General features: G+C 56.6%; 58 protein-coding genes (2 of these 58 running past the window's edge). 37 read left to right on the forward strand and 21 right to left on the reverse strand.

Annotation, left to right across the window (positions count from 1 at the left end):
* A protein-coding gene (gene livK / locus ACTU3N_RS03360; protein WP_443084720.1) for a high-affinity branched-chain amino acid ABC transporter substrate-binding protein LivK crosses the window boundary here: on the reverse strand, positions 1-267 show its 5' portion. It extends 843 nt beyond the left edge of the window; only the first 267 of its 1,110 coding nucleotides appear in the window; the start codon lies at positions 265-267; its stop codon lies off the left edge, out of view.
* A 531-nt stretch (positions 268-798) separates the two neighbouring features.
* On the opposite strand from livK, the gene panM reads away from it, so the two are divergent.
* Complete coding sequence (gene panM, locus ACTU3N_RS03365; protein WP_443084721.1) at positions 799-1,182, forward strand: aspartate 1-decarboxylase autocleavage activator PanM; 384 nt, start codon at positions 799-801, stop codon at positions 1,180-1,182.
* Between the two features lie 110 nt (positions 1,183-1,292).
* On the opposite strand, the gene ACTU3N_RS03370 is transcribed toward panM, so the two are convergent.
* From ACTU3N_RS03370 to ftsY, 6 genes are all read right to left on the reverse strand, one after another.
* A complete protein-coding gene (locus tag ACTU3N_RS03370) occupies positions 1,293-2,396 on the reverse strand; it encodes a branched-chain amino acid ABC transporter substrate-binding protein (protein WP_443084722.1) in 1,104 nt (367 codons plus the stop codon).
* A 230-nt stretch (positions 2,397-2,626) separates the two neighbouring features.
* Positions 2,627-3,892 (reverse strand): 4-aminobutyrate--2-oxoglutarate transaminase, encoded by a 1,266-nt coding sequence (locus ACTU3N_RS03375; protein ID WP_443084723.1) that lies wholly within the window; start codon positions 3,890-3,892, stop codon positions 2,627-2,629.
* A gap of 155 nt (positions 3,893-4,047) precedes the next feature.
* Entirely contained in the window at positions 4,048-4,905 is an 858-nt protein-coding gene (rpoH, locus tag ACTU3N_RS03380; protein WP_443084724.1) for an RNA polymerase sigma factor RpoH, read from the reverse strand.
* Between the two features lie 269 nt (positions 4,906-5,174).
* The gene (gene ftsX / locus ACTU3N_RS03385) at positions 5,175-6,233 is read right to left on the reverse strand and encodes a permease-like cell division protein FtsX (RefSeq protein ID WP_443084725.1); all 1,059 of its coding nucleotides are present in this window, start codon (positions 6,231-6,233) and stop codon (positions 5,175-5,177) included.
* On the reverse strand, positions 6,226-6,894 hold the full coding sequence (gene ftsE / locus ACTU3N_RS03390) for a cell division ATP-binding protein FtsE (RefSeq protein WP_443084726.1): 669 nt from the start codon (positions 6,892-6,894) through the stop codon (positions 6,226-6,228). The genes ftsX and ftsE overlap by 8 nt, the downstream gene beginning before the upstream one ends.
* 2 nt (positions 6,895-6,896) lie before the next feature.
* Positions 6,897-8,330 (reverse strand): signal recognition particle-docking protein FtsY, encoded by a 1,434-nt coding sequence (gene ftsY, locus ACTU3N_RS03395; RefSeq protein ID WP_443084727.1) that lies wholly within the window; start codon positions 8,328-8,330, stop codon positions 6,897-6,899.
* 168 nt (positions 8,331-8,498) lie between these two features.
* On the opposite strand from ftsY, the gene rsmD reads away from it, so the two are divergent.
* The 4 genes from rsmD (at position 8,499) to zntA (ending at position 12,398) form a co-directional block, all read left to right on the forward strand.
* Positions 8,499-9,122, forward strand: a complete 624-nt coding sequence (gene rsmD / locus ACTU3N_RS03400; protein ID WP_443084728.1) for a 16S rRNA (guanine(966)-N(2))-methyltransferase — start codon at positions 8,499-8,501, stop codon at positions 9,120-9,122.
* Positions 9,106-9,381, forward strand: a complete 276-nt coding sequence (locus ACTU3N_RS03405) for a DUF1145 family protein (RefSeq protein ID WP_443084729.1) — start codon at positions 9,106-9,108, stop codon at positions 9,379-9,381. The genes rsmD and ACTU3N_RS03405 overlap by 17 nt, the downstream gene beginning before the upstream one ends.
* 122 nt (positions 9,382-9,503) lie before the next feature.
* Entirely contained in the window at positions 9,504-10,130 is a 627-nt protein-coding gene (locus tag ACTU3N_RS03410) for a lysoplasmalogenase (RefSeq protein ID WP_443084730.1), read from the forward strand.
* A gap of 75 nt (positions 10,131-10,205) precedes the next feature.
* Complete coding sequence (gene zntA, locus ACTU3N_RS03415; protein ID WP_443084731.1) at positions 10,206-12,398, forward strand: Zn(II)/Cd(II)/Pb(II) translocating P-type ATPase ZntA; 2,193 nt, start codon at positions 10,206-10,208, stop codon at positions 12,396-12,398.
* On the opposite strand, the gene tusA is transcribed toward zntA, so the two are convergent.
* Complete coding sequence (gene tusA, locus ACTU3N_RS03420; RefSeq protein WP_443084732.1) at positions 12,392-12,637, reverse strand: sulfurtransferase TusA; 246 nt, start codon at positions 12,635-12,637, stop codon at positions 12,392-12,394. The two genes, zntA and tusA, sit on opposite strands and share 7 nt — an antisense overlap.
* A 168-nt stretch (positions 12,638-12,805) precedes the next feature.
* Here tusA and ACTU3N_RS03425 point away from each other — a divergent pair, with 168 nt between their 5' ends.
* Positions 12,806-13,471 (forward strand): 7-cyano-7-deazaguanine/7-aminomethyl-7-deazaguanine transporter, encoded by a 666-nt coding sequence (locus tag ACTU3N_RS03425; protein WP_443084733.1) that lies wholly within the window; start codon positions 12,806-12,808, stop codon positions 13,469-13,471.
* A gap of 72 nt (positions 13,472-13,543) precedes the next feature.
* Positions 13,544-14,101 carry a DcrB family lipoprotein gene (locus ACTU3N_RS03430; protein ID WP_443084734.1) on the forward strand — a complete coding sequence of 186 codons (558 nt, stop codon included), beginning with the start codon at positions 13,544-13,546 and terminating at the stop codon, positions 14,099-14,101.
* On the opposite strand, the gene ACTU3N_RS03435 is transcribed toward ACTU3N_RS03430, so the two are convergent.
* Complete coding sequence (locus ACTU3N_RS03435; protein ID WP_443084735.1) at positions 14,102-15,304, reverse strand: MFS transporter; 1,203 nt, start codon at positions 15,302-15,304, stop codon at positions 14,102-14,104. It abuts the gene before it with no gap.
* A gap of 147 nt (positions 15,305-15,451) precedes the next feature.
* Between ACTU3N_RS03435 and ACTU3N_RS03440 the strand changes: the two genes are divergently transcribed.
* The 20 genes from ACTU3N_RS03440 (at position 15,452) to acpT (ending at position 32,652) form a co-directional block, all read left to right on the forward strand.
* Positions 15,452-16,501, forward strand: coding sequence for an AI-2E family transporter (locus tag ACTU3N_RS03440; protein WP_443084736.1), 1,050 nt, complete (start codon positions 15,452-15,454; stop codon positions 16,499-16,501).
* A gap of 488 nt (positions 16,502-16,989) precedes the next feature.
* Positions 16,990-17,382 carry a hypothetical protein gene (locus ACTU3N_RS03445; protein WP_443084737.1) on the forward strand — a complete coding sequence of 131 codons (393 nt, stop codon included), beginning with the start codon at positions 16,990-16,992 and terminating at the stop codon, positions 17,380-17,382.
* Positions 17,383-17,453: 71 nt separating this feature from the next.
* Complete coding sequence (locus ACTU3N_RS03450) at positions 17,454-18,512, forward strand: class I SAM-dependent methyltransferase (protein ID WP_443084738.1); 1,059 nt, start codon at positions 17,454-17,456, stop codon at positions 18,510-18,512.
* Positions 18,513-18,590: 78 nt separating this feature from the next.
* Complete coding sequence (locus ACTU3N_RS03455; protein WP_443084739.1) at positions 18,591-19,313, forward strand: beta-ketoacyl synthase chain length factor; 723 nt, start codon at positions 18,591-18,593, stop codon at positions 19,311-19,313.
* On the forward strand, positions 19,310-20,083 hold the full coding sequence (locus ACTU3N_RS03460; RefSeq protein WP_443084740.1) for a lysophospholipid acyltransferase family protein: 774 nt from the start codon (positions 19,310-19,312) through the stop codon (positions 20,081-20,083). The genes ACTU3N_RS03455 and ACTU3N_RS03460 overlap by 4 nt, the downstream gene beginning before the upstream one ends.
* Before the next feature lie 6 nt (positions 20,084-20,089).
* A complete protein-coding gene (locus tag ACTU3N_RS03465) occupies positions 20,090-20,350 on the forward strand; it encodes a phosphopantetheine-binding protein (protein ID WP_443084741.1) in 261 nt (86 codons plus the stop codon).
* A 13-nt stretch (positions 20,351-20,363) separates the two neighbouring features.
* A complete protein-coding gene (locus tag ACTU3N_RS03470; protein ID WP_443084742.1) occupies positions 20,364-20,615 on the forward strand; it encodes an acyl carrier protein in 252 nt (83 codons plus the stop codon).
* 6 nt (positions 20,616-20,621) lie between these two features.
* On the forward strand, positions 20,622-21,203 hold the full coding sequence (locus ACTU3N_RS03475) for a hypothetical protein (protein WP_443084743.1): 582 nt from the start codon (positions 20,622-20,624) through the stop codon (positions 21,201-21,203).
* A complete protein-coding gene (locus ACTU3N_RS03480; protein ID WP_443084744.1) occupies positions 21,200-22,558 on the forward strand; it encodes a hypothetical protein in 1,359 nt (452 codons plus the stop codon). The genes ACTU3N_RS03475 and ACTU3N_RS03480 overlap by 4 nt, the downstream gene beginning before the upstream one ends.
* Positions 22,545-22,898 carry an ApeI family dehydratase gene (locus ACTU3N_RS03485; RefSeq protein WP_443084745.1) on the forward strand — a complete coding sequence of 118 codons (354 nt, stop codon included), beginning with the start codon at positions 22,545-22,547 and terminating at the stop codon, positions 22,896-22,898. Before ACTU3N_RS03480 ends, ACTU3N_RS03485 begins: the two co-directional genes overlap by 14 nt.
* Positions 22,889-24,592: a glycosyltransferase family 2 protein gene (locus ACTU3N_RS03490; protein ID WP_443084746.1), complete on the forward strand. Its 1,704-nt coding sequence runs from the start codon at positions 22,889-22,891 to the stop codon at positions 24,590-24,592. The genes ACTU3N_RS03485 and ACTU3N_RS03490 overlap by 10 nt, the downstream gene beginning before the upstream one ends.
* Before the next feature lie 3 nt (positions 24,593-24,595).
* Positions 24,596-25,018: an acyl-CoA thioesterase gene (locus ACTU3N_RS03495; protein ID WP_443084747.1), complete on the forward strand. Its 423-nt coding sequence runs from the start codon at positions 24,596-24,598 to the stop codon at positions 25,016-25,018.
* Positions 25,015-25,620, forward strand: coding sequence for an outer membrane lipoprotein carrier protein LolA (locus ACTU3N_RS03500; RefSeq protein ID WP_443084748.1), 606 nt, complete (start codon positions 25,015-25,017; stop codon positions 25,618-25,620). The genes ACTU3N_RS03495 and ACTU3N_RS03500 overlap by 4 nt, the downstream gene beginning before the upstream one ends.
* Positions 25,589-27,895, forward strand: a complete 2,307-nt coding sequence (locus ACTU3N_RS03505; protein ID WP_443084749.1) for an MMPL family transporter — start codon at positions 25,589-25,591, stop codon at positions 27,893-27,895. Before ACTU3N_RS03500 ends, ACTU3N_RS03505 begins: the two co-directional genes overlap by 32 nt.
* On the forward strand, positions 27,892-28,476 hold the full coding sequence (locus tag ACTU3N_RS03510) for a DUF3261 domain-containing protein (RefSeq protein ID WP_443084750.1): 585 nt from the start codon (positions 27,892-27,894) through the stop codon (positions 28,474-28,476). The genes ACTU3N_RS03505 and ACTU3N_RS03510 overlap by 4 nt, the downstream gene beginning before the upstream one ends.
* A gap of 1 nt (position 28,477) precedes the next feature.
* Positions 28,478-29,647 (forward strand): beta-ketoacyl-[acyl-carrier-protein] synthase family protein, encoded by a 1,170-nt coding sequence (locus ACTU3N_RS03515; protein WP_443084751.1) that lies wholly within the window; start codon positions 28,478-28,480, stop codon positions 29,645-29,647.
* The gene (locus ACTU3N_RS03520; RefSeq protein WP_443084752.1) at positions 29,644-30,120 is read left to right on the forward strand and encodes an ApeP family dehydratase; all 477 of its coding nucleotides are present in this window, start codon (positions 29,644-29,646) and stop codon (positions 30,118-30,120) included. The genes ACTU3N_RS03515 and ACTU3N_RS03520 overlap by 4 nt, the downstream gene beginning before the upstream one ends.
* Entirely contained in the window at positions 30,117-30,848 is a 732-nt protein-coding gene (locus ACTU3N_RS03525) for a 3-ketoacyl-ACP reductase FabG2 (protein ID WP_443084753.1), read from the forward strand. The genes ACTU3N_RS03520 and ACTU3N_RS03525 overlap by 4 nt, the downstream gene beginning before the upstream one ends.
* Positions 30,845-32,074: a beta-ketoacyl-ACP synthase gene (locus ACTU3N_RS03530; protein WP_443084754.1), complete on the forward strand. Its 1,230-nt coding sequence runs from the start codon at positions 30,845-30,847 to the stop codon at positions 32,072-32,074. Before ACTU3N_RS03525 ends, ACTU3N_RS03530 begins: the two co-directional genes overlap by 4 nt.
* 2 nt (positions 32,075-32,076) lie before the next feature.
* Complete coding sequence (acpT, locus tag ACTU3N_RS03535; RefSeq protein ID WP_443084755.1) at positions 32,077-32,652, forward strand: 4'-phosphopantetheinyl transferase AcpT; 576 nt, start codon at positions 32,077-32,079, stop codon at positions 32,650-32,652.
* Here acpT and arnF read toward each other — a convergent pair.
* From arnF to ACTU3N_RS03575, 8 genes are all read right to left on the reverse strand, one after another.
* The gene (gene arnF / locus ACTU3N_RS03540; protein ID WP_443084756.1) at positions 32,618-33,007 is read right to left on the reverse strand and encodes a 4-amino-4-deoxy-L-arabinose-phosphoundecaprenol flippase subunit ArnF; all 390 of its coding nucleotides are present in this window, start codon (positions 33,005-33,007) and stop codon (positions 32,618-32,620) included. The genes acpT and arnF overlap by 35 nt on opposite strands.
* Positions 33,004-33,360 carry a 4-amino-4-deoxy-L-arabinose-phosphoundecaprenol flippase subunit ArnE gene (gene arnE, locus ACTU3N_RS03545; protein ID WP_443084757.1) on the reverse strand — a complete coding sequence of 119 codons (357 nt, stop codon included), beginning with the start codon at positions 33,358-33,360 and terminating at the stop codon, positions 33,004-33,006. The genes arnF and arnE overlap by 4 nt, the downstream gene beginning before the upstream one ends.
* Positions 33,357-35,015 carry a lipid IV(A) 4-amino-4-deoxy-L-arabinosyltransferase gene (arnT, locus tag ACTU3N_RS03550; RefSeq protein ID WP_443084758.1) on the reverse strand — a complete coding sequence of 553 codons (1,659 nt, stop codon included), beginning with the start codon at positions 35,013-35,015 and terminating at the stop codon, positions 33,357-33,359. Before arnT ends, arnE begins: the two co-directional genes overlap by 4 nt.
* The gene (arnD, locus tag ACTU3N_RS03555; RefSeq protein ID WP_443084759.1) at positions 35,012-35,914 is read right to left on the reverse strand and encodes a 4-deoxy-4-formamido-L-arabinose-phosphoundecaprenol deformylase; all 903 of its coding nucleotides are present in this window, start codon (positions 35,912-35,914) and stop codon (positions 35,012-35,014) included. The genes arnT and arnD overlap by 4 nt, the downstream gene beginning before the upstream one ends.
* Complete coding sequence (gene arnA / locus ACTU3N_RS03560) at positions 35,911-37,896, reverse strand: bifunctional UDP-4-amino-4-deoxy-L-arabinose formyltransferase/UDP-glucuronic acid oxidase ArnA (protein WP_443084760.1); 1,986 nt, start codon at positions 37,894-37,896, stop codon at positions 35,911-35,913. The genes arnD and arnA overlap by 4 nt, the downstream gene beginning before the upstream one ends.
* Entirely contained in the window at positions 37,896-38,930 is a 1,035-nt protein-coding gene (gene arnC / locus ACTU3N_RS03565; protein WP_443084761.1) for an undecaprenyl-phosphate 4-deoxy-4-formamido-L-arabinose transferase, read from the reverse strand. Before arnC ends, arnA begins: the two co-directional genes overlap by 1 nt.
* A complete protein-coding gene (gene arnB, locus ACTU3N_RS03570) occupies positions 38,878-40,014 on the reverse strand; it encodes a UDP-4-amino-4-deoxy-L-arabinose aminotransferase (RefSeq protein ID WP_443084762.1) in 1,137 nt (378 codons plus the stop codon). The genes arnC and arnB overlap by 53 nt, the downstream gene beginning before the upstream one ends.
* Before the next feature lie 413 nt (positions 40,015-40,427).
* Positions 40,428-40,934: a phenolic acid decarboxylase gene (locus tag ACTU3N_RS03575; RefSeq protein ID WP_443084763.1), complete on the reverse strand. Its 507-nt coding sequence runs from the start codon at positions 40,932-40,934 to the stop codon at positions 40,428-40,430.
* A 96-nt stretch (positions 40,935-41,030) separates the two neighbouring features.
* Here ACTU3N_RS03575 and ACTU3N_RS03580 point away from each other — a divergent pair, with 96 nt between their 5' ends.
* From ACTU3N_RS03580 to ACTU3N_RS03620, 9 genes are all read left to right on the forward strand, one after another.
* Entirely contained in the window at positions 41,031-41,891 is an 861-nt protein-coding gene (locus tag ACTU3N_RS03580; RefSeq protein WP_443084764.1) for a LysR family transcriptional regulator, read from the forward strand.
* 288 nt (positions 41,892-42,179) lie between these two features.
* A complete protein-coding gene (gene nikA, locus ACTU3N_RS03585) occupies positions 42,180-43,751 on the forward strand; it encodes a nickel ABC transporter substrate-binding protein (RefSeq protein WP_443084765.1) in 1,572 nt (523 codons plus the stop codon).
* Positions 43,748-44,692 carry a nickel ABC transporter permease subunit NikB gene (gene nikB, locus ACTU3N_RS03590; RefSeq protein ID WP_443084766.1) on the forward strand — a complete coding sequence of 315 codons (945 nt, stop codon included), beginning with the start codon at positions 43,748-43,750 and terminating at the stop codon, positions 44,690-44,692. Before nikA ends, nikB begins: the two co-directional genes overlap by 4 nt.
* Positions 44,689-45,522 carry a nickel ABC transporter permease subunit NikC gene (nikC, locus tag ACTU3N_RS03595; protein WP_443084767.1) on the forward strand — a complete coding sequence of 278 codons (834 nt, stop codon included), beginning with the start codon at positions 44,689-44,691 and terminating at the stop codon, positions 45,520-45,522. The genes nikB and nikC overlap by 4 nt, the downstream gene beginning before the upstream one ends.
* A complete protein-coding gene (gene nikD, locus ACTU3N_RS03600) occupies positions 45,522-46,286 on the forward strand; it encodes a nickel import ATP-binding protein NikD (RefSeq protein ID WP_443084768.1) in 765 nt (254 codons plus the stop codon). The genes nikC and nikD overlap by 1 nt, the downstream gene beginning before the upstream one ends.
* Positions 46,283-47,068 (forward strand): nickel import ATP-binding protein NikE, encoded by a 786-nt coding sequence (gene nikE / locus ACTU3N_RS03605; RefSeq protein WP_443084769.1) that lies wholly within the window; start codon positions 46,283-46,285, stop codon positions 47,066-47,068. The genes nikD and nikE overlap by 4 nt, the downstream gene beginning before the upstream one ends.
* Positions 47,056-47,454 (forward strand): nickel-responsive transcriptional regulator NikR, encoded by a 399-nt coding sequence (gene nikR, locus ACTU3N_RS03610; RefSeq protein ID WP_443084771.1) that lies wholly within the window; start codon positions 47,056-47,058, stop codon positions 47,452-47,454. The genes nikE and nikR overlap by 13 nt, the downstream gene beginning before the upstream one ends.
* Before the next feature lie 85 nt (positions 47,455-47,539).
* A complete protein-coding gene (locus ACTU3N_RS03615) occupies positions 47,540-48,334 on the forward strand; it encodes an SDR family NAD(P)-dependent oxidoreductase (RefSeq protein ID WP_443084772.1) in 795 nt (264 codons plus the stop codon).
* A gap of 52 nt (positions 48,335-48,386) precedes the next feature.
* Positions 48,387-49,379 carry an alpha/beta fold hydrolase gene (locus tag ACTU3N_RS03620; RefSeq protein WP_443084773.1) on the forward strand — a complete coding sequence of 331 codons (993 nt, stop codon included), beginning with the start codon at positions 48,387-48,389 and terminating at the stop codon, positions 49,377-49,379.
* A gap of 9 nt (positions 49,380-49,388) precedes the next feature.
* Here the strand turns inward: ACTU3N_RS03620 and ACTU3N_RS03625 are convergent, their stop codons facing one another.
* From ACTU3N_RS03625 to ACTU3N_RS03635, 3 genes are all read right to left on the reverse strand, one after another.
* Positions 49,389-50,312, reverse strand: coding sequence for a cyclase family protein (locus tag ACTU3N_RS03625; RefSeq protein WP_443084774.1), 924 nt, complete (start codon positions 50,310-50,312; stop codon positions 49,389-49,391).
* A gap of 83 nt (positions 50,313-50,395) precedes the next feature.
* On the reverse strand, positions 50,396-51,397 hold the full coding sequence (locus tag ACTU3N_RS03630; protein WP_443084775.1) for a GNAT family N-acetyltransferase: 1,002 nt from the start codon (positions 51,395-51,397) through the stop codon (positions 50,396-50,398).
* A 96-nt stretch (positions 51,398-51,493) separates the two neighbouring features.
* Positions 51,494-52,471 (reverse strand): AEC family transporter, encoded by a 978-nt coding sequence (locus tag ACTU3N_RS03635; RefSeq protein WP_443084776.1) that lies wholly within the window; start codon positions 52,469-52,471, stop codon positions 51,494-51,496.
* A 440-nt stretch (positions 52,472-52,911) separates the two neighbouring features.
* Between ACTU3N_RS03635 and ACTU3N_RS03640 the strand changes: the two genes are divergently transcribed.
* Positions 52,912-55,485, forward strand: coding sequence for an autotransporter domain-containing protein (locus tag ACTU3N_RS03640; RefSeq protein ID WP_443084777.1), 2,574 nt, complete (start codon positions 52,912-52,914; stop codon positions 55,483-55,485).
* 32 nt (positions 55,486-55,517) lie between these two features.
* Here ACTU3N_RS03640 and glsA read toward each other — a convergent pair whose 3' ends face one another.
* Positions 55,518-56,442: the 3' portion of a glutaminase A gene (gene glsA / locus ACTU3N_RS03645; RefSeq protein ID WP_443084778.1), read on the reverse strand. It continues 29 nt past the right edge of the window; only the last 925 of its 954 coding nucleotides appear in the window; its start codon lies off the right edge, out of view; it ends in the stop codon at positions 55,518-55,520.

Consider the following 56,442-nt stretch of genomic DNA (forward strand, 5'->3'; position numbering starts at 1 on the left):
GACGATTTTATTAGCAACCGCCACGGCTTGTTTTGGATCACAGGCGTCGTCATATTCCACAGCAACCAGTTTGTCGCCCTTGATCCCGCCTTTGGCATTGATATCCGCGATCGCCTGGCGCGCGCCGTTAAACTCCATGTCACCCCACTGAGCAACCGGACCGGACATCGCACCAACGACAGCGACTTTGATATCATCCGCCATGACCGCGTGAGACATCGCAAGTGCAACTATCCCCGCGATTACTGTCTTCGCGTTCCTTTTCATACTGATAAATCCCCGTTTGTGATGTGTGTTCATACTTCTGCCTGAAGGCGCCCCTCTGCTGCCTTTTCTAAAGCCAGCGCCAGGGCTGTTTAAAACGCGCTGCGTTTTAGCCTGAAAGCAGAATTTTTCGTGTAATAATTTTGTGTTTTTCTGGTTAATAAGCATTCTGTACTTTTAATGCACAATGCTATTTTTACCAGTGTCATTAATGGTTTAGCCTGGAGTTTTGGCAAAAACAACAGCAAAACCTCTATTTTTCAGTCCATTATGCAGGAATAATATTCTGTATTAATCGGGAGATAAACAAAAAAAGTCCCGCAACCAGCATAAAATAACGGTATGAATAACGGAATAATTCACTGGTAATAAGGTTAAAATCCTGTCTCTTTTTCGATCTGCAATGTTTCAAACTCCCTGAACGGCTGCGATAAAATTATTCGCCTGCAAAATGAAAAATAAAAAACTGTCCATACTGGCGATGAGAAAATGATTACACTCACATTTATGTTTTGAGTTTTGGGCATAAAGTTTATGAAATTAACCATTATCCGGCTGGAAACCTTCACGGAGCAGGATCATATTGATTTGGCAAAAGTCTGGCCGGAATATTCTCCCGCCTCATTGCAGGTTGATGATACGCACCGTATTTATGCGGCTCGCTTTAACGAGCGCCTGTTAGCTGCCGTACGCGTCACGCTGCGCGGCGCAGAAGGGGCTCTGGACTCCTTGCGCGTGCGTGATATCACCCGCCGACGCGGCGTAGGGCAATACTTAATCGAAGAAGTCATGCGCGATAACCCCTCAGTGACCAGCTGGTGGATGGCGGATGTCGGTGTGGAAGACCGCGGCGTGATGGCCGCCTTTATGCAGGCGCTGGGTTTTACCGCGCAGAACAATGGTTGGGAAAAGCGCTAACGTTTATCGCCCAACAGAGAGTGGCTGATGCGCCTGGCCTGACTGCGAATACTCCCGCAGCCTGGGCCAGTCGCCATCACCTTGCCGCATGCAGGGCGATTATCTGCAGATTACTTCGCGTCGGTCGCGGTTCCGTTGGCATGCCATGTGAAGACGCCGAACTCAAAACCTTTCAGATCGCCTTTTTCATCCCAGGAAAGCGGCCCCATCACGGTTTCCACGCTGTGCTCTTTCAGGTAGGTGGCTATTTCAGCCGGATCGTCAGACTGGTTCAGCCCGGCAGAAAGCGACTGTAATGCTGCGTAGGTCGTCCATACAAACGCCCCGCTCGGATCCTGTTTTTTCGCTTTGATAGCGTCCACAATCGGTTTGTTTGCCGGAACCTGATCGTAGTTTTTCGGCTTGGTCACCAGCATACCTTCTGCTGATTCCCCGGCGATATTCGACAGCGAAACGTTCGCCACGCCTTCCGGCCCCATAAACTGAGTTTTCAGGCCCGCCGCGCGAGACTGACGCAGGATTTGCCCCATTTCAGGATGGTAACCGCCGTAGTAAACGAAATCGATGTTCTCTTTTTTCAGGCGCGCCACCAGCGTTGAGAAATCTTTTTCACCGGCAGTAATACCATCAAAAAAGACCACGTTGGCCCCGCCTTTTTTCAGGCCATCCTGCACCGCACGCGCCAGGCCTTCACCGTACTGCTGCTTGTCATGAATGATAGCAATGCGCTTCGGCTTCACATTATCCAGAACGTATTTTGCCGCCGTTGGCCCCTGGTCAGAGTCAAGCCCGGTGGTGCGCAGAGTGAGCTTGTAGCCACGCGCGGTCAGCTCCGGAGCGGTCGCCGCTGGCGTTATCATTAAAATGCCTTCATCTTCGTAAATATCAGACGCAGGCTGCGTTGAAGAAGAGCACAGGTGACCGATAACGTATTTGATACCGTCGTTAACCACTTTGTTGGCAACCGCAACCGCTTGTTTCGGGTCACAGGCGTCATCATATTTCACCGCAACCAGCTTGTTACCATTGACGCCGCCCTTCGCATTAATATCGGCAATCGCCTGCTCTGCACCGGTAAACTCCTGGTCACCGTACTGCGCAACGGGGCCGGACATCGCGCCGACAACAGCAACTTTAATATCTTCGGCGAATGCCACGTTGCTCATGGCTAACGCAATACAACCCGCCAGTAACGCTTTGCCCTTCATTTTCATCCTGAGTTTCCCCATTGTTATGGTGTTTGCATTTGTTGTGATGTTGTTATTTGGCACATTATTTTGATAATCATCATAAGAAAAGAATATGATGTATGCAATTATGCATGCTTACCGTGCCGGAGCAGCATACTCTGCTAAAACATACCCCATTTTTCGGAATAGTGAATAATATTTTTGCAGGTATGCGACAAGAAGATGACCGCGCCACTCATAATTCATCTGAATATTTACTGCGTCAGCGAACGGCGCAGGATAGCCAGTGCCTGGCGGAACTGATCTAATGGAATCGTTAACGGATAGAGGAAACGGATAACGTTACCGTAAACTCCGCAGCTGAGCAGCAATAGTCCCTGAGCAAGCGCCCGCTCCTGAATCTGGCGAGTAAAATCCGCATCCGGCAGCCCAGTGTGCGGATTGTTGAACTCCGCCGCGACCATGGAACCTTGCCCACGAATTTGTGCAATCCACGGGCAGTTTTCCCGGGCCTGGTGCAACATCTCGACCAGCTCTTTTCCCAGTTGATTGGCGCGCTCACACAGATTCTCTTCATCAATGATATCCAGCACCGCATGCGCCGCCGCAATGGCCAGCGGATTACCGGCGTAAGTACCGCCAAGCCCACCGGGCGCGGGAGCGTCCATAACCTCAGTACGTCCGGCCACCGCTGAGAGCGGCAGGCCGCCCGCCAGGCTTTTCGCCATGGTCATTATGTCGGGCTTGATAGCATAATATTCTGTTGAAAAGAGTTTGCCGGTGCGGGCGAACCCCGTCTGGACTTCATCGATAATCAGTAAAATGCCGTGGCTATCACATATCGCGCGCAACGCTTGCATAAAATCATCCGGCGCGATGTTAAAGCCCCCTTCACCCTGTATCGGTTCTATCAGGATGGCCGCGACCTGATCCGGTGAGATATCGGTTTTGAAAATGTGCAGAATGCTTTGCAGGGCATCCTCAGTGCTGACGCCATGCAAAGCGTTAGGGAAGCGGGCGTGATAAACAGAACCCGGGAAGGGGCCGAAACCGAGCTTGTAGGGCGCGACTTTGCCGGTCAGCGCCATTGTCATAAAGGTACGCCCATGAAAAGCGCCGCTAAAGGTGATGATGCCGGGGCGTTTCGTATACGCCCGCGCGATTTTGACCGCGTTTTCTACCGCCTCGGCGCCGGTTGAGAAGAACGCGCTTTTCACGCTACCTTCTATCGGCACCCGCTGGTTAATGCGCTCGGCCAACGCAACGTAGCTCTCATAGGGAACGATTTGGTAAGCCGTGTGGGTAAAAGCGTGTAGCTGTTTTTCAACGGCCGCCACGATTTTTGGATGCTGGTGTCCGGTATTCAGCACGGCAATCCCGGCCGAAAAATCAATCACTTCATTACCTTCGACATCCCACAGGGTGGCGTTCTGCGCTTTTTCTGCATAAAAACCACACAACACCCCGATACCGCGCGGCGTCGCCTGTAAGCGGCGCTGCTGTAATTCGTTATTCTTCACTTTGGTGGCCCCTGCGTGAATGGCTTATACAGAAATATATAGCGTATAAATACGTTATTTCTCGCAAGGGATAGGGGAAAAGACAGATTTCTTATGGCAAATAAAACAAAAAGCCGGGTAGCTTGCGCTGACCCGGCTTGTTCACTGCAAAACGCTTACGCTTCGATCGCTGCGCGCAGTTTCTTCATGGCGTTCTTTTCCAGCTGGCGCACACGTTCGGCAGAAACACCGTAACGGTCAGCCAGTTCCTGTAGCGTGGACTTGTTATCTTCGTCCAGCCAGCGAGCGCGGATGATCTGCTGGCTGCGTTCGTCCAGCCCTTGCATCGCGTCGGTCAGTTTGTTAGCAGCCTGCTCTTCCCAGTTATCATCTTCAATGCCATCGGCAAAGTTAGAGGATTTATCCTGCAGATAGAGCACCGGCGCCATCGGCTGACCGTCCTGCGCATCATCATCTGAAGACATATCAAATGTCATGTCCTGCGCCGCCATACGTGACTCCATTTCACGCACGTCTTTGCTGGTTACGCCCAATTCACGGGCAACCATTTCCACTTCATCCTGATTGAACCAGCCCAGACGCTGCTTCGTTTTACGCAGGTTAAAGAACAGCTTACGCTGTGCTTTGGTGGTAGCGACTTTTACGATACGCCAGTTGCGCAGCACATATTCATGGATCTCTGCTTTGATCCAGTGCACGGCAAAAGAGACCAGGCGTACACCCACTTCCGGGTTGAAACGGCGCACGGCTTTCATCAGGCCGATATTGCCTTCCTGGATAAGATCCGCCTGCGGCAGACCATAGCCCGAGTAGTTACGAGCAATATGAACAACAAAGCGCAGGTGAGACAGAATCAGCTTTTTAGCTGCTTCCAGATCGCCCTGGTAATGCAGCTTTTCAGCCAGCGCCCGTTCTTCATCGGCCGTTAACATCGGCCATGCGTTAGCAGCCCGGATGTAAGATTCCAGGTTACCAACGGGGGCTAGAGCTAAAGTTTGCATTTCTTTGGTCATTCATTTCCTCTCAATTCATAGCTAACTGGCGGCGGTGTGTCCCCATCAGGCAACATACATGCCAGCGTTTTATGAGCAACGAGAATAGCATTCACTGTTTTATCAGACAGTGATTTTATCCACAAGTTCCCTGCAACGCTGTGAATAAATTACGCACAAATTGTGACACAGGGATGATAAACCGGAGCAAGGAACATGAGAAGGGGTCAAACACTTTCCCTGCTACGGGAATATTTCAAGTTGCAGGGAAAGAGTATACCAGAGATTTTCTAGTCGGGAGTAAAGTGTCGTAAATGTTGCACCGTCGCCAGCCACGCCGCGACCCAGCCAATCATTGAACACACCAGCAACAGCAGCAAGCACTCATCAAAGGACAAGCCACTTAACTCAAACTGCGTACCGAAAACCTTCGCCACGTCGGTGACGGCGGATGATAAACGCATCACCAAAATTTCAGACAATATCAATGACAAAAAGGCACCGGAAAAACCCAGCAGCGCGCCGCCGTACAAAAACGGTCGCAGGATAAAACCATCCGTCGCGCCAATCAGTTTTTGCACATTGATAGTGTCACGGCGCGCGAAGATACTCAGCCGCACGCTGTTGCCAATCACCAGGAACACCGCCGCAATCATCAGCACGCCGATCATCGCCGCCACGCGCCCGACCAGCCCGGTAAGAGCTGATAAGCGTGCAAACCAGCTATCATCCATGCGCACTTCATCAATGCCCTGAATACGGGTGATGCGATCGCGCAACGTGTTTAACGACTCCGTGCCCTGAAAATCAATTTTTGGCACTACCACCGCGACCGCTGGCAACGGATTCTCTTCCAGCATATCCAGCGCCCCGCCAAAGCCGGACCAGTTACGAAACTCGCCCAGCGCTTCTTCGCGCGAGAGATAGTTGACCTTCTCGACTCCCTCTTCGGATTGCAGCTGCGCCACCACCTGCTGCGCGGCATCGTCATCCAGCGCTTTGTCGAAGTAGACCGTTATCTGCGGCGAAGGATAATACTGGGACGCCGCCTGATTGACGTTTTTGTACACTATATAGCAGACGCTCGGCAGCGTCAGGGAAATCGCAATCACCATCACCGTCAAAAAAGTGGCGAAGGGTTTGCTTTTCAGATCCTGTAAAGCGCCATGCCAGGCATAACGCACCTGCTCATTAAACACGTTTGTTTTACGTGAAGCGGCTTTTACCGGCGCTTTGCTACGGCGCGGCGCGTTACGGTTGCCATCGCCGGACGCGCCGGACGATTTGCGAAAACGGTCGAGCTTGCTGCCAAACTGGCGGATTTGGTTTACTGCGTCGCGCTTATTCACCCGTATGGCCTCCGTGCATATGCCCTTCGCTGAGCGTCAGCATGCGGTACGAACGCCGGGAGATAAGTCCCAGATCGTGCGTCGCCATCAGTACCGTGACCCCAACGCGGTTAAATTCCTCAAACAGGCGCAAAATCCCTTCGGATAGCGCCTCATCCAGGTTACCGGTCGGTTCATCCGCCAGCAGCACCGCCGGTTTATTAACCACCGCACGGGCGATGCCCACGCGCTGTTGTTCACCGCCGGAAAGCTGAATCGGAAAACTCCTCGCTTTGTCGAGCAGCCCGACCTTATCCAGCGCCGCGGATACGCGACGGCGAATATCATCACCGCTGGCCCCCGCAATGATCAGCGGGATCGCCACGTTGTCGAACACCGTCCTGTCCATCAGCAGATGGTGATCCTGAAAAATCATGCCAATCTGGCGACGCAAAAACGGCACTTCACGGTTTTTCAGCCGGGAAATGTCGTGGCCGCTAAACCAGATTTTGCCCGCGCTTGGCCGCTCGATACCGCAGATAAGCTTCAGCAGGGTACTTTTCCCCGCGCCGGAATGCCCGGTCAGAAAGGCCATCTCGCCCGGCTGCAGGTGAAAAGTCACCCCCTGCAGCGCTTGTCTCCCACCGAGATAGGCTTTGCTGACATGTTCAAAGCGAATCATTGTTAATCCTCTCGGGCAAAAAGTGCCTCTATAAAATCGCCCGCGTTAAACGGACGCAGATCCTCAATACGTTCGCCGACACCGATGTAACGGATTGGAATACCAAACTGATCCGCCACCGAGAAAATCACCCCACCTTTGGCGGTGCCATCAAGCTTGGTCAGCGTGATACCGGTTAGCCCCACCGCTTCGTGGAACAGTTTGGCCTGGCTTATCGCATTCTGCCCGGTGCTGGCGTCGATGGTCAGCATGACTTCGTGCGGGGCCGCGTCGTCCAGCTTTTTCATCACGCGGACGATTTTTTTCAACTCTTCCATCAGGTGCGCTTTGTTTTGCAGACGCCCGGCGGTATCAGCAATCAGCACATCTATATTGCGCGCTTTCGCCGCCTGGATTGCATCAAAAATCACTGAGGCGGAATCCGCGCCAGTGTGCTGAGCAATCACCGGGATATCGTTGCGCTGGCCCCAAACCTGAAGCTGCTCAACCGCCGCCGCACGGAAGGTATCTCCCGCCGCCAGCATCACCGACTTGCCCTGCTGCTCAAACTGGCGCGCCAGCTTCCCGATGGTGGTGGTTTTACCCACACCGTTCACGCCAACCATTAAAATCACAAACGGCGTCTTGCCTTCGATGCTTAACGGTTCGTCCACTTTCGCCAGAATGTCGCTCATCTCTTCTTTTAGCAGACCGTAGAGCGCTTCAGCGTCGCGCAGCTGTTTGCGGCTCGCGCTTTCCGTCAGATTCGTGATGATTTTACGCGTGGTTTCCACCCCGACGTCGGCAATCAGAAGCTGCTCTTCCAGCTCTTCGAACAAATCATCGTCGATCTTTTTACCACGGAACAAGCTGATAAATCCGGAACCGAGGTTTTCTTTGGTTTTTAGCAGGCTGCGTTTAAGACGCGCGAAGAAACCCTCTTTGGTCGGTTTCTCCTGCTCAGTAGCCGGTTCTTCCACCGGCACAACGACCACTGCTTCTTCCGCAGCTTCAGCAGCCTGCGCTTGCAGCTCGTCCTCCGTGGGCGCGGTCTCTTCTTCGGGCTGCTCTTCTGGCAGAGGCTCATCGCTGGCGATAACTTCCGCCTCGCGCAGCTCTTCCGGCAGCGGCTCGTCTTTGGCAACGACGTTCTCTTCCAGTACCTCTTCCGGCAGCGGCAGTTCTTCGCGCTCAATCGTGGCCAGCGCCGGTTCTGCCGGTTCTTCAGGCGGTGCAGGCGTTTCTTCTACCGGTTCTGCGGTTTCTTCGTGCGCCAGTTGCTCGCTGACTTCCACCACCTCTTCGGCGAATTTTTCGCTATCGGCAGGCTCAGTAACCGCAGACGCTTCAGGCGGCTGCTCGCTAACGTGCTGCTCTTCGCTTTGCGCGTCATCGGCCTTTTCTTTCTGCCCAAAGCCCAGCCAGGAAAAAAAGCCACGTTTCTTCTCATTTGCCATTGGCGACCACACTCCTCGCTGTTGATTCATGGCGCAGCCCGTTTGCGTGAGCGGGGCTGAAAACATTTGTTAATTAGTCGGATAGTCTAACACTTTCCTGAACGCGCATCACAGCCTGTGGATTAGGGTTTCACCGCAATCGTCTGCCCGCTAGAATAGCAGGCCGAAATGATGACCAAAGCGATAACCATGAAGAAACCTAACCGTGCCGCCAGCGGCCAGATACGCATCATTGGCGGGCAGTGGCGAGGCCGCAAACTGCCGGTGCCGGATAGCCCTGGCCTGCGCCCGACCACCGATCGCGTCCGCGAAACCTTATTCAACTGGCTGGCGCCGTCAATGGTTGACGCCCACTGTCTCGACTGCTTCGCCGGGAGCGGCGCGCTGGGGCTGGAAGCACTCTCCCGCTACGCGGCCAGCGCCACGTTGCTGGAAATGGAGCGCAGCGTCGCCCAGCTGTTACAGCAAAACCTGGCAACCCTAAAAGCCAGCAATGCAAAAGTGGTGAATACTAACACGCTGACCTTTTTAGCAAGCCCCGGCACGCCGCACAATATTGTGTTTATCGATCCCCCTTTTCGTAAAGGGATGCTGGAAGAGACGCTGCGCTTGCTGGAAAGTAACGGCTGGCTTGCGGATGACGCGCTAATCTATATCGAAAGCGAAGTGGAAAACGGGCCGCCGCCCGTACCCGCATACTGGCAACTGCACCGGGAAAAAGTCGCAGGCCAGGTCGCGTATCGTCTGTATCACCGCGAAGCACAAGGAGAGAAGCATGCCGTTGCTGATTAACCTGGGGCGCCTGATGATGCTGTGCGTCTGGGCGTTTTTGATTTTGAACCTTATCCAGCCCTTCCCCCGGCCGTTAAATATTTTCGTCAACGTCGCGTTGGTCTTTACGGTCTTTATGCATGCGTTGCAGGCAACGATGCTGAAAAATGCGCTGCCAAAAGACGGCCCGCAAATGAGTAAAACGGACCAGGTGCGGATTTTTTTATTTGGCGTCTTTGAGCTGCTGGTCTGGCAAAAGAAGCTGAAAGCGAAGAAATAACACGGTCAGAAAAAGCGGAATTCCAGGTATCGCGGGGAAATAGCATTGTCACCATCCTTTCCCCGCCACTACACTGAGTAGTGTGAGTTTTACGCAACACTAACAGATACAGGGAGTTAATCATGCTGTGGTCCTTTATTGCTGTCTGTTTGTCCGGTTGGCTGTATGTGGATGCCTCCTATCGGGGGCCAACCTGGCAGCGCTGGGTTTTCAAACCCGTTACCTTATTGCTCCTGCTGTTACTGGCCTGGCAAGCGCCGATGTTCGACGCCATCAGCTACCTGGTGCTGGCGGGCCTGTGCGCCTCGCTGGTCGGTGACGCGCTAACTTTATTGCCACGGCAAAAACTACTTTACGCCATCGGCGCATTTTTCCTCGCCCACCTGCTTTATACCATCTATTTCGCCAGCCAGATGTCGCTCTCCTTCTTCTGGCCGCTGCCGCTGGTGCTGCTGGTCATTGGCGCTGCGCTCATTGCGGTCATCTGGACGCGCCTTGACGATCTGCGCTGGCCTGTCTGTACGTTTGTCGCCATGACGCTGGTGATGGTGTGGCTGGCCGGTGAGCTATGGTTCTTCCGCCCAACCAGCCCGGCGCTGTCGGCCTTTGTGGGCGCAGTGTTGCTGCTTATCGGTAATATCGTCTGGCTGGGCAGCCACTACCGTAAACGTTTTAGCGCCGACAACGCGATCGCTTCCGCCTGCTATTTCGCCGGGCACTTTCTGATTGTCCGTTCATTGTATATTTAAAAGCCTTGACTCTGGAGTCGACTCCAGAGTGCATACTCCGGTTAATGAGAAAATTATCATTCGCCGGAGGATGCCATGCCGAGAGTCAGGCCAGAACCGAAACACGCGGTGCAGTTTGCGGCCGTCAAAATGCGCCCGATGTCCACCTGCTGCACAGATACCGAGTGCAAAAGCGCAGCCGCGCCTGAGGTAAACCTCGCGGGCGATCGTTACAGTTGGCTGGTTTCCGGTATGGATTGCGCGGCCTGCGCGCGTAAAGTGGAGAACGCGGTACGCCAGATAAGCGCCGTAAAACAGGTGCAGGTAGCGTTTGCTACTGAGAAATTAACCGTGGTGGCGGGCAGCGACGTGCGCCAGCAAGTAGAACGCGCGGTACAACAGGCGGGCTACCAGTTGCGTAGCGAAAACAGCGCCCCGCCGCCCGCGGCATCTCCCCTGCGTGAAAACTTACCGCTTTTGCTGCTGATTGCGTTGATGGCCCTGAGCTGGGGGCTGGAGCAGTTTAACCATCCCTTTGGCCAGAGCGCTTTTATCGTCACCACTCTGGTGGGGCTGTGGCCCATCGCGCGCCAGGCGCTGCGGTTAATCAAAAGCGGTAGCTGGTTTGCTATCGAAACATTAATGAGCGTCGCGGCTATCGGCGCACTGTTTATTGGCGCCACTGCCGAGGCGGCAATGGTGCTGCTGCTCTTTATGATTGGCGAGCGGCTCGAAGGCTGGGCCGCCAGCCGCGCGCGCCGGGGCGTCAGCGCGTTGATGGCGCTAAAACCCGACACCGCCATTCGCCTGCACAACGGCGAGCGCCAGACGGTGCCCGCCAGCGAACTGAGGCCCGGAGACACCATCGAAGTGCCTGCCGGAGGGCGGTTACCGGCTGATGGTCGCCTGACTTCCCCTTTCGCCAGCTTTGATGAAAGCGCGCTCACCGGTGAATCGCTGCCGGTAGAACACCGCCAGGGCGAGCGTGTACCCGCCGGGGCCACCAGTGTCGACAGGCTGGTCACGCTGGATGTGGTCTCGAAACCCGGCGAAAGCGCTATCGACCGTATTTTGAAACTGATTGAAGAAGCGGACGAGCGCCGCGCGCCGATCGAGCGCTTTATCGATAAATTTAGCCGAATTTATACGCCGGTGATTATGGGCGTGGCGCTGCTGGTCGCCGTCTTGCCACCGCTGTTGTTTGCCGAACCCTGGCTTGCGTGGATCTATAAAGGCCTGGCGCTGTTGCTGATTGGTTGCCCTTGCGCGCTGGTTATCTCTACGCCTGCGGCGATAACGTCCGGGCTGGCTGCGGCAGCACGACACGGCGCACTAATAAAAGGCGGTGCCGCGCTTGAGCAGCTCGGCAGCATCCGCCAGGTCGCCTTTGATAAAACCGGCACGCTGACCGTCGGCAAGCCGCAAGTGGTGGCACTCAATCCACAAAACGGCGTGAGCGAAGAGGAGCTTCTCGCCCTGGGCGCGGCGGTTGAGCAGGGTTCAACGCACCCGCTGGCGCAGGCCATCGTGCAGGAAGCAGAGCGCCGCCAGCTCAACATACCGCAAGCGCAGGGGCAGCGCGTGCTGATGGGTAAAGGTATTGAAGCACACGTTGATGGGCGTCTGGTTCGCCTGAGCGCCCCGGATAACCTGACCGACGCAGCGCTGCGTGCGCAGGTGGAGCAGCAGGAAGCCCACGGGCAGACGGTGATTGTGCTCCAGCGTGAAAACCAGCTTCTTGGCACGCTGGCTTTACAGGATACCCTGCGCGACGATGCCAAAGAGGCCATTGCCACACTGCGCACGCTCGGTGTGCAAGGGGTGATCCTCACCGGTGATAACCCGCGCGCGGCGGCGGCTATCGCTGGCGAGCTGGGGCTGGATTTCCGCGCCGGGCTGTTGCCGGAAGATAAAGTGCAGGCGGTGCGGAAAATGGCTCAGCGCGCCCCGCTGGCCATGGTAGGTGACGGTATCAACGACGCGCCAGCCATGAAAGCCGCAACGCTTGGCATTGCCATGGGCAGCGGAACGGATGTGGCGCTGGAAACCGCCGATGCCGCACTGACGCATAACCACCTGACAGGTTTAGGGCAGATGATTCGCCTGGCGCGGGCAACGCATCGCAACATCCGGCAGAACATCGCTATCGCGCTGGGTCTGAAAGGGGTGTTCCTGGTGACGACGCTACTGGGTATCACCGGTCTGTGGCTGGCGGTGCTGGCCGATACCGGCGCAACCGTGCTGGTGACAGCCAACGCGCTGCGCCTGTTAGGCCGCCGCGATCAGTGATTTTTGCGCAGCAGGTAGCGATACGGTAGCGATGCCGTTTGCCCGGCGACCAGCTCATGCTCCATAAAACGGCAAAAGCCCGGAATGTCGCGGGTCGTGGCCGGATCGTCGGCGATAATCAGTAATGTTTCGCCGACTTGCATATTGCGCACGGTTTTGCGCACCATCATCACAGGCTCCGGGCAACGCAAGCCCTGCGCATCCAGCGTGTGATCGGCGGTAGAAAACGGATCGGTCATGTCAGTCTCGCAAAATAAAAAACCGCATTAGTTTACGCCGCCTTTTTTGCGACGCAAGCAAGGTTAACGATTGCGTTAAAAATAGCCTGTTGCATCTGATGCTGTTTGCAGTATCATGCGGCGGCTCGAACTGGGTTCCCTCACCCCATTTACCAAAAAGGTCACAATATGACGCAATTTTCACATACTCAGCGTGCAAAAGCGCTGTTCTGGCTGTCGCTATTTCACCTGCTGGTGATTATCTCCAGCAACTATCTGGTGCAGCTGCCGGTCTCTATCTTTGGTTTTCACACCACCTGGGGTGCGTTCAGCTTCCCGTTTATCTTTCTGGCAACGGATTTAACCGTGCGCATTTTCGGCGCGCCGCTGGCCCGACGCATTATTTTTGCCGTGATGATCCCTGCCCTGCTGGCCTCTTATGTCATCTCTTCGCTGTTCTATATGGGTAGCTGGCAGGGGTTTGGCGCACTGGCGCACTTTAATCTGTTCGTGGCGCGAATCGCCGCCGCCAGCTTTATGGCGTATGCGCTGGGGCAAATCCTTGATGTGCATGTGTTTAACCGCCTGCGGCAAAACCGCCGCTGGTGGCTGGCACCGGCCGCCTCGACGGTCTTTGGTAACGCCAGCGATACGCTCGCCTTCTTTTTTATCGCGTTCTGGCGCAGCCCGGATGCCTTTATGGCACAGCACTGGGCGGAAATCGCGCTGGTGGATTACTGCTTTAAGGTGCTAATCAGCATTGTTTTCTTCCTGCCGATGTATGGCGTATTGCTGAACATGTTATTGAAAAAACTGGCAGACAAATCTGAAATCAACGCGTTGCAGGCGAGTTAAAGGTACGCCTTACCAGATGTGATAAGATGGAATGATGAGCCGTTATGGCTGTTTATTGAAAGGATGGAGTCAATGCGCAATCTGGTGAAATATGTCGGTATTGGCCTGCTGGTGATGGGGCTGGCGGCTTGTGATAACAGCGACAACAAAACGCCCGTGAACAGCGCGGCAGCAGAAAGCAACGCGTCCGGCCAGCCTGTTACGCTGCTTGATGGCAAGCTGAGTTTCTCCCTGCCCGCCGATATGACCGATCAGAGCGGCAAACTTGGCACGCAGAGCAACAATATGCACGTTTACTCTGACGCAACCGGTGCAAAAGCCGTGATCGTTATTGTTGGCGACAGCACTTCGGAAGATCTCGCGACGCTGGCCAAACGCCTGGAAGATCAGCAGCGCAGCCGCGACCCGCAGTTGCAGGTTGTCACCAACAAATCTATTGAGATCAAAGGCCAGACGCTGCAACAGCTCGACAGCATTATCTCCGCCAAAGGCCAGACCGCCTGGTCGACGGTCGTGCTGGGTAAAGTAGACGGTAAACTGTTGACCTTACAGGTCACGCTGCCTGCGGATAACCAGCAGCAAGCGCAAAGCGCTGCAGAGAATATCGTCAACACCCTGGTGGTGAAATAATCAGCCCGCGGCCTCCACGAGAGGCCGTTTTTTTAGCCGCCACGTCAGCAACAAGGCAATCGCCACTAGCCCCGCCGCAGCAAGATAAATCATCGATACTCCCGACCATGCCATCAACAACCCCGCCAGCGGTCCGGTGACGCCCAGCGATAAATCCATAAAGACGGTATAGGTCGCCAGCGCAGACCCCTGGTTATGTTGCGGAACCGCTTTGACCGCGCCCACGCCAAGCGCCGGAAACACCAGCGAAAAACCGGCTCCGGCGAGAAAGACGCCAAGTTTTGCCATCCACGGCTCAACCGCCAGACCCACCAGCACCAGACCCAGGGTTTCCACCACAAAGCAAAGCATCGCGACGCTCAGGCCGCCAAAACGGTTGATACCATTAGGAAAGAGTAAACGCGCGCCAACAAACGCCACGCTAAACAACGTCAGCGCAAATGCCGCGCCGTCCCAGCCTTTGGCATCGTAATAGAGCGTAATAAAGGTAGCGATCACACCAAAACCCGCAGAGCCTAGCGCCAGCGCCATGCCAAACAGCCAGACGCGCCCAAGCACCGCCCGAAACGGCAGCGGTTTGCCTTTGCTGGCCTTCACCTTCGCGCGCGGCAGCGCAAGCAGAATAGCGAACAGCGCCACGCCCATGATGGTCAGCGATAACCCTTGCAGCCCGCCATAGTGGTAACACATAACGCCAAGCGGCGCGCCCAGCGCCATCGCGCCATAGGTAGCGATGCCGTTCCACGAAATCACCCGGCCAATATGTACCGACCCCACCACCCCGACGCCCCAGAGCGTAGCGCCGGTACCGGCAAAGCTTTGGCCAATGCCTAAAATCACGCGCCCGAAGCACAGCAGCAGCAAGCTAACAATACCGGCGCTGGCCGAAAAACCTGCCAGCAGGTAACTCAGGCCGCTTAAAAACGCGCCACAAAGTCCAAAAACCACCACTTTTTTCGGCCCAAGCAGGTCGGCATAGCGCCCCGCATGGGGTCGGCTAATCAGGGTGGCGAAGTATTGTAAGCTGATGACCAGCCCCGCCCAGAAAGCGCTAAAACCCATAACATCATGGACATAGCCCGGAAGGACTGCCAACGGCAGACCAATAGTCAAATAGCTGGCAAAGTTAAAAATTACGACGGACAGAATCCGCAGATTCAGGCGCAATCCGCTTAGCGCCGGTTCGGCGGCATGTTCAGGCATGGAGTCTTACCCAGATTTTTTACAACAGTGTTTCACTATTACCACGTCGCGCGGCAGAAATCAGCATCCACTTTAAGAATCTCTCTGTCAGCCGATAACGCGCCGGAGCGCTACACTTGTACAGGAAAAAGATAAAAGGAATTCAACATGACACATCCTCAGCCCGACCAGGCGGGTTTACACATTCTTGTAAAACTGGCTGCGCTGGTGATTATTCTTGCCGGGATACACGCGGCGGCAGATATCATCGTGCAGCTCCTGCTGGCGCTCTTTTTCGCCATTGTTCTAAACCCGCTGGTCACCTGGTTTATACGTCGGGGCGTAAAACGTCCTGTTGCCATCACGATCGTTGTCATGGTGATGCTGGTCTTTCTCACCGCCTTAATTGCTCTGCTGGCAGCGTCAATGAATGACTTTTTAACGCTGCTGCCGAAATATAATCGCGAGCTTACGCGCAAATTTATCGCGCTGCAGGATACCTTGCCGTTCCTTAACCTGCATATGTCACCCGAACGCATGCTGCGCCAGATAGATTCAGATCGCATGATGACCCTCGCCACCTCGCTCATGACGCAACTTTCCAATGCGATGGCAAGCATCGTGCTGCTGGTGATGACTGTTGTGTTTATGCTTTTTGAAGTGCGCCATCTGCCGTTTAAAATGCGCTTTGCTTTACACAATCCGCAAATCCATATCGCCGGGCTGCACCGCGCGTTGAAAGGCGTTTCTCACTATCTGGCGCTAAAAACGCTGCTTAGCGTCTGGACCGGGCTGATTGTGTGGGTCGGTCTGGTGCTGCTGAATGTTCAGTTTGCGCTGATGTGGGGCGTGCTGGCTTTTTTACTCAACTATGTGCCCAATATCGGTTCCGTACTTTCCGCTATTCCGCCAATGATTCAGGCATTACTGTTTAATGGTGCCTATGAGTGCTTAATGGTCGGCGGGCTGTTTCTGGTGGTGCATATGGTCATCGGTAATATTCTTGAGCCGCGCATGATGGGCCACCGCCTGGGCATGTCAACACTGGTGGTGTTTTTATCCTTACTGATTTGGGGCTGGCTGCTTGGCCCCGTGGGTATGTTGTTATCAGTGCCCCTAACCAGCGTGTGTAAAATCTGGATGGAAACAACCCTCGGCGGCAGCAAGCTGGCGATATTGCTCGGCCCAGGACGTCCCAAAAAACGCTTACCCGGTTAGAATACCTACCAACCGGGGTAGTTTTAAATTTTTACTATTAGCGCTAGAGTAGAGAAAATAATTACGCCTGCATTTTTGCAGGCGTAATTTATATAAAAAGGCAACATTGATTAACAGGTGTAATTTAACTTAAGCATTAACCGGTTAATATAACAACTCCATAACTTTAGTGCGCAACATTTAAAAAAACAACTCATCGCCTGTTATTCATAAAATAAATAATTAGCGCACTACACTAATATTTATCCGTAATGGTTGCGCAAGACGCAGCGATAATTTACTATTCGCGCACTCAGGCAGATGATAAAAAACCGGATGACAACTCTATTCACTTTTTAAATTTTTAAAAATTATCTGAAAATCGCGATAACTCTATTGCGCTGCTGTTAATGGCAGCATTATGTATTTTTATGTACTGACAGCTTTGTGGAATTAATACAGAAAATAAGTGAGTCATCACTCTTATAATTATTTGATACGGAGTTCCTATGAAAAAGATCGTTCAGATACTAGCGGCGATTGCCGTTGCCGGAGCGCTGGCAGGTTGCGCACGCACGGCTCCTGTGCAGAATATCAATAACGCACCGGTCAGCGCAGGGCACACGCAGGCGCAGGTGCGCGCAGCCATTCTGAAAGCGGGCCAGCAGCGCAAGTGGGTGATGAACGATGCCGGTCCTGGTGTCATCAAAGGTCGCCTGAAAAGCCGCGACCACTCGGCTGAAATTCGTATCACTTACTCCGCAAACAGTTATTCCATCACCTATGAAAATAGCCAGAACCTGAAAGCAAATGGCGGCAAAATTCATAAAAATTACAATCGCTGGGTAAACAACCTGGACAAACAGATTCAGCTCAATCTGTCTGCAGGCGCTGCGCTTTAATTGTTTCCTGCCTAAAACAGGGTCGGCAACGGCCCGATAACCTCTGTGCTGTTAATAAGGTTTTGCACAACATGTATGAACAGGATCCCTTCAGCGCGCTGGAAGCGATAGCTGAAGCGCAGCGTATTGCCTTCGCTCCCATGTTATTTCAGACTGCGGTCTGTTTGCGTAAATTTGGCTTGCTGGAATTCCTCGATAAACAAGGAAAACAGGGCGCGACCCTGGAAGAGATTGTTGCAGGCAGCGAAGCAGACGAATATGCGGCCAGCGTATTACTTGACATGGCACTTAGCGGGCGAATTATTACCCACAGTGATGATAAATACTATCTGGCGAAAGTCGGGCATTTTCTGCTGCACGATCCGATGACTCGCGTGAATATGGATTTCTCCCAGGATGTTTGTTACCAGGGGCTTTATTACCTGGAAGATGCGCTAAAAGAAGGCAAACCCGCCGGGTTACGCGTTTTTGGCGACTGGCCAACGATTTACCCGGCGTTATCACAATTGCCGGAACCGGCGCGTGAGAGCTGGTTTGCTTTTGATCACTACTATTCCGATGCGGCTTTTACCGCAGCCTTACCGCATATATTCGCCAGCCAGCCGGCAAGCCTGTACGATATAGGCGGCAATACCGGCAAGTGGGCAATGACTTGCTGCAAATATGATGCAAATGTCGCGGTGACATTACTGGATTTGCCGCAACAAATTGCGCTGGCGCAGCAAAACGTTGCGGCAGCGGGTTTGTCTGCTCGCATCAACTTCCACGCGATTGATATGCTTGGCGATGCGCCTTTGCCCGACCAGGCGGATGTCTGGTGGATGAGTCAATTCCTGGATTGCTTCTCGCCGGAACAAATTGTGGGCATGTTAAGTAAAATCGCCCGCGTGATGAAACCAGGCGCCAGGCTGTGCGTAATGGAGCTGTTCTGGGACGCACAAAAATTTGATGCAGCAGCGTTCAGCTTAAACGCAACGTCGCTGTACTTTACCTGCATGGCGAATGGCAACAGCCGCTTTTACAGCGCGGAGAATTTCCTGCGCTATCTCGACATGGCCGGGTTTGAGATTGAAAAACGCCTCGATAACCTCGGGGTTGGGCATACTTTATTGATATGCCACAAAAAATAAGACAAGGCGGCGCCTGCGCCGCCATGATGCCGTGAATCGGTATCAATGGAACAACGTTTTTTCGCGGACGCGCGTTTGATGAAATTTGCTCTTAACATTACCGATTGGCAGGCCAGAGCGCCGGGCTTAAGCGACAAAGCACAGTGGCAAGCGTGGGCTCAATGCCCCGGCGCTATCGACCCATCGCTCCCCCAGGCAAAACCGAGCGCTCTGCCCATGATGACCGCGCGTCGCCTCAGTTCAGGAAGCCGCCTCGCCGTAGAGTGTGGCATCAGCCTGATGCGCCAGCACGACATCGACGCCGTGGTGTTTACCAGTCGGCACGGGGAGCTGGAGCGTAACTTCCGCATCCTGCAAGCGCTGGCAACGGGCCAGGACCTCTCGCCGACGGATTTTGCCATGTCGGTGCATAACGCTGCGGTGGGGAATCTGACTATCGCCCTGAAACAACCCGTGGTCTCGTCATCGCTTTCCGCCGGGCTGGACACCTTTCAACAAGGGCTTTGTGAAGTGCTCTGCTTCCTGCACGCGGGTTATCAACGCGTATTGATGGTGGATTTCGACGGCAATCTGCCGGACTTTTACCATCCAGGGCTGCACCCGGACATGCCCACCTGGGCCTATGCCGTCGCGCTGGTGTTTGAAGCAGGCGTTAACCTGCGCTGTGAAAGCGTCGCCGCGCCTTTCGCCGGTGAACCCGCGCTTTCGCAAAGTATGCAATTTTTACAACATTACCTGCGCCGCGATAGCACATTCACCATCGCGGGCGAGCGCCTGCAATGGCGCTGGAGCCGTGCATGAGGCAGCTCAACTGGCTATGGCGCCTGCTTATGACCGGGCTGTGCTTTGCACTGTTCGGCATTGGCGGCCTGCTGCTGTCGCTGGTGTGGTTCAACCTGCTGCTGATTGCCGTGCGTGATAACGCAAAGCGCCGCAGCCTGGCACGCCGCAGCATTGCCGCCAGTTTTCGCCTGTTTTTACGTATCGCGAAGCTGACCGGCGCGCTGGATTACCGCATCGAGGGCAGCGATATTCTGAGCAATGAGCACAGTTGTTTGGTGGTTGCCAACCATCCGACGCTTATCGATTATGTGCTGCTGGCGTCCGTCATGCCGGAAACCGACTGCCTGGTAAAAAGCGCGCTGCTGCGTAACCCCTTCGTCAGCGGCGTCATCAAAGCCGCCGATTATCTGGTGAATAGCCAGGCGGACGCCCTGCTCCCGGCCTGTGAACAACGGCTTTTACAGGGCGATACGATTTTAATTTTCCCGGAAGGTACGCGTACCCGACCCGGAGAAGAAATGACACTGCAACGCGGCGCGGCCAACATCGCCGTGCGCTGCGGCTGCGATCTGCGCGTCGTGGTTATCCACTGTAGTGAACATCTGCTGGACAAACGCAGCCGATGGTATGACGTCCCTCCCCGCAAGCCGCTGTTTACCGTTACGGTGCGCGAGCGGGTAAAAATAGACCAGTTTTATGATGCGGAATCGCAAGAACCGGCACTGGCGGCACGTCAGCTTAACCGGCATCTTCTGCATCTGTTAACACCGGGTTTGACCCCCTTTTAGGAATGAATGATGCAACAGCTTTATCTTGAACTTAAAAATCTCATCATCAACACATTGAATCTGGATGAACTGAGCGCCGACGACATCGATACCGATGTTGCGCTGTTTGGCGACGGTCTGGGGCTGGATTCAATTGACGCGCTTGAGTTAGGTCTGGCGATAAAAAATCAGTACGCCGTTGTCCTTTCCGCTGAAAGCGAAGAGATGCGCCAGCATTTCTACTCCGTTGCCACCCTGGCATCTTTTATTCAGGCACAACGCGCATAACAACGAGTTCGCTATGACCGAGAAAAACGAAATCTATCAGGAAGTGTCCGCCCTGCTTGTCAAACTGTTCGAAATCGAACCGCAGGATATCTCTCCCGCCTCCCGTCTGTATGAAGATCTGGAGCTGGACAGCATTGATGCTGTGGACATGATTGTGCATCTGCAAAAGAAAACCGGTAAGAAAATCAAGCCGGAAGAGTTCAAAGCCGTGCGCACCGTGCAGGACGTTGTTGACGCCGTTGAGCGTCTGCTGCGCGAAGAATAAACCACCGTGCGCGGTTCCCGCTTACACACCGGACTCAAAATCGCCGCAGCTCTGCTGATGCTGAGCTGGCCCTTTGTGGTCTGGTTTGGCCTGGCGCATAACAGCCTGCACTGGCTGCTTCCGCTGATGGCGCTGATGCTGCTTGCCCGTTTGCAACAATCACGGCAGGCGCTGGCGCCGATGCGTTTTGTCATGCGCGGCGTAGCTGTCGTGGGGATCGCGCTCTGCGCCGCCAGCTGGCTTTTAAACACGCATCGGCTGCTGCTCTTCTACCCGGTGGCGGTGAATGGGATCATGCTGGCGGTATTTGGCGGTTCACTGTACACCGCGATGCCGCTGGTTGAGCGCCTGGCGCGGCTGCGCGACCCGGCGTTGCCGCAAGCTGCGGTGCGTTATACCCGCCGTGTCACACAAGTCTGGTGTGGCTTTTTTGTTCTGAACGGTGCCGCCGCGCTGTTCACGGCCGTGCAGGGCGATATGCGCTTGTGGAGCGCGTGGAACGGCATGATTGCCTATCTGCTGATGGGGCTGCTGATGGCGGGTGAATGGCTGGTTCGCCAACGAGTGATCAAACGAGAAACAACATGAAGACGCTTCCTTTCGCCGCCTGGCTCAACAGCCCGCGTCCGCCACAAACCCCTGTCGCCTGGCTTGGCGAGCAGACCTGGACGCTTGGGCATTTACGCTACGATGTTGCACAGCTAATGGCTGAGCTTGAGCAGCACGACGGCGAGCGGTGGGCGCTCTGTTTTGAAAACAGCTATCTGTTTATCGTGGCGTTGCTGGCGTTGCTGCATGCAGGCAAAACACCGGTTATCCCTGGGCACTGTCGCGAGTCATTGCTGGCGGAGCAACACGCGCTGTTCGCAGGCGTGCTGAGCGATCGCCCGCTCAACTGGCCAGGGCCGCATATTGTGGTGGCAAGCGCTAACTGCGAGGCTTTCGAAGCGCAGGCTTTCCCGCCGCTGCAGGAAGAAGCGTTTATTGAGCTATTTACCTCCGGCTCCACCGGCCAGCCGCGCCGGGTAATCAAACCCATCGCCTGCCTGGAGCGCGAAGCCGCGCTGCTGAGCGCGCAGTTTGCCGGGCGGCTCGCCGGTTGCCGCGTGGTGGCTTCCGTAGTGCCGCAACATCTGTACGGCCTGACGTTTCGCATCGTCCTGCCCATGTCGCTCGGCCTGCCGCTGCACGCCGCCATGCTTTACTACGCAGAACAACTGGCGGCGCTGGGCAGTGCGCACCGTTACGCTTTTGTCAGCAGCCCGGCATTTTTAAAGCGCCTCGACCCGCAGCTTACGCCGCCGCCGATTGCACTGATCCTTTCCGCTGGCGGCACTTTGCCGTGGCAGGATGTCAAGGAAACGGCGGACTGGTGCGGCGTCTGGCCTGATGAAATCTACGGCAGCACGGAAACCGGTATCCTGGCCTGGCGTTATCGCCAGCAGGACGCTATTGCGTGGCAAACTTTCCCGGGCGTGACGATAGCGCCTGAAGGCGACGCGTTTCGCGCCTGTTCGCCGATTATCCCGCAACAAGACGGCTTATTACTGGACGATGTGCTGGTATTCCACAGCCCGAATCGTTTTGAGATTACCGGGCGACGCGGCCGCACGGTCAAAATTGAAGAGAAACGCATCTCGCTGAGCGAAATAGAAAAGCGCCTGCTGACCCTGCGCGGCATCCGCGAAGCGGCGGCGCTCCCTGTTTCCCGCGGCGGGCGTCAGGGCATAGGCGTGCTGCTGGTGCTGGACGACGAAACGCGTAAAAAGTGGCAGCACAGCGGCAGCAAAGCGATGGAGCTGGCATGGCGTCGGGCGCTTATCCCCTGGCTGGAGCCTGTCGCCATCCCGCGCTACTGGCGCATTCTCGACGAAATCCCGGTCAACAGTATGAACAAGCGTGTTTATGCGCAACTACAGGAGTTATTTCATGAAACCCCATGAAATTGCATGCCATCAGGCGCAAGCACAACACGCGGAAGTCATTATCCAGCTGGAGCCTGAGCTGTTCTGGTTTAGCGGGCACTTTGCCTGCCAGCCCCTGCTGCCGGGCGTTGCTCAGCTCGACTGGGTGATGCACTACGCCACCCTGCTGCTGGCGCCTGGCTACCGTTTTCACAGCATTGCGGCGGTCAAATTTCAGGCTCCCTTGCTGCCGGACACGGTCGTCACGCTGGTGCTCGACTGGAAAGAGGAAAAAGAGCTGCTGACGTTCAGCTATCAGCGCCATGACGGCGAACAGCGCCACACCTGTAGCAGCGGGAAGATTCGCCTATGTCGTTGAGTTTTAACCCCTGCGTGGTGATCCCTTGCTATAACCACGGCGCGATGATGGCGCAGGTCATTGCGCGCCTGCAACCGTTCGAAATGCCCTGTTTTATCGTGGATGACGGCAGCGATGCGCCGACACGCGCGGCGCTGGAAGCGCTGGCGGCAGAGCATGACAACCTCACCCTTACCCGGCTGGCGCGCAATGCGGGCAAAGGCGAGGCGGTGATCCGTGGCTTGCAGGTCGCTGCGCAGGCGGGTTTTACCCATGCGGTGCAAGTGGATGCCGACGGGCAGCACGCCATCGAAGATATTCCAAAATTGCTCGCGCTGGCAGAGCGCCACCCGCAGGCGCTTATCTCCGGCCAGCCGGTGTATGACGACACCATCCCGCGCTCGCGCCTGTATGGCCGCTGGGTCACACATATCTGGGTGTGGATTGAAACGCTCTCGTTGCAGCTCAAAGACAGCATGTGCGGCTTTCGCGTCTATCCGATTGCGCCGACGCTGCAACTCGCCAGTCGCGTCACGCTTGGCAAGCGGATGGATTTTGATACTGAAGTCATGGTGCGCCTCTACTGGCAAGGCAACACCAGCTACTTTGTTCCGACACGGGTGACTTACCCGCAGGACGGTCTGTCGCACTTTGATGCGCTGAAAGATAACCTGCGCATTTCATGTATGCACACCCGGCTCTTTTTCGGCATGCTGCCGCGGATCCCTTCGCTCCTGTTTCGCCGCAAAGGGTCGCACTGGGCGCAACAGCAAGAGGCGAAGGGCTTATGGGGCATGCGTTTTATGCTGCTGGTGTGGCGGCTGCTTGGGCGTAGCGCGTTCTCGCTGCTGCTTTGGCCAGTGGTTGCGGTCTACTGGCTCAGCGCGGGCAGTGCGCGCCGGGCGTCGAATCAGTGGCTGGCGCGCGTGCGCACAACGCTTGCGCTGCGCGGGCTTTCTGCGCCGCAAAAACTCAATAGCTACCGCCACTTTGTGCGCTTTGGCGAAGCCATGCTGGATAAAGTCGCGGGCTGGCGCGGCGAGCTGCACTTTGGCCGCGATGTCGAGTTTGCGCCGGGTGCCGAAGAGGCGATGGGGCTGCACGACGGCAAAGGCAAGCTGCTGCTGGCCTCGCATCTGGGCGATGTGGAAGCCTGCCGCGCGCTGGCACAGCTTAATGAGCGCAAAATCATCAATGCGCTGGTGTTTCATGACAACGCGCAGCGCTTTAAACAGATCATGGAAGAGATGGCGCCGGATGCCGGGGTGAACCTTCTGCCGGTCACGCAGATAGGCCCTGAGACCGCCATGCTGCTAAAAGAGAAGCTCGATCGCGGCGAGTGGGTGGCGATCGTCGGCGATCGCATCGCTGTCAATCCACAGCGCGGCGGCGACTGGCGGGTGTGCTGGAGCCATTTTATGGGGCACCCGGCACCTTTCCCGCAAGGGCCGTTTATCCTTGCGGCGGCGCTGCGCTGCCCGGTGCTGCTGATGTTTGCGCTGCGCCAGCAGGGTAAGCTGCGCCTGCATTGCGAAGCCTTTGCCGACCCGCTGCCGATGCCGCGCAACGCACGTCAGGCCGCTCTGCAAGACGCGGTGGATAACTACGCCGCGCGGCTGGAGCACTACGCGCTGCAATCCCCTCTCGACTGGTTTAACTTTTTTGATTTCTGGCGGCTGCCCGACCACGCGCCGCAGGCCACGGATAAGGAGTAACAGGTGTTAGACGATCCGCGTTTTACCGCCGAGGTGGAACTGACTGTCCCCTTTCACGACGTCGATATGATGGGCGTCGTCTGGCATGGCAACTACTTCCGCTACTTTGAAATTGCCCGCGAAGCGTTGCTCAACCAGTTCAATTATGGCTACCGGCAGATGAAAGCGTCCGGCTATGTGTGGCCGGTGGTGGACACCCGCGTAAAGTACCGCGACGTGCTGACATTTGAGCAGCGTTTTCGCGTGCGGGCGCGGCTTGAAGAGTTCGAAAACCGCCTGAAAATCGCCTACGACATTTTCGACGCCGCCAGCGGCAAGCGCACCACCACCGGCTACACCATCCAGGTGGCGGTGGAAGAAGCCAGCCGCGAAATGTGCTTTGTCAGCCCGGCCATTCTGTTTGAACGCATTGGGGTAACGCCGTGAAATACTTCTCTTTGCTGATCCTGTTATTCAGCCCGCTGGTGCATGCAATCACGCTGGACGAACTGCAACAGCGCTTTACGGAGCAGCCGGTGGTGCGCGCGGATTTTGCTCAGACCCGCACCATTAAAGACCTGCCCCAGCCGCTGCGCTCGCAGGGCAAGATGCTGATCGCCCGTGACCAGGGGCTGCTGTGGGATCAAACGGCGCCCTTCCCGATGGCGCTGATGCTCGACGATTCACGCATGGTACAGGTTATCAACGGCCAGCCGCCGCAGATAATCACCGCGCAAAATAACCCGCAGATGTTCCAGTTCAACCACCTGCTGCGCGCCCTGTTCCAGGCGGATCGCGCGGTGCTTGAGCAGAATTTCCGCATCGATTTTCAGGACAAAGGCGAAGGCCGCTGGCACCTGACGCTCACGCCTGTGACCACGCCGCTGGATAAAATCTTCGCCTCGATTGACCTGACCGGGCAGCAGTATCTCGACCATATCCAGCTCAACGATAAACAGGGCGATCTGACGGAGATCATTTTTTCTCACCACCGACTGACCCCCACGACGCTGACCGATGACGAACGCCAACGCTTTGCCGCGCACTAAGGCCGCCATCGCCTGGGGCGTCGTCTGCCTGGTGCTGCTCGGCATCCTGCTGATGTTGCTGCCAAAAGCACGCATGAACAGCAGCGTGCTGGCGATGCTGCCCTCGCAAGCGATGGGGACGTTGCCGCCTGCGCTCAACGAAGGTTTTATGCAGCGCCTTGATAAGCAACTGGTGTGGCTGGTAAGCCCTGGCAAGCAGGCCAGCCCGGAGGCCGCGCAATACTGGCTGACGCTGCTGCGCCAGTCGCAGGCGGTGGATAACCTTAAAGGCGCGATGGATGCGCAAAGCCAGCAAGCCTGGGGCGCGTTTTTCTGGCAGCACCGCAATGCGCTGCTCGATAGCGCGACCCGCGCGCGGCTGCAAAACGCAGGCGAAGCCCAGGCGCAATGGGTTCTCACCCAGCTCTACTCCGCCTTTTCCGGCGTGAGCGGTAAAGAGTTGCAAAACGATCCGCTGATGTTAATGCGCGGCGCGCAGCTGGCGATGGCGCAAAACAGCCAGCGTTTGCGCCTGATGGACGGCTGGCTGGTCAGCCAGGACGAAGCAGGTAACTACTGGTATCTGCTGCATGGCGAGCTGGCCGGTTCCTCATTTGATATGCAGCAAACGCACCAGTTTGTCACCACACTGGGAACGCTGGAGCAACAGCTTAAGGCGCGTTATCCGCAGGCAAAACTGCTGTCGCGCGGCACGGTGTTCTATAGCGATTTCGCCAGCCAGCAGGCAAAACGCGACGTTTCAACGCTTGGCATCGCCACACTTCTCGGCGTGGTCTTGCTGATTGTGGCGGTGTTCCGATCGCTGCGCCCGCTGCTGCTGTGCATGCTATCGATTGCCATCGGCGCGCTGGCAGGCACGGTGGCGACGCTGCTGGTTTTCGGCGAGCTGCATCTGATGACGCTGGTGATGAGCATGAGCATCATCGGTATCTCGGCAGATTATACGCTCTACTACCTGACCGAACGCATGGTGCACGGCGCAGAGGCCTCGCCGTGGCAAAGCCTGGCAAAAGTGCGAAACGCATTGCTCCTCGCGCTCGCCACCACCGTCGCGGCCTACTTGATAATGATGCTTGCCCCCTTCCCCGGCATTCGCCAGATGGCGCTGTTTGCCGCCGTGGGTTTGAGTGCCTCCTGCCTGACGGTGCTTTTCTGGCATCCGTGGCTGTGCCGTGGCCTGCCGGTGCGCCCGGTACCGGGTATGGTGCTGTTACTACGCTGGCTGGCCGCCTGGCGGCGTAATAAAAAGCTCTCCGTTGGCCTGCCGCTCATTCTCACGCTGGTATCGCTGGCCGGGCTGGCGGCGCTGCGCGTTGACGACGATATCAGCCAGTTGCAGGCGCTGCCACAGGATATTCTTGCCCAGGAAAAAGCGATTACCGCCCTTACCGGGCAGAGTGTCGATCAGAAGTGGTTTGTTATCTACGGCGACACACCGCAACACACGCTGGCGCGCCTGGAAGCGTTTGTGCCAACACTTAGCGAGGCGCGCGATAAAGGCCTTATCAGCGGTTTTCGTACCGTGCCCATCAACTCCCTGGCGCGCCAGCAGCAGGATTTGGCGTTGCTGAAAAACGCAGCGCCTACCGTATCGCGCGTACTGCAAAGCGCCGGGCTAAATGCTGTGTCGCCCGATCTTAGCCCCATGACCGTGACGGTGGAGGCGTGGCTGGCAAGCCCGGCGAGCGAAGGCTGGCGTTTGCTGTGGCTGACGTTACCTGATGGCCGAAGCGGCGTGCTGGCACCGGTCGATGGCGTCAAAGATAGCGCGGCGCTAAGTAAGCTCGCGCAGCCGGGCATCGCCTGGGTAGACAGAAAAAGCGCGTTTGATGAACTCTTCGCCCTCTATCGTTGGGTGCTGACCGGGCTTTTGTGCGTGGCGCTGGCGGTGATTGCCGCCGGTGCTGTGCTGCGCCTGGGCTGGAAAAAAGGTCTGGTAAGCCTTGTGCCTTCGGTGCTGTCGCTCGGCTGCGGGCTGGCGGCGCTGTCGCTAAGCGGCCATGCGCTCAACCTTTTCTCATTGCTGGCGCTGGTGCTGGTGCTGGGGATTGGCATCAACTACACGCTGTTTTTCAGTAACCCGCGCGGCACACCGCTGACCTCGATGCTTGCCATTACGCTTGCCATGGTCACCACTTTACTCACCCTGGGAATGCTGGTGTTCAGCGCGACCCAGGCAATTAGCAGTTTCGGCATTGTGCTGGTGAGCGGTATCTTTACCGCCTTCCTGCTTTCACCGCTCGCCATGCCGGGTAAAAAAGAGAGAAAACGATGATCCGTCCCTTCTGGACTGGCGTGGCGCTGGCCGCGACCCTGCTGCTCACCGGATGCAGCCATACCTCATCTTCACCCGACGGCGCTCGCCCGCAGGCCTGGCTGGCGCCCGGTACGCGTGTCACCTTGCCTGCGCCTGGCATCACACCTGCGGTGAATTCCCAGCAGTTACTGACCGGCCATTTTAATGGGCAAACCCAGTCGTTGCTGGTGCTGATGACCGCTGACGATAAAAAAATCACCCTCGCCGGGCTTTCGTCGGTAGGGATTCGTCTGTTCCTGGTGACCTATGACGAGCAGGGTATTCACACGGAGCAGTCAATCGTGGTGCCGCAACTGCCGCCAGCAAGCCAGGTGCTGGCCGACGTGATGCTAAGCCACTGGCCGATTGACCGCTGGCAGCCGCAACTGCCGAAGGGCTGGACGCTTAAAGATAAAGGCGACAAGCGCGAGCTGCGTAACGCCAGCGGCAAGCTGGTCACTGAAGTAACTTACCTGCAACGTAAAGGCAAACGCGAGCCGATAAGCATCGAGCAGCATGTCTTTAAGTACCACATCACCATTCAATATCTGGGTGACTGAGATGATCTACATTTCCGCCATCGGCATGCTTAACGCGCTGGGACGGTCGGCAGAAGAAATCGCCGCTAACCTCACGCGCGGCGTAGCGCCGGGGATGAAAACGCGCACCGGCTGGCTGCAAGGCACGCAGGAGGTCGTACTCGGCGGGGTGGAGGGCAAACTGCCGCCGATCCCGCAGTCCTTTGCCGAACACCGCAGCCGCAACAACCAACTGCTGCTGGCCGCGCTTGAGCAAATTCAGCCCGCCGTGGATGCCGCTATCGCCCGCTATGGGCGTGACCGCGTTGCGGTGGTGCTGGGCACCAGCACGTCGGGCCTCGACGAGGGCGATCTGCATGTGCAGCGCTCGCTAAACGGCGAGGAGAGTCTGGAGTGGCGCTATCCCCAGCAGGAGCTTGGCGATCCGTCGCGCTTTTTAAGCCGCTGGCTGGCGCTGGAAGGCCCGGCGTTTACCGTTTCGACCGCCTGTTCTTCCAGCGCCCGTGCCATTATCAACGGCTATCGGCTGATTGATGCAGGCCTTGCTGATGTCGCCATTGTCGGCGGCGCAGATACCCTCAGCCGTATGCCGGTGAACGGTTTTAACAGTCTGGAATCTTTTTCGCCGACGCTGTGTCAGCCGTTTGGCCGCGATCGCTGCGGTATCACTATTGGTGAAGCGGCAGGGCTGATGGTGCTGACCCGTGAGCCGCAGCCGCTGGCGCTGCTCGGTACCGGCGAGTCCAGCGATGCGTGGCATATTTCTGCGCCTCATCCGCAGGGAGAAGGCGCGGTGCGGGCTATCAATATGGCGCTGGCGCAGGCCCAACTGACGCCTGATGACGTGGGTTATATCAACCTGCACGGCACCGCAACGCCGCTCAACGATCAGATAGAGTCGATGGTGGTGAATACACTGTTTGGCGATCGAGTGCCGTGTAGCTCCACCAAGCATTTAACCGGCCACACGCTGGGCGCGGCGGGCATTACGGAAGCGGCGCTCAGCGCGCTGATTTTGTCTCATGATTTACCGCTACCGGCGCAGGATTTTAGCCGTGGGCCACTGGACGCCACGCTGCCGCCCTGCGGCCTGCTGCTCACACCGCAGCCGCTGGCGCGCCCGGTGATTTTATCCAACTCCTTCGCCTTTGGCGGGAACAACGCCAGCATTTTGCTGGGGAGAGTGTCATGAGCCGTTACCATCCGCCCGGCGAATACTTGCCTCACGATGCCCCGATGATTTTGCTCGATGAGGTGCTGGATGTCAGCGAGGAGAGCGCCCACTGCCGCGTCACTGTGAGCAAGCACGGCGTGCTGTCGCCTTTTATTGATGCCGCAGGCAATCTACCAGGCTGGTACGCGCTGGAGCTGATGGCGCAGAGCATTGGCGTGTGGTCGGGCTGGCACCGCCAGCAGCGCGGCGAAGAGAGCATCGCGCTGGGCATGGTGCTCGGCGCGCGCGAGCTGACCTGCGCGCAAGGCGCATTCCCCGCAGATGCCGTGCTGGATATTCACATCACCTTGCTGATGCAGGATGAGCGCTTTGGCAGCTTTGAGTGCGTGATCCAGCATGGCGAGGCGACGCTTGCCAGCGGGCGCGTAAATACGTTTCAGCCCGCCAAAGAAGAATTAACTTTGCTTTTTAATCAAGGATCTACCCCATGAATCGTTCCGTACTGGTCACCGGTGCCAGCAAAGGTATCGGCCGCGCTATCGCCGTGGCGCTTGCCGCAGATGGTTTCACGGTTGGCGTGCACTATCACCGTGACGAAAAAGGCGCGCAGGAGACGTTGCACGCCATTGCGCAGGCTGGCGGTAACGGTCGCCTGCTCAGCTTTGATGTGGGCAATCGTGAACAGTGCAGGGACGTGCTGGAGCAGGAAATCGAGCAGCATGGCGCGTGGTACGGCGTGGTCAGCAATGCTGGTATCGCTCGTGACGCGGCGTTTCCGGCGCTGAGCGAAGAGGACTGGGATGCGGTTATCCACACCAATCTCGACAGTTTTTATAACGTTATCCAGCCCTGCATCATGCCGATGATCAGCACCCGCCAGGGCGGGCGTATTATCACGCTCTCTTCCGTTTCCGGCGTGATGGGCAACCGTGGCCAGGTCAACTATAGCGCGGCCAAAGCCGGGATTATTGGCGCGACAAAAGCGCTGGCGATAGAGCTTGCGAAGCGCAAAATCACCGTCAACTGTATCGCGCCAGGGCTAATTGATACCGGCATGATTGAGATGGAAGAAGCGGCGCTCAAAGAGGCGATGGCGCTCATCCCAATGAAAAGGATGGGCCAGGCGGAAGAGGTCGCCGGGCTGGCGCGCTATTTGATGTCAGACATTGCGGGTTACGTCACCCGCCAGGTGATTTCTATCAACGGGGGGATGCTATGACACGTCGCGTGGTCATTACCGGCATGGGCGGCGTCACCGCCTTTGGGCAAAACTGGCAGGACGTTGCTGCGCGCCTGCTGGCGTATGAGAACGCCGTGCGCAAAATGCCGGAGTGGCAGGTTTACGACGGGCTGCACACCTTGCTTGGCGCGCCGATTGATGACTTTACGTTGCCGGAGCATTACACCCGCAAGCGCATCCGCGCGATGGGCCGCGTGTCGCTGCTCTCAACGCGTGCCAGCGAGCTGGCGCTGGAACAGGCCGGTCTGCTTGACGATCCGGTGCTGACCCACGGGCGCACCGGTATTGCTTATGGCTCCTCCACCGGCAGCACCGGGCCGGTCAGCGAGTTCGCCACCATGCTGACCGAGAAGCACACTAACAATATTACCGGTACCACCTATGTGCAGATGATGCCGCACACCACGGCGGTCAATACCGGGCTATTTTTCGGTCTGCGCGGGCGCGTGATCCCGACCTCCAGCGCCTGTACGTCCGGCAGCCAGGCGATTGGTTATGCGTGGGAAGCCATTCGCCACGGTTATCAGGACGTGATGGTTGCCGGTGGCGCAGAAGAGCTGTGCCCGTCAGAAGCCGCGGTTTTTGACACGCTGTTTGCCACCAGCCAGCGCAATGACGAGCCGAAAACGACGCCTGCGCCGTTCGATAGTCGCCGCGACGGGCTGGTGATTGGCGAAGGCGCAGGGACGCTGATTCTGGAAGAGCTGGAACATGCCAAAGCGCGCGGCGCGACCATTTACGGTGAAATCGTTGGCTTCGCCACTAACTGTGATGCGGCGCATATCACCCAACCGCAGCGCGAAACCATGCAAATTTGCATGGAGCAAGCGTTGCAGATTGCCGGGCTTAACCCGCTGGATATTGGCTATATTTCTGCGCACGGCACCGCAACCGATCGCGGGGATCTGGCAGAAAGCCAGGCAACAGCGGCGATCTTCGGTGATAATGTGCCTGTTTCATCGCTGAAAAGTTATTTTGGTCATACGCTCGGTGCCTGCGGCGCGCTGGAAGCCTGGATGAGCCTGCAAATGATGCGCGAGGGCTGGTTTGCACCTACGCTGAATTTGACCGCGCCCGACGAACAATGCGGCGCGCTGGACTATATCATGGGTGAGGCCCGCCATATTGATTGCGAGTTTTTGCAAAGCAATAACTTCGCGTTCGGCGGCATCAATACTTCTCTCATTATCAAACGTTGGGCATAGGTATGTATCGGTTGTTACTGGGCACCATTTCCTCGCTGTGTACGGGCGCGCTGCCTGCAACGCTTATGCAGCAAGCGCCGAAAGGCGCACGGCGTAACAGCTGGCTCGCCGGGCGGATGTTGCTGGCGCAAGCGTGCGATCCGCTGCCGGAAATTTGCTATGGCGAGCAGGGGAAACCGATGTTTGCCAACGATACACCGTTATGGTTCAACATTAGCCACAGCGGCGACCGCATCGCGCTGCTGCTGAGTGATGAGGGCGAAGTAGGCTGCGATATCGAGATGATTCGCCCGCGGGATAACTGGCTAACCATCGCAAATGCTGTTTTTAGCCAGGGCGAGCATCAGGAAATTGAGCAACAGCAACCGGAACAGCAGCTAACCGCGTTCTGGCGTATCTGGACGCGCAAAGAAGCGATTATCAAGCAGCGTGGCGGCAGCGCATGGCAAATTGTCAGCGTCGACAGCAGCAATACGCCGCATCTGAATATCAGCCATTACCAGCTTGATGGCCTGTGTCTATCCGTCTGTACGCCGACCGCCTTTACGCTTTCGGCCGCGGCGCTGGAAGAAAGATAACCAGCACACCGGCGGCAATCAGCAACACGCCCAGCAAGCCGCGCAGAGAAAAAGGTTCGTGCCATCCGGGAAGCCAGATGGCCGCCGCCCACACCAGAATATAACTCAGGCTCAGCAACGTGTATGCTTTACTGAGCGGCAAGCGGTGCAACGCAACATACCAGCAGGCCATCGAGGCCAGATAGCCCAGCAGCCCCAGAACCAGCAACAAGGTGCCTTTTTGCGGATACAGCACCGCAGTGAAAAAAGCGCCGTTGAGCGCCACCGGCGGCAGCGACACCATCGCCGAGCGCAGCAACAGTTGCGCGACGCTCACCAGCAGCACGCTACATAAGGCCCAGCGGATGCCGCTCATAGCGAACTCCCCAGAACAAAAATCCCGAGAATAATGAGCGCGACGCCAAGCGCATGGCGGGCGTTGACGCGCTCACGCCAGATAAAGCGCGCGGCAAGCGTTACCCAGACAAAGTTCAGGCTCAGCATTGGGTAGGCCACACCCACCGGGATGCGCTGTAACACTAAAAGCCACAGCGCCATACCGGCTCCCAGCGAAACCAGCGCCAGACCGAGCCATAAACCCAGGTGCGCGCCGCGCCGCCCGCTCACCGCCGGGCGGGTCGCTTGCTTCTGACAAAGCTGCCCGGCGCAGCTCAAAAGGCTGGCAAGGACAAGCCAGCCCCAGTTCGCCATTGCGGCCAGGTCATTCATTGAGGAAAATACTGAATTAAGACCATACGCCCCTGCACATAAATATTATCCGGTTTTGGGATAGCCAGCCGGGTAAAGTCATCCGGCTTGTTTTGGTGCAGAACCAGCGACACAATGCCCTGTTGACGCCGCTGCGCCAGCCAGTCGCTGAAGTCCGCTTCGCGCACCAGCCTCCCCTTTCCTTCCGGGTATGCCAGGCCATAAGCCAGCTCGCCGCGCGAACCAAACAGAATGATGTCCTGGCGTTTAAGCTCCCAGGCAAGACCGGCGGCAACGCCAACGCTGTCCGTCATTACATAACGGCTGGGCGCGAGGGACTCATAGACAAAATCAATCAGAAACTGCGGCTGTTTTGAATCCATGACTTTGTCCGGGATCACCGCGCCAATCATCAGCGCTATCCCCAGCGGGCAAAACGCGGCATACGCCCAGCGTTGCGTGCTTGCCTGCAAGGTCAACCAGCCCACCAGCGCCCATATTCCAAAGGCAAAGGCTGCCAGCCACACTTTATACAGCTCTATCGGCACCCACACCGGCTGCTTTAAAAAGCCCCACGGCGAGACGACGATTGCCGCTGCCACGCCAAGCAAACCCACGCCAATGTTAATGCAGGCATTGATACGCAACGCCCGCCCGCCGCGCTGCGCCAGTGCGACGCCATAACGAGCCATCAGGATGGCCAGCGGCGCGAAGCATGGCAGGATATAAGTCGGTAACTTCCCTTTGGCGATGCTAAAAAACAGCAGCGGCATGACCACCCAACCCAACAGATAAAAATCCGCTTTGATCTCTGTTTTACGCGCCAGCCAGCCGGTTTTCAACGCGCCAGGTAACAAAGCCAGCCACGGCAGGCTACCGGCCAGCAAAAATGGGAGGTAATACCAGAAAGGCGCTTTATGCTGCGCATCTGACTGTGCGAAGCGCTGAACATGTTCAACCCAGAAGAAGTAGCGCCAGAAGTCCGGCTCGCGCTGCGCAATCGCCAGCCCCCACGGCAGCACGGTCAGCGCGCAGGCGATAATCGACAGCCAGCCCCAGCAGAGGACTTCTTTCCAGCGTTTTTGCGCGATAACCCAGGGCAGCACGCCAATGACCGGCACCACCAGCGCAAGAAACCCTTTGGTCATGACGCCCAGCCCGCAGGCGATCCCCAGCAACAGATAGCCGCTACATTTCCCCCCTCGCGTGGTCGCCTGCGCCGCGCGCCAGAAACTGTACATCGCCAGCACCAGCCATAGCGTAATCATCGGGTCCAGCACCGCATAGGTGCCAATGCCGTAGACCAGAAACGCCGTCAGATAGATAACGCCAGACAGCACCGCGGTGGTTTTATCGCGCCACATTTTCCACGCCAGCCGGGCGACGAGCAGCCCCGACAGCGCCGTGGAAAGCACCGCGCCAAAGCGCACAGCAAAATTGCTCTCGCCGAATAGCCACTGGCCGACGCTGTTTATCCAGTAACCGGCGATCGGTTTTTCAAAATAGCGCAGGCCGAGAAAATGCGGCACGATCCAGTCGCCGTTGTGCAGCATTTCGCGGCTGATCTCAGCATAGCGGGTTTCATCGGGCTGCCAGAGCAAGCGATATTCCAGCGGAATGAGGTAATAGAGGGCAAACAGGGCAACCAGCCCCAGACCATAATGAATGGATTTCATAACCCGGAACTCAATAATTGTTGGCAACCGAGCCAGCCTTCACGACCAGCCACTTCTCCACGCACCACTTTTCCCGGCGGCAGCGTGCTGATATCTTCCGGCAACAGCTGGCTCAGCGGGCAAAAAACGATATCTTCCCGCGCGGCCATGCTAAGTAGCTCATCAAACCCCTCAGCCCCGATAATCCCCTCCACTTCGGCATGAATGGTATACACCGGCGTACCGCTGTCCCGGTGCATGCGGTTGAGAATAAATCGATTGAACTGTGCCGCGCCGACCCCGGTGCCGACCACCTCATCCCATGTTGGCAGCGTGACCGGGATCTGCGGTGCCGCAAACTCGCCAGGCGCAATCTGCGGGCGAAATGGCCGACTGCCGCGACAATCGCTGTTGTAGTGAAAGGCAAAAGATGACTTCGCGTTAACCACCCGTTGATCAGCACGCCAGCCTGCGACCGCAGAGCAGAGCACGGGTTTACCAATAATGGCTTCCAGCGCGTGCAGGCCCCGCGCGATCTCCGCTTCCAGCCGGGGCTGCGGCCAGGCGCCGCTCCAGCACTGCCAACCGTGGTGATCCCAGGCGTGCAGCCCCACTTCATGCTCCTGGGCCGCCTTGCGAATGACTGCCGCGTTACCCTCACCGATAAGCCTGCCAGGCCAGGCCGTGCCTGCCAGCAGGATGTCCCAGCCATAGAGCGATGCCGCGCGTGAACGCAGCATCTTCCAGAGAAATTTTGGCTTAAGCAGACGCCAGATATGCCGCCCCATGTTGTCCGGCCCTACGCTGAAAAAAAAGCTGGCCTGAATATGGTGCTTTTCCAGCAGCGCGAGCAGTCGCGGCACGCCGTCACGGGTGCCGCGAAAGGTATCCACATCAATGCGTAAGCCAACGCGCTTCATGCTGGTTTCTCGTCAGTCAGCTCCACGGTACGCAGGAAGAAATCCAGCGTTTCATCAATGGTCTGGCGCATCGCTATTTTCGGCTCCCAGTGCAACAGCCTCTTCGCATTGCGGATACTCGGTTTGCGGTGCTCCACGTCCTGATAACCTTTACCGTAATAGCTGCTGCTCTCCACTTCGCGAAAACCGGCAAAAGGTGGGAAGCGGTCGCGTAGCGGGTGCTGCTCAAAGCTTTCGAGCAGCATTTCAGCCATTGCCTTGATGCTGGCCTCGTTGTCAGGGTTACCAATGTTGATGATTTGGCCGTCGCAGCGCCCGTCCACGTTCTCAATGATGCGAAACAGCGCCTCGATACCATCGCTGATATCGGTAAAGCAGCGTTTTTGTTTCCCGCCTTCAATCAGTTTTATCGGCGACCCTTCGACCAGGTTAAGGATCAGTTGTGTGATGGCGCGCGAGCTGCCAATCCGCGCAGCGTTGAGATTATCCAGCCGTGGCCCCATCCAGTTAAACGGACGGAACAGCGTAAAGCGTAGCCCTTCCTTTTCGCCGTACGCCCAAATTACGCGGTCCAGTAACTGCTTCGATACCGAGTAGATCCAGCGCTGCTTATTGATGGGGCCAACCACCAGGTTCGAGGTGTCTTCGTCGAAGACCTTATCAGTGCACATGCCGTACACTTCTGAGGTCGAAGGGAAAATGATGCGTTTGCGATACTTGACGCAGTCGCGGATGATTTTCAGGTTCTCTTCAAAATCCAGCTCAAAAACGCGCAGCGGGTTGCGGGTGTACTCGATAGGCGTTGCGATCGCCACCAGCGGCAGCACAACGTCGCACTTCTTGACGTGGTACTCAATCCACTCGGAATGGATGCTGATATCGCCTTCAACAAAATGAAAACGCGGGCAGTCGAGGAAACGCCCGATCGCATCCGCGCTGATATCCAGGCCAAAAATCTCGTAGTTATCGTCGCGCAACAGGCGTTCGGTGAGATGGTTACCAATAAAACCGTTAACGCCCAGGATAAGTACGCGGGTGCGGCGCTTAACCGCCACGACAGGACGGCTGGTCAGCAACGCCCCGGCCACCAGCCCCAGCGATTGCGCCAGCTGCGCGCCCTGCATATAGACGCCGTTTTCCGTCTGCCCGGTAATAATTTCCAGCGCGCCATCGGCAGCCGCGACCAGAAAAGGCGCAACCGATAGCACGGTGCCAGGCCTGGCCGGAGCCACATCGTCGCGCAGACGGGACTTCCAGATAATGAATTTATGCGAACCCACGAAGCTATAAGCGCCCGGCCAGGGATCGGTCACCGCACGCACCAGATTATGCAGCGCTCGCGCCGGACGCTCCCAGTCCAGGCGCCCATCTTCCGGGGTTCGGCGACCAAAATAGCTGGCGCGTAGCTCATCCTGCTTCGCTTCGCTAAAGTTTTGCTTTTCGATGGCTGGCAACACCGCTTGCAGGAGGGTTTTTGCCGCCTCGCACAGTTTACGGTGCAGCGTCATCGCGTCGTCGTTATCATCAATAGCTATGCGTTGCTGGGCAATAATATTCCCGGCATCGGCCCGGGAAAGCATGCGGTGCAGCGTGACGCCCGTTTCGGTTTCGCCATTGACCAGCACCCAGTTTAGCGGCGCGCGGCCACGGTATGCGGGCAGCAGCGAGCCGTGCAGGTTATACGCCCCCGCTTTCGCGCAAGCCAGAATGTCGTCGCAGAGCAAATCTCTGTAATAGAAAGAGAAAATAACGTCAGGGTTCAGGGCGCGGATCCTTTCGACCCACAGAGGATGGTTGACTTCATCAGGGGCATAGACAGGAATGCTATGTTCAGCGGCGATACGCGCGACCGAGCCGAAAAAGTGGTTCTCGTTGGCGCTGTCCGGGTGGGTAAAAATTGCCGCGATGTCAAAGCCTGCGTCGAGCAACGCCTGTGTGCCGACACACCCCATGTCGTGATAAGCAAATACAACAGCTTTCATTATTCTTTTTCCTCTGATGACAGCGTGCGATCGTGGCGGACAACACGTTGAATAAAATAGCGGGGGCGAGCGCGGACATCGTTATAGATACGGCCGATATACTCACCCAAAAGCCCCATGCCAATAAACTGGGCGCCAATAAAGGTGAACAGAATGGCGAAAAGCATGAACATCCCTTCTCCGCCCCACTGCGGGCCAAACGTCAGGCGTAGCACCACCAACAGCACCGACAAAGAGAAGCCCAGCAGTGCAATCACGCTGCCGAAAACGCTGAGCAGGCGCAGCGGCGTAGTGGTCAGGCAGGTCACCAGGTCATACATCAAATTAATCAGACGCATAAAACTGTATTTTGAATCGCCATACTCGCGTACAGCATGGTGCACCGGGATCTCTATCGCTTTGCGGGCGAAGGTATTGGCGAGGATAGGAATAAACGTGCTGCGCTCATGGCAGCGCAGCATGGCGTCAACGATATGCCGACGGTAGGCGCGCAGCATGCAGCCGTAATCGCCCATCGCTTTCCCCGTGGCGCGCTGGATAAGGCGGTTAATCGTGCGCGACGCGAGTTTGCGAAACAGGCTGTCCTGGCGGTTCTGGCGCACGGTGCCGACCACGTCGTAGCCCTCTTTCGCTTTCTCGACCAGCGCCGGGATCTCCTCCGGCGGGTTTTGCAAATCTGCATCCAGCGTAATGACAAGATCGCCGCTAACATGGCTGAAACCCGCCATGATCGCCGAGTGCTGGCCGTAGTTGCGGTTGAGCATCACGGCCACGACATGGCTGCCCGGCTGTTCTGCCGCTTCGCTTAGCATCAGCGCTGAATTATCGCTGCTGCCGTCATCCACCAGCAGAATTTCATAGGCTATCCCGAGGGAGTCGCAGCTGGCCGTGGTACGGCGAAGCAGTTCGGGCAGGCTCTCTTCTTCGTTAAAAACGGGGATCACCACGGAGACTTTTTCGATGGGCGGTAAGGTGAACATATCAACCCCCGGCAAGTTGATGGAGTGCGTCAATGACGCGGGTCGTGTCGTCATGGGTCATATCCGGAAAAAGAGGGATGGAACATATGCGCTCACTGTTCCATTCCGTATTGGGTAACGAGACGGGAAAATGGTCGCGGTAGTACTTTTGCGTGTGGGCCGCACGAAAATGCAGGCCGGTGCCGATGCCTTGCGTTTTCAGCGCTTCCATCAACGCATCACGGCTAATGCCGCAACGCTTAAAATCGACACGGATAATAAACAGATGCCAGGCATGCAAATGCGGCCAGGCGGGCAGCGCCAGCGGCTGGAAAGGGGTATCCGCCAGCGCGTGCAAGTAGCGCCGGGCGATTTCACTTCGCCGTTCATTCGCCGCCGCCAGTTTGCCAAGCTGAACCAGCGCAATGGCGGCATTGATATCCGCCAGATTGTATTTAAAACCAGGAGTGATAACTTCTGCCTGCGGAGCGCGGCCATGCGTCTGCCTGTCGAACGCATCAACGCCGAGGCCGTGGAATTTCAGGCTGCGGATACGACTGGCCAGCTGTTCGTCGTCCGTCACCACCAGCCCGCCTTCGGCGCAGGTCATATTTTTGATGGCGTGAAAGGAGAAAATTGCCGTGCCCTGCCAGCCAACATGGCGGCCTTTATACAGCGTTCCGGCAGCGTGGGCTGCATCTTCAATGACCGCAAGGCCATGCTTTTCGCCAACCGCCCGGATAGCGTCGATATCCACCGGCGCGCCAGCGTAATGCACGGGTATAATCGCTCTGGTGCGGGGAGTAATCGCGGCTTCAATCGCTTCGGGTGTGACCATCAGCGTCTCTCTGTCGACGTCAATCATCACCGGTGTTGCGCCAAGCAGCACAATCATATTCAGCGTCGATACCCAGGTCATCGACGGGGTAATCACTTCATCGCCTGGGCCAATACCCAGCGCCATCAGCGTGACGTGCATGCCTGCGGTGGCGGAACTGACGGCAATGGCGTGCTGGTTGCCGGTCAAACCACAAAAAGCCTCTTCTAATGCCTGATTTTTTGGACCTGTGGTGATCCAGCCAGATAATAAAACCTGTTGAACGGCTGCAAGCTCTTCATCCCCCATTGACGGGCGAGAGAACGGTAAAAAATCACTCATCTTTTTTTCCTGACGTCATTGACGTATTAACGGACCCACAATTACGTTGCGGCTGTTGAGTAACATGGCGGATAAAAGTTAAACCGGATGATAATGAACGCATGTTTACTACAATAATCATCTGGCGCAGTCAGTTAGAAAATATTACTTATGAAATATTAGGACAACATTAAGGAAGGAGAGAAATAAAAACTCCCAAAAAAGTTTTTATCAAACAAAAGTTTAAAATTTCAGCGTTGATGCATAGATATGTCAAATGTCAAACCGATGAAATGTCTAACGCCCATATGCACAGCACACGGGCGTTATCGTTGATATTTAAACGAATTAACAACGAAGCGAGGAAATAATAATTTTCTACATCTTATGTTTAAATAACATTTACAGCAAAACAATCAAACAGCATGAATTTTTCATGAAAGATTGTCCGGAAAATTAGCCGGTAATTCACTGGCAGCACAGTTAATAACGCTTTCATTATTTGCTCCGCAATCACGCACAAACGTAATAGTGGCAAATTCATCAATCACTTCTGTTGGGTAGGCCGGGCCAGCAGCACGGTAAGATTCCATTAGCGGAATATGATCGTTCTGGAAGCAGACGGTTTTTTCCGGGTTATTGATAACCCAACGCGGGAAAAAGATGGTGCCGTGGAACAAACGATCGCCAAGATTCACAATCAGGCTGACATCGGTACCTGTCGGCTCGGTCCAGGAAATTTTATAGATACTCTCACCGACGCGGGCGATAAACACCTGCTGACCTTTCACCCAACGGTTTGCCACAATACCACTGTGGATGCGGTAATCGATTGTCGATTCATTTTTTACGTAGATCTCGTAATTCCAGCCATTATCGTAGGTATATACCAGATGTTTGCCGACGAAACCGCTCAGATCATGTTTATCAAAAGTACTCATTTTTCGTCTCCTCTGTGTTGATGAGACGATCCTACTGCTGCAAAAATGTATTTAATAACGCTATATTTACATCAAATACATTCAAAAATTAGATGAATGATGCACAAAACAACTCTCGAACAATGGACGTTACTGCAAAAGGTGGTGGAGCTGGGCAGCTTTGCCCGAGCGGCAGAAGAGACACACCGCAGCCAGTCCTCCGTGAGTTATAACCTGGCTTTATTACAGGAACGGCTGGGCGTGGCGTTGCTGCAGCCGGAAGGCAGGCGCGCCGTGCTCACGCCTGCGGGCGAGCTATTGCTTAATCAGGTAAAGCCGCTGTTGAAAGCGTTCGAATGGGTAGAGAGCCAGGCGGCAACGCTGCGTAACGGTATGCGAACAAGGCTGGATCTGGTGGTCGATAGCATCTTCCCCCGCGCCCGCTTGTTCGCCATTTTGCGGCAATTTCAGCAGTGCTATCCACAAACGCAAGTGCGCCTGACCGAAGTTCTGGAAACCGCTTCAGCCGAGCAGCCCGTTTATGCGCAGGCAGATGTGCTGGTGCTGACTCGCCGCCAGGATACGACAGGGCGCGGTGAGTGGCTGATGAATATCGACTTTGTCGCCGTCGCGCATCGCGAGCACCCTCTGTGCGCGGCAGAGCAGGTCAGCGAGACGATGCTGAGCGCATGGCCGCTTATCCGTGTTGTCGAGAGCGAAACTCAGCAAAGCCCCGGCGCGCAGGCCTCGTGGACATTTTCAACCATCGATGCCGCCATCGAAGCTGTACAGCATCAGGTCGGCTATGGCTGGCTGCCGGAGGAGCGCATTCAACCGCTGCTGGCGGCTGGCGTATTAAAAAAATTACCGCTCACGCATGGCGCACGCCGTGCCACGCCGCTGCATTTGATCGTGAAAAAAGATCTCATGCCGCTGGATGAGCAGGTCGAAATGCTGCTGGCATTGTTTAAGCGTTAGCGCCGCGCGCCTTTTAAAAATTGATTTTTAAATAAAATTTATTTTACAAACAGAACTGCGCAATAAAAATCCGAGTTTGCAGCTCCGGCCACGATAAATTCCTGGCGCCGACTAAACCATCATCCCCCGTGCCGAATGCAGCCTTGTTCCTGTACCGGGCGTATTGATCGAAAAGATCCTGTGAACACATATAACCATGCTAATGGAGTGGCTTTTGATCCAGGACAGATTATGCGTATGACGAATAACTAGAATCATCATACTTTCGCCACAGACAAGGAACCACTTGTGTCTCTTTATCGTCACGCTGGCGCTCTGCTCATGCTCTGCGCATCCTTTGCCGTTTCGGCAGTACAACACACCCTGACCACCGCCTGGCCAGTCAACGTTGGCCCGCTCAATCCGCATCTTTATACGCCGAATCAGATGTTTGCCCAAAGCATGGTTTATGAACCACTGGTGAAGTACCAGTCGGACGGCAGTGTCAAACCCTGGCTGGCTAGCAGTTGGACGCATTCAGACGATGGCAAAACCTGGATTTTCACCCTGCGCGACGATGTAAAATTTTCCAATGGTGAAATATTCAATGCGCAGGCAGCAGCGGAAAACTTCCGTGCCGTGCTGGATAACCGCCCGCGCCACGCCTGGCTGGAGCTGGCAAACCAGATAACCGATGTCAAAGCGCTCAGCGCTAATCAGCTCCAAATCACGCTTAAAAGCGCCTACTACCCTTTTTTACAAGAACTCTCCCTGCCGCGCCCGTTTCGTTTTATCGCCCCTTCACAATTTAAAAATCACCAAACAAAAGAGGGGATCAAAGCACCGATTGGCACCGGGCCGTGGGTTTTACAAACCTCGCGCCTCAACCAGTACGACATACTGGTGCGCAACGAGCACTACTGGGGAAAGAAATCGGCGCTTGATAAAGTTGTTATAAAAGTGATCCCTGACCCGACCAGCCGCGCGGTCGCGCTGGAAACCGGCGATATCGATATGCTGTATGGCAACGAAGGGCTGTTATCGCTGGATACGTTTGCCCGCTTACGCGCCGATCCCGCGTGGCATACCCAGCTTTCCGCCCCGCTGGAGACCGTCATGCTGGCGCTCAACTCAGCGCGCGCGCCCACCAGCGAGCTGGCCGTGCGCGAAGCGCTGAACTACGCGGTAGATAAAAAAGCGCTGGTCGATGGCGCGCTGTACGGCACGCAGCAGGTGGCGGATACCCTCTTCGCCCCGACGGTACCGTATGCCAACATTGGCCTGGCACCGCGCCGCTACGATCCGCAAAAAGCACAGGCTTTGCTGGACGAGGCGGGCTGGACGCTGCCTGCCGGGAAAACAATCCGTGAGAAAGCCGGGCAGCCGCTGCATATCGAACTGGCTTTTGTCGGGACCGATGCGCTGAGCAAATCGATGGCGGAAATTATTCAGGCAAATCTGCGCCAGTTGGGCGTAGATATCACCCTTATCGGCGAGGAAGAAAGCAGCATCTACGCCCGCCAGCGCGACGGTCGTTTCGGCATGATTTTCACCCGTACATGGGGCGCGCCGTACGATCCGCATGCCTTTATGAGTTCCATGCGCGTGCCTTCCCATGCGGATTACCAGGCGCAGCGCGGCCTGCCGGACAAAGCCATCATCGACAAGGAAATTGGCGAGGTGCTGACAACCCGCGATGAAAACCAGCGCCGCGCGCTCTATAAAGATCTCCTGACGCGCCTGCATAACGAAGCGGTTTATCTGCCCATCAGCTATGTCTCCATGATGGTGGTGGCAAAACCGGCGCTTGGCACGATTCCTTTTGCGCCGATTGCCCAGGAGATCCCGTTTGAGCAGATAGCAGCGGAAAACGCACAATGAGCCGCTATTTGCTAAGGCGCGTGCTGTTATTGATACCGATGATTTTTGCCGCCTCGGTGATGATTTTCCTGCTGCTGCGTCTTGGAACCGGCGATCCGGCGATGGATTATTTGCGCCTGTCGAACCTGCCGCCAACGCCACAAATGCTTGCTGCGACCCGCGCACAGCTGGGGCTTGATCAACCGCTGTTTGCGCAATACGCCCACTGGCTGTGGCGCGCTTGCCATCTGGATTTTGGCATCTCCTACGCCACTGGCCGCCCGGTGCTGGAAGATGTGCTGCATTTTCTGCCCGCCACGCTGCAACTGGCGGGCGCGGCTCTGCTGCTGATTTTATTCACTTCGGTGCCGCTCGGTATCTGGGCGGCGCGTCATCGCGACAAAATGCCGGATTTTGCCGTGCGCGCCCTGGCGTTTCTTGGCGTGTCGATGCCCAACTTCTGGCTGGCCTTTTTGCTGGTGATGCTCTTCTCGGTGCAACTGAAGTGGCTACCCGCCCTGGGTTACGGCAGCTGGCAGCATGTGATCCTCCCTGCGGTCTCTATCGCTTTTATGTCGCTTGCCATCAATGCCCGCTTGCTGCGCGCCAGTATGCTGGACGCCGCCGGGCAGCGGCACGTCACCTGGGCACGCCTGCGCGGACTGAGCGACAGGCAGACCGAGCGGCGGCATATTTTGCGCAATGCCGCGCTACCGGTTATCACCGCGATGGGGATGCATATCGGTGAACTGATTGGCGGCACGATGATTATTGAAAGCATTTTCGCCTGGCCCGGCATTGGTCGTTACGCGGTATCCGCCATTTTTAACCGGGACTATCCGGTGATTCAGTGCTTTACGCTGGTGATGGTTATCGTCTTTGTGCTGTGTAACCTGACGGTGGATGCCCTGAGCGCCGCGCTCGATCCGCGTATTCGTCATCACGAAGGAGCACGCTCATGAACAGGTTACGCGCCCTGCGCTGGCCGGTGCGCTTTGCGTTGCTGATTCTGGCGTGCCTGCTGTTTATCGCTCTGACGTGCCAGTGGTGGACGCCCTTTGATCCCACGGCGATTGATTTGTCCTCCCGCTTGCTGCCGCCAGGTAGCCAGCACTGGCTGGGCACCGATCACCTCGGGCGCGATATCTTCTCCCGGCTGATGGCCGCCACCCGCGTGTCGCTGGGGGCCGTGGTGCTCTGCCTGCTGTTGGTGCTGGCCATCGGTTTATGCGCGGGCGGTTGTGCCGGGCTGCTTGGCGGGCGAGTCGATCAGGCCATTATGCGCGTGGCCGATATTTTTATGACCTTTCCCACCTCGATCCTCTCTTTTTTTATGGTCGGCGTACTGGGCACCGGGCTGACTAATGTGATCCTCGCCATCGCCCTCTCTCACTGGGCGTGGTACGCCCGCATGGTACGCAGCCTGGTTATCTCCCTGCGCAGCCGTGAATATGTGCTGGCCGCGCGTTTAAGCGGTGCCAGTTACCTGCACCTGTTTCGCGATCACCTGGCAGGCGCGGTACTGCCTTCGCTGCTGGTGCTGGCGACGCTGGATATCGGTCATATGATGCTGCACGTGGCCGGGATGTCGTTTCTTGGCCTCGGCGTCACGGCACCAACGGCGGAATGGGGCGTGATGATCAACGATGCCAGGCAGTATATCTGGACGCAGCCGCTGCAAATGCTGTGGCCGGGACTGGCGCTGTTTATCAGCGTGATGGCGTTTAACCTCGTGGGTGATGCGCTGCGCGATCACCTCGATCCTCACCTTGAAACGGAGCATGCTCACTGATGCCACAGCAACTCAGGCTGGAAAATATTTCGCTTCATGCGCAAAAACCGCTCGTTGAGGATGTTTCGCTAACGCTGCAACGCGGCCAGGTGCTGGCGCTGGTCGGCGGCAGCGGCAGCGGTAAGTCGCTCACCTGCGCCGCCGCGCTCGGCGTGCTACCCGCCGGTGTGCGGCAAACAGCGGGACGAGTGCTGGCAGACGACAGGCCCGTCAGCCCGCAGGCGTTGCGCGGCGCGACCGTGGCGACGGTGATGCAAAACCCGCGCAGCGCCTTTAACCCGCTGCGCACCATGGCCGGACATGCGCGGGAAACCTGCCATGCGTTGGGTAAACAGGTCGATGACGCCGCGCTGGTCGCGGTGCTCCAAAGCGTGGGGCTGGACGATGCAGCGCGCGTTCTGTCGCTCTATCCGTTTGAAATGAGCGGCGGCATGTTGCAGCGCATGATGATTGCGCTGGCGCTACTTAGCGATGCACCGTTTATCGTGGCCGATGAACCCACAACAGATCTGGACGCGGTTGCCCAGGCCAGGATGCTGGATTTACTGGCAAGCATCGTGCGCGAGCGCAAGCCTGGCATGCTGCTGGTCACGCATGATATGGGCGTGGTGGCGCGGCTCGCCGATAACGTGGCGGTGATGAATAACGGGCGAATTATTGAGCGCGGCACGGTGGACGCCCTGTTCACTGCGCCACAACATCCGCTGACCCGGCAACTGATTGCCGCGCATCTGGCGCTCTATGGTATGGAGCTTATGCAATGAATCTGCTGGATGCTATTGAAGTTTCACATGCTTATCGCCGCCAGCCAGTGCTGAAAGCGGTTTCGCTTACGCTTTACAGCGGTGAAACCGTGGCCCTGCTTGGGCGCAGCGGTTGTGGCAAAAGTACGCTGGCGCGCCTGCTGGTCGGGCTTGAATCGCCGGATGACGGTGAAATCTGCTGGCAGGGCACTCCACTTAACCGGCTGAACCGCCGGGCGCGCAAAGCCTTTCGCCGCGATATCCAGATGGTGTTTCAGGACCCGGTAAGCGCGGTCAACCCGCGAAAAACCGTTGGCGAGATCCTGCGCGAACCCCTGCGCCACCTGCTTGCGCTCTCGCGCAGCGAACAACAGGCGCGTATCCTGCAACTGCTTACCGATGTGGAGCTGGACGCCTCGCTGCTTGATAAGCGCCCGTCGCAGCTGAGCGGCGGCCAGCTTCAGCGCGTCTGCCTGGCACGCGCGCTGGCGGTGGAACCCAAACTGCTGATTCTGGACGAAGCGGTCTCCAGCCTCGATCTGCTGCTCCAGGCGGGCGTGATTAACCTGCTCAAGCGCCTGCAACAACGCTCCGGCGTCGCCTGCCTGTTTATCACCCACGATTTACGCCTGGTTGAACGTTTTTGCCAGCGGGTGATGGTGATGGACCACGGCGAAATCGTCGAAACCCTTGCCGTCAGCACACCGCTTCGCTTTTGCTCTCCCGCAGGGCAAGCGCTGCAACAGGCGGTGTTACCCGCCTTTCCCCCTTCGTTACAAAGGACGATGCTATGCAACGTGTGACCATTACGCTCGATGATGACCTGCTGGATACGCTGGATACGCTGAGCGCGCGACGTGGCTATAACAACCGCTCGGAAGCCCTGCGGGATATTTTACGCAGCGCGCTGGCACAGGAGTCAGCGCAGGATAGCGAGAAGCAGGGTTACGCTGTGCTCTCCTATGTTTACGAGCATGAGAAGCGCGATCTGGCGAGCCGCATCGTGGCAACGCAGCACCATCATCATGATCTCTCCGTTGCTACCCTGCATGTGCATATGAGTCATGACGACTGCCTGGAAATTGCCGTGCTGAAAGGCAAAATGGGCGACGTGCAGCACTTCGCCGACGATGTGATTGCCCAGCGCGGAGTGCGCCACGGCCATTTACAGTGCCTTGCGACCCCCTGACAGCAACCTGAATTTCCAGCCCCGCCCTGCTGCTCAACTGCTAGCCTTACTATATTTGTTAAATCGAAGGCAACAAGGAGCAGCGATGAATATTGATCTCACGGGAAAAGTGGCGCTGGTGACGGCCTCGACCGGCGGCATTGGTCTGGCGATTGCCAAAGGGCTGGCGCAAAGCGGCGCGCAAGTCATTCTTAACGGGCGCAGCGAAGCCTCAACCCATAAAGCGAAAGAGACGCTGGCAAGCCGGGTGCCAGGCGCGCGTCTGCATACTGCTATAGCGGATCTCAGCAGTGCATCGGGCGTTGATGCGCTGCTCAGTTATGCAGCCGATGTCGATATCCTGGTCAACAATGCGGGGATCTACGGCCCGCAGGATTTTTACGCAACCGATGATGAAACCTGGGAAAAATACTGGCAAACCAATGTGATGTCGGGCGTGCGCCTGGCGCGAGCCTTGCTGCCGGGCATGGTGAAAAAAGGTTGGGGACGCGTGGTTTTTATCTCTTCAGAGTCGGCGCTTAACATCCCGGCGGACATGATCCACTACGGCGTCACCAAAACGGCACAACTGTCGTTAGCACGCGGTCTGGCGAAATTCGTTGCCGGTAGCGGCGTGACCGTCAACAGCGTACTGCCTGGCCCAACGTTGTCGGACGGGTTTGCCGCGATGATGAAAGATGAGATGGAAAAAACGGGCAAGTCTCTGGAAACACTCGGCAAAGAGTTCGTGATGGCAAACCGCCCGAGTTCGGTTATCCAGCGCGCAGCCACGGTAGAAGAGGTGGCGAATATGGTGGTCTACGTCTGCTCAACCCAGGCGTCAGCGACCTCTGGCGCATCGTTGCGCGTTGACGGTGGTGTGGTCGACGACATTGTTTGATCCTTTGCTGCCCTCCTGACGGGCAGCGCCCTTTCCAGTAAAAGGAGACGTTATGCGACGCCCCTTCGGACGTTATTTGCTGCTTTCCTTGCTTTTTTCCGCCGCCGCCCAGGCCGCAGAATATGGTGAACAGCTACAAGGTTTTGACTACCCCTGGCCGGTAAAACATTTTGATTTTCAGTCACAAAAGCAATCTCTCAGTATGGGTTATATGGATATCAAACCTGATAAACCAAACGGGAGAACCGCCGTGCTGATGCACGGCAAAAACTTTTGTGCCGCAACCTGGCAGAGCACTATCACTGCCCTGCACGATGCCGGTTACCGCGTTATCGCCCCTGATCAAATCGGCTTTTGTACCTCCAGCAAACCTGCATACTATCAGTACAGTTTCCAGCAACTTGCACACAACACACATCAGCTGCTTTCGCAACTCGGCATCGATAAGGCGGTAATTATTGGCCATTCGACCGGCGGCATGCTGGCGACGCGTTATGCGCTGATGTACCCGCAGCAAACCGAAAAACTGGTGATGGTGAACCCTATCGGGCTGGAAGACTGGAAAGCGAAAGGCGTGCCCTGGCGCAGCGTGGATGAGTGGTATCAGCGGGAGCTGAAAACCAGCGCCGAAAGCATCAAAGCCTACGAGCAGAAAACCTATTACATGGATGAATGGAAACCTGAGTACGATAAGTGGGTCGATATGCTCGCGGGGCTAAATAATGGGCCAGGCAAGGAGAAAGTGGCGTGGAACTCGGCGCTGATTTACGACATGATCGCCACCCAGCCCGTCTATTACGAATTCAAAGACCTGCGCGTTCCCACCACGCTTTTTATCGGTACGGGTGATACCACCGCCCCCGGCAGCGACAGCGCACCGCCGGAGGTGAAAAAAGCCGTGGGTAACTACCATGTGCTGGGTAAAGAAGCGGCGAAGCTTATCCCCGGTGCGCGGCTGGTGGAGTTTGAAGAGATGGGCCACGCGCCGCAAATGCAGGAACCGGCGAAATTCCACAAAGCATTGCTGGACTCCCTCGCGCAGTAACACTACTTGCTAGCGAATTCGCATGCCTGCTTTTTCATCAAAGTGTAAGGGTGAAGAAGCGGGCAACGGCGCGTCGCCCTCGCCGATGGTTTTGCCATACTTCCAGTCCGGCGGGCAGATAGCGATATAGCGTGCATAGCCGCCAGTTCCGCCGCCGAATTTCGCATAGCCGATGGCGACCAGCGCGCCTTTTTCCGGCACTTGATCGAGGTTGGCAACGCCTTCGGCTTGGGCATAGCCGTGATGCATCAGCCAGTGCTCGCCTTCAAGGTTTGGCGTGGAGTCAGTGTCCAGCGGTTCGTGACCATGAAACAGGATATGTCGCTGCTCATGAAGAAACTGCAAGGCGGCTAAACTGACGCCGGGAAAACGCTTCGCTTGCGCAATGGCCGGATCGGGCCATTTTTTTGACCAGTCCGAGCGCACAAACACCACCGCACCTTCCGGGATGCGCCCGTTTTTCGCTTCCCAGGCCTCGATATCACTCACTTGCAAATGATAGTTGTCATTGCTTTTAAGCTGCTCGACGATAGAAATGACCACCAGCGGGCGCACCGCATAAGTCGCCGGGATCTCATCAATTGCCGGGTATTCCGGTGCCCAGTGCGCGGGGGGATCAAGCTGAGTGCCTAACTGATCGGTGGAGAGAAAATATTGCGTCACCTCGAAACCGTGCGTTTCCCAGCGAAAGGTTTCGCCTTTTTTCGCCAGGCCCGGTATCTCTTTGCCCGCCACACCCTGGGCGAAGCGGGAATCAGTAAACCCTGGCCACACCGGGATGTGAGGCGTAATGGTGTGGGTAAGATCAACGTAGCGCGCTTTTTTCAACGCCTGATCGTACACGTCCCAAAGCCCGTTCTCGCCAGACCAGGCGTGACCGATTGACAGCCCAAAGAGTAACAGGCTGGCTACTGCTTTTAGCGCGCTTTTCATAACAAGCTCCTCAACGTGAGTCATGGAAGGTGTACGTGATGCCTGGCGGCAATCTGAAACGCGCCGCCAGGCTTTTTACTTTTTCACCCGATAAGCGATTTCGTCAGCACCTCGAAGTGCAAATCTGGCCTGGTGGGTGTGCCAAAGCGCGTATCCTCTGCCGGAAACGGTTCCGTTTCACCCGTCCGGCGATAGCCACGACGCAGATACCACGCGACCAGCGTGTCGCGTGCCTGAAGCACAGTCATCAGGACAGATTTCCCGCCGCGCGCACGGCACCACTGCTCGGCTGCCTCCAGCAAGCGCCGCCCATATTGCGCATTCTGCACCGATGGCGAAATTGCCAGCGACCCCAGATACCACACGTCGCCTTCCAGAGGTTCAAGCCAGACGCAGCCATCAATACCTGCATAGGTTTTCCACACCAGCAACGTCGCGTGGGGTTTATCGGCCAGCTCCTGGCGAAGCGTTTGTTCACTGATGCGGTCGCCCTCAAGCAGACCCGCTTCAGTCGTCCAGCCAGCCTCCTCGCCGCGACTGCGGTAGGCCCGGTTTAGCAACGCGACCACGCCTGCCAGTTCATCATCCCCCGCTGGTTGCAATTCAAGGCTGGTGTAGCGTGCGCCACGGGTGTAAAGCGGTCGCTTTGCGAGCCGCTTTTCAAGCTCGGCGATTTGCTCAACGAAGCTACCGGACAAATCTGCCGTCAGCTCGCGTACCACGTTGTCCAGCAGCGGCCATGCCAGCTGTTTTCCCTGCATGATCGCCGCTTTTCCCGCTTCAGTCAGGTCGATTAGCGACTTTCGCCGATCCTCGCCTTCGCTGCGCCGACTCACCAACCCGGCCCGGACCAGCCGGTTGATGCTGCCTGTCATTGCGGGCTGGCTCACGCGCGTGCAGCGTGCCAGCTCGCTAACGGTCAGGCCTGGCTCCTTGTCCAGTAACAGTAACAACGGGTAAAGCCCGGCCGGAACCCGAATCCCGGTATTTTCGACCAGCACACTGGCCTCTGCCTGCATCTGTTCAGCAAGCCGTTTCAAGCGGCTGCCGAGAAAGGTGTAGGGCATATCAGAGAGAATATCCATTAGTCACCTTGAGAAATATATAAGACGTTATGCATAACATTTTATATACTCAGGGCGCTCAAAAAAGCAACAGCAAAGCGAAAAGGCAGAAAATCCTCAGGGCCAGTTGGGATAAAAATGCGCCATCAGGATCATAAACAGCGGTGTCGTTAGCGTAGAAAACAGGGTGGATAGCAGCATGCTGGTGGCCGTCGCGCCCTGTAATACCTGAAATTTTTGCGCCATCAAATAAACATTGATGCCGACTGCCATCGACCCCAGCAGAACCACTACCTGGCTCTCTTCGCGCGGCAGATGGAGCAAAAAAGCCGCCAGCCAGATAAGCGCAGGCATCAGCGCCAGTTTCAGCAGGCAGATAGTGAGGCTTTCTGGCAAGCCTTTGCGGATCTGGTAGCGTGACAAACTCATGCCGAGCGTGATGAGCGTGAGCGGCGCGGCAACCTGCGCGACCATATTCACCGGGCTTGCGAGGAACTGCGGTAGCGGTCGGTGTAGCAGTAAGCTCCAGAGAAAGCCGCTAAAGATACCGATAATGATTGGGTTGCGCAGTACGCTGACCAGCGTCTTTGCAATACTGCGCAGAGAAAAGCTGCCGTTTTGCGCCCATTCAACCGATACCGTCACCAGCGTCCATAAAATCAGGCTATTGAAGACCAGGACCAGCGCTACCGAGGCGAGGCTCGACGGGCCAAGCAGAATGACAGCCACAGGGATGCCGAGCATCACGTTATTTGAGAAAATCCCCGCCAGGCCGAACACCGAACCAGAGATGGCGTCCAGGCGAAACACCCCTTTTGCCAGCACGCGCCCAATCACATAGATAACCAAACAGCTGCCGAAGTAAGCAATTAGCAGGCGCATATCTACCGGCGGACTTTCGTAGAACTTACTCATCACATTGAACAACATGCAGGGGATCGCGACGTTAAAACAGAAGCGGTTTAGCCCCTCGTTGACCGAGTCCGGCCAGCGGGCGAAACGCCCGAGTGCATACCCCAACGCAATCAAGATAAAAAGCGGCGCAGAGAGCAGAAATTGCTGCGCGAGTTGTGCAAAAAAGCCAGCGGTAGCCATCCCCACCCCGTGAAGTTTGATTTTGTTATTGTTTTCGCAGTATAGGGGAAGCGAGGCCAGGCGTCAGCGCCCCGCCGCTGTTTTGTGAAAATGCACGAGAGGGATAGTTATCAAATGTGTCAGTGCCTCTTTTGCAACCTTAACGTAAATCATTTTAGCCACACTAACTCTTTATTATCAAACAATTAACATTAACACCATAAAACTTATAAATTTTATTTATGTTTTACAGCCCGCACCCCCTAAAGGCACGCCCTCACAACGCCGATAACGCTTAAGTCGGTAGAGAATATTTATCCGTGGTGAATTCAGTATTTTGTCGTTTTTCAATGGATTGCAAACGTGACGTGCTGCAAGAGATCCCCTCTGAGACAAAACCCCTTTCTGGTTTGACTGAACAAAGATTCAGTAGCCATGTTCACTTTTTGGATGAATAGCAAATGCAAAAACCTGCGTTTCGTAAAAAAGCGCTGCTGTTAGCGATGGCCGCTGCGCAACTGATGCTGGCACAACAGGCACTGGCAGCGGAAAGTAATGTCGTGGACAGCAACCAAAGCACCCGCGTTGAAGTCCTTGATGCGCACTCCACCTTTGACGTACTGCCCAATATCCTGGTCAGAGTGATTGGCCCAGAAGGCGGCAGCCTGTACGTGGGTAGCGATATCGGCACCTTTACCAACGCCGGGCAAATCACCGCGGCAAGCGGCCCGGGCGCGACGCCGTTGATAGCATTAAATGTCGCGGGGCATATCACAACGCTTGCCAACAAAAACTATATTTCCGCCGATGGCGTCACTAACTCCTTTGGCGTGCTGAATAGCGGCACGGTCGATACGCTGCTGAACAACGGGACCATTACCGCTGAAACCGGCATCAAAAACAGCGGTCGGTTGGGCGCACTGATAAACAACGGCGAAATTTACGGCAGCCTGTTCGCCTTTAACAATACGGCAGGTGCATCAAGCCCGTATCTGAATGATCTCAATAACAGCGGCACTATCGGCAGCAACACGGGCATTGCTATCAGTAGCAATGCGCCAATCTACATGGTGAATAACTCAGGGAATATCACCGGACGTGTCGCGGCCATTGTCAGCACGCAATCCATTAACTACATCAATAATACCGGCGCGATTTATGGCGACATTCACTACACCAACGCGTACACCATGACGCTGAATGGCGATCCGCGCGGCGTCGCCTGGGAAGGTCTGTTCTCCGGCTTTGGTAATGCGATTGGCTCCATCTATAGCCCCAATGCCGACCTGCTGCTCGGCTCGGGTCGTATTGGTATGAATGATAATATCGATGTCGGCGGTCACACCGTCATCAACCAGGCCGCATCGCTGCGGGTCTGGCAACCGATTAAAATCACCGGTAATTACGAGCAGAAAGAAGACGCAACGCTTGAAATCGGCGTCAACGGTAACCCATTGGCCGAGGGCTTAACCAGCGATACGGGCTATGGCCGGTTGACGGTTTCCGGTAGCGCAAACGTGGCTGCCGGTTCCACTGTCCTGTTGTCGAGAAATGATGCGCCGTACCCGTTTGCGTCCGGCCAGCGTTATCTGGTGATTGTCGCCAACGAGAGCGGCACGGAATACAACACCGCAAACTTACGTTACGGTGTGGAAAACTATAACGGCACGGCAAAAGGCGTAACCGTGGTCGATTCAACAAACGGCACGCGCGGCCTGGCCATTATCCTCGGCGATAATGCACCGACCCTTCCGCCGGAGACAACGACGCCCACAACGCCTACAACGCCTACGACACCGCCGGATACCACTCAGCCGACGAACCCGGAAATTCCGCCGGTGGTGACAGTCCCGACCACCCCAACGCCGCCAGTCGTCACGACGCCGCGCCCGGGCCAGGGGTTTGCCACCACGCAAAACGCCGTCTCCTCGCTGAAAGGGTTATCCGCCTACAGCGGTTACGCCGATGGCTTACTGAATCTCTTCAACGCCTCGATGGCTATCGGTAGCCGCGAAGAAGCGAACAAAGCGGGCGAGCAGCTCTCGCCGGTGCAAAACAGCGCCGCCAGCAGCACCGCCTCCGCCGCCTCGCTGGACGCGCTGGCCGTTGTCAGCAACCATATCGACAGCGTTCGCCTTGCGCGCAACAGCAGCGTACAGCGCGGTATTGCGACCGGTGACGCTCCGCTGGAATGGGCGGTCTGGGGTCAGCCGTTCTATGGCAGCGTGCGCCAGGGGATGGTCGATAACGTCAGCGGCTACAGCGCGCATTACGGCGGGCTGGTGCTGGGCGCCGATCGTCAGGTGGCGGAAAACTGGCGCGCCGGTGGTGCGCTGAGCTACAGCCACTCTTCCGTGCGCGGAAGCGATAACCTGACCGGTAACCATACAGATGTGGATGCATGGGGCGGTATCGCTTATGCCAGCTGGACCGGCAGCCCGTGGTACGTCAACCTCTCCGCCAGCCTGACGCGCCAGCAATATGAAAGCCAACGCGCGATTGCTTTTGATGGCTTCTCCGGCCAGGCAAACGGTAAATTCAACGGCGTGCAGATGATGACCAAAGGTGAAGTCGGTTACCCCATCCTGTTTGGCGAAGGTACGACGCTGACGCCGCTGGCGGCGATGAGCTATAGCGACCTGCATCAGGAAGCGTACAAAGAGCAGAGCAATAGCGGCGCAGCGCTGGATGTGGACAGCAGCCACAGTCAGTCCGTACGCCACAGCCTGGGCGCTAAGCTTGAGCACAGCTGGCAAACCCCGGCGGGCGACCTGGTGCCGTTCGTCCAGGCCATGTGGACGCATGAATATGACCGCAGCCGCACCGCCAACAGCGCAAGCTATATTGCTGATACGCTGGGCGAAACCCGCTTTACCAGCTTTGGCGCAACGCCAACGGCGGATACGGCGGATATCAGCACGGGTGTCACGCTGGTACAGGACGATGACCTGAGCGTCAGCGCGCGCTACGACATCTCTACGGCTCCGCACTTTGATGCCCAGACCGTCAGCCTGCGTCTGCGCAAACTGTTCTGATCCTCATCAGGGGCTGCCTGGCGGCCCCTGTTTTAGCCACAACGGTAGAGGTTATGCCCCAGTTGATGGGCAATGGATGCCACCAGTTTCTGCCCGCGCACGCTGTTACCGGCTGCGTCCAGCGGCGGTGAAAACGCCGCAATCCCCATCACGCCAGGCACCACGGCAACAATACCGCCCCCGACACCGCTTTTCGCGGGCAGCCCCACGGTGTAAGCCCAATCGCCAGAGCTGCCGTACATCCCTTCCATGGTCATTTCTGCGAGGATAAAAGGCGTATTGGCCGCACTCAGCACCTGCTCTTTGGTTCTCGGGTTAACGCCCGCCGCCGCAAGCGTTGCGCCAAGCGTCGCCAGCTCCACGGTATTCACAAGTGTTGAGCACTGGCGGGTGTAAACCTCGCAGGCTTCCATCGCATCGCAGTACAGTGTACCGGCTGAATAGAGCAGCCAGGCGATAGCGCGGTTGTGGAAATTGGTGGTTTGCTCAGAGCGATTGACTTCATCAGACAGCGTGACGGCAGCTCCCGCAAGGCGCTGCTGCATGTTGAGAATGCGCGCCCAGCGATGTTCACTATCGCGGGCGTTTATCAGGCTGACCGCCGACATCGCCCCGGCATTGACCAGCGGCGAAAGCGGTTTGCCCTGATGCAGTTCGAGCGCAATCACCGAGTTAAACGGCAGCCCCGTCGGGTCGGCGCCTATCTTCTCCTGCACGTCGTTCGCGCCCACATCTTCCAGCGCGAGCGCCAGCGTGCAGACCTTTGAAATGGACTCCAGCGCGAAGCGGTAATCCGCATCACCCGTTGAAAAGACCTCACCGTCAACGGTCACAATCGCGACGGCGCAAAGATGGGCTGGCACCTGCGCCAGGTAAGGTATGTAGCTGGCGTTTTCTCCGCCTTTAAGCGTTGCGTATTGCGCCCAGGCATGCAACATCGCCTGCTGGTAATCCGTG

Source organism: Vagococcus sp. WN89Y, assembly GCF_052220145.1.
Lineage (GTDB): Bacteria > Pseudomonadota > Gammaproteobacteria > Enterobacterales > Enterobacteriaceae > Kosakonia.

Bases quoted from the DNA above. Each gene is read 5' to 3' on its own strand.
- panM (WP_443084721.1), top strand. From the start codon at position 799: ATGAAATTAACCATTATCCGGCTGGAAACCTTCACGGAGCAGGATCAT.
- ACTU3N_RS03370 (WP_443084722.1), bottom strand. From the start codon at position 2,396: ATGAAAATGAAGGGCAAAGCGTTACTGGCGGGTTGTATTGCGTTAGCC.
- rpoH (WP_443084724.1), bottom strand. From the start codon at position 4,905: ATGACCAAAGAAATGCAAACTTTAGCTCTAGCCCCCGTTGGTAACCTG.
- ftsE (WP_443084726.1), bottom strand. From the start codon at position 6,894: ATGATTCGCTTTGAACATGTCAGCAAAGCCTATCTCGGTGGGAGACAA.
- ftsY (WP_443084727.1), bottom strand. From the start codon at position 8,330: ATGGCAAATGAGAAGAAACGTGGCTTTTTTTCCTGGCTGGGCTTTGGG.
- rsmD (WP_443084728.1), top strand. From the start codon at position 8,499: ATGATGACCAAAGCGATAACCATGAAGAAACCTAACCGTGCCGCCAGC.
- ACTU3N_RS03405 (WP_443084729.1), top strand. From the start codon at position 9,106: ATGCCGTTGCTGATTAACCTGGGGCGCCTGATGATGCTGTGCGTCTGG.
- ACTU3N_RS03410 (WP_443084730.1), top strand. From the start codon at position 9,504: ATGCTGTGGTCCTTTATTGCTGTCTGTTTGTCCGGTTGGCTGTATGTG.
- zntA (WP_443084731.1), top strand. From the start codon at position 10,206: ATGCCGAGAGTCAGGCCAGAACCGAAACACGCGGTGCAGTTTGCGGCC.
- tusA (WP_443084732.1), bottom strand. From the start codon at position 12,637: ATGACCGATCCGTTTTCTACCGCCGATCACACGCTGGATGCGCAGGGC.
- ACTU3N_RS03425 (WP_443084733.1), top strand. From the start codon at position 12,806: ATGACGCAATTTTCACATACTCAGCGTGCAAAAGCGCTGTTCTGGCTG.
- ACTU3N_RS03430 (WP_443084734.1), top strand. From the start codon at position 13,544: ATGCGCAATCTGGTGAAATATGTCGGTATTGGCCTGCTGGTGATGGGG.
- ACTU3N_RS03435 (WP_443084735.1), bottom strand. From the start codon at position 15,304: ATGCCTGAACATGCCGCCGAACCGGCGCTAAGCGGATTGCGCCTGAAT.
- ACTU3N_RS03440 (WP_443084736.1), top strand. From the start codon at position 15,452: ATGACACATCCTCAGCCCGACCAGGCGGGTTTACACATTCTTGTAAAA.
- ACTU3N_RS03445 (WP_443084737.1), top strand. From the start codon at position 16,990: ATGAAAAAGATCGTTCAGATACTAGCGGCGATTGCCGTTGCCGGAGCG.
- ACTU3N_RS03450 (WP_443084738.1), top strand. From the start codon at position 17,454: ATGTATGAACAGGATCCCTTCAGCGCGCTGGAAGCGATAGCTGAAGCG.
- ACTU3N_RS03455 (WP_443084739.1), top strand. From the start codon at position 18,591: ATGAAATTTGCTCTTAACATTACCGATTGGCAGGCCAGAGCGCCGGGC.
- ACTU3N_RS03460 (WP_443084740.1), top strand. From the start codon at position 19,310: ATGAGGCAGCTCAACTGGCTATGGCGCCTGCTTATGACCGGGCTGTGC.
- ACTU3N_RS03465 (WP_443084741.1), top strand. From the start codon at position 20,090: ATGATGCAACAGCTTTATCTTGAACTTAAAAATCTCATCATCAACACA.
- ACTU3N_RS03470 (WP_443084742.1), top strand. From the start codon at position 20,364: ATGACCGAGAAAAACGAAATCTATCAGGAAGTGTCCGCCCTGCTTGTC.
- ACTU3N_RS03480 (WP_443084744.1), top strand. From the start codon at position 21,200: ATGAAGACGCTTCCTTTCGCCGCCTGGCTCAACAGCCCGCGTCCGCCA.
- ACTU3N_RS03485 (WP_443084745.1), top strand. From the start codon at position 22,545: ATGAAACCCCATGAAATTGCATGCCATCAGGCGCAAGCACAACACGCG.
- ACTU3N_RS03490 (WP_443084746.1), top strand. From the start codon at position 22,889: ATGTCGTTGAGTTTTAACCCCTGCGTGGTGATCCCTTGCTATAACCAC.
- ACTU3N_RS03505 (WP_443084749.1), top strand. From the start codon at position 25,589: ATGACGAACGCCAACGCTTTGCCGCGCACTAAGGCCGCCATCGCCTGG.
- ACTU3N_RS03510 (WP_443084750.1), top strand. From the start codon at position 27,892: ATGATCCGTCCCTTCTGGACTGGCGTGGCGCTGGCCGCGACCCTGCTG.
- ACTU3N_RS03515 (WP_443084751.1), top strand. From the start codon at position 28,478: ATGATCTACATTTCCGCCATCGGCATGCTTAACGCGCTGGGACGGTCG.
- ACTU3N_RS03520 (WP_443084752.1), top strand. From the start codon at position 29,644: ATGAGCCGTTACCATCCGCCCGGCGAATACTTGCCTCACGATGCCCCG.
- ACTU3N_RS03525 (WP_443084753.1), top strand. From the start codon at position 30,117: ATGAATCGTTCCGTACTGGTCACCGGTGCCAGCAAAGGTATCGGCCGC.
- ACTU3N_RS03530 (WP_443084754.1), top strand. From the start codon at position 30,845: ATGACACGTCGCGTGGTCATTACCGGCATGGGCGGCGTCACCGCCTTT.
- acpT (WP_443084755.1), top strand. From the start codon at position 32,077: ATGTATCGGTTGTTACTGGGCACCATTTCCTCGCTGTGTACGGGCGCG.
- arnF (WP_443084756.1), bottom strand. From the start codon at position 33,007: ATGAGCGGCATCCGCTGGGCCTTATGTAGCGTGCTGCTGGTGAGCGTC.
- arnE (WP_443084757.1), bottom strand. From the start codon at position 33,360: ATGAATGACCTGGCCGCAATGGCGAACTGGGGCTGGCTTGTCCTTGCC.
- arnT (WP_443084758.1), bottom strand. From the start codon at position 35,015: ATGAAATCCATTCATTATGGTCTGGGGCTGGTTGCCCTGTTTGCCCTC.
- arnD (WP_443084759.1), bottom strand. From the start codon at position 35,914: ATGAAGCGCGTTGGCTTACGCATTGATGTGGATACCTTTCGCGGCACC.
- arnA (WP_443084760.1), bottom strand. From the start codon at position 37,896: ATGAAAGCTGTTGTATTTGCTTATCACGACATGGGGTGTGTCGGCACA.
- arnC (WP_443084761.1), bottom strand. From the start codon at position 38,930: ATGACGACACGACCCGCGTCATTGACGCACTCCATCAACTTGCCGGGG.
- arnB (WP_443084762.1), bottom strand. From the start codon at position 40,014: ATGAGTGATTTTTTACCGTTCTCTCGCCCGTCAATGGGGGATGAAGAG.
- ACTU3N_RS03575 (WP_443084763.1), bottom strand. From the start codon at position 40,934: ATGAGTACTTTTGATAAACATGATCTGAGCGGTTTCGTCGGCAAACAT.
- ACTU3N_RS03580 (WP_443084764.1), top strand. From the start codon at position 41,031: ATGATGCACAAAACAACTCTCGAACAATGGACGTTACTGCAAAAGGTG.
- nikB (WP_443084766.1), top strand. From the start codon at position 43,748: ATGAGCCGCTATTTGCTAAGGCGCGTGCTGTTATTGATACCGATGATT.
- nikC (WP_443084767.1), top strand. From the start codon at position 44,689: ATGAACAGGTTACGCGCCCTGCGCTGGCCGGTGCGCTTTGCGTTGCTG.
- nikD (WP_443084768.1), top strand. From the start codon at position 45,522: ATGCCACAGCAACTCAGGCTGGAAAATATTTCGCTTCATGCGCAAAAA.
- nikE (WP_443084769.1), top strand. From the start codon at position 46,283: ATGAATCTGCTGGATGCTATTGAAGTTTCACATGCTTATCGCCGCCAG.
- nikR (WP_443084771.1), top strand. From the start codon at position 47,056: ATGCAACGTGTGACCATTACGCTCGATGATGACCTGCTGGATACGCTG.
- ACTU3N_RS03615 (WP_443084772.1), top strand. From the start codon at position 47,540: ATGAATATTGATCTCACGGGAAAAGTGGCGCTGGTGACGGCCTCGACC.
- ACTU3N_RS03620 (WP_443084773.1), top strand. From the start codon at position 48,387: ATGCGACGCCCCTTCGGACGTTATTTGCTGCTTTCCTTGCTTTTTTCC.
- ACTU3N_RS03625 (WP_443084774.1), bottom strand. From the start codon at position 50,312: ATGAAAAGCGCGCTAAAAGCAGTAGCCAGCCTGTTACTCTTTGGGCTG.
- ACTU3N_RS03630 (WP_443084775.1), bottom strand. From the start codon at position 51,397: ATGGATATTCTCTCTGATATGCCCTACACCTTTCTCGGCAGCCGCTTG.
- ACTU3N_RS03635 (WP_443084776.1), bottom strand. From the start codon at position 52,471: ATGGCTACCGCTGGCTTTTTTGCACAACTCGCGCAGCAATTTCTGCTC.
- ACTU3N_RS03640 (WP_443084777.1), top strand. From the start codon at position 52,912: ATGCAAAAACCTGCGTTTCGTAAAAAAGCGCTGCTGTTAGCGATGGCC.